This window comes from Cytobacillus massiliigabonensis (assembly GCF_900199725.1).
GTDB lineage: Bacteria > Bacillota > Bacilli > Bacillales > Cytobacillaceae > Cytobacillus > Cytobacillus massiliigabonensis.
Genome location: NZ_LT904904.1, coordinates 1,475,483 through 1,533,153, shown reverse-complemented (window position 1 = coordinate 1,533,153; position 57,671 = coordinate 1,475,483). Strand labels below are relative to the sequence as shown.

General features: G+C 38.2%; 63 protein-coding genes and 1 pseudogene (1 of these 64 cut by a window edge). 9 read left to right on the top strand and 55 right to left on the bottom strand.

Annotated features, from left to right (window positions below; translation table 11 throughout):
• The 5 genes from C1726_RS18620 to rpsU all read right to left on the bottom strand — a co-directional run.
• Window positions 1-194 carry the beginning of a hypothetical protein gene (locus C1726_RS18620; protein WP_102274519.1) on the bottom strand. Its footprint begins 304 nt before the window's first position, so 194 of the gene's 498 nt are visible here — the first part of the coding sequence; its start codon is at window positions 192-194; the stop codon falls past the left edge of the window.
• Window positions 195-232: 38 nt separating this feature from the next.
• Window positions 233-1,234 (bottom strand): flotillin-like protein FloA, encoded by a 1,002-nt coding sequence (gene floA / locus C1726_RS18615; protein ID WP_102274518.1) that lies wholly within the window; start codon window positions 1,232-1,234, stop codon window positions 233-235.
• A 22-nt stretch (window positions 1,235-1,256) separates the two neighbouring features.
• A complete protein-coding gene (locus C1726_RS18610; RefSeq protein ID WP_102274517.1) occupies window positions 1,257-2,582 on the bottom strand; it encodes an NfeD family protein in 1,326 nt (441 codons plus the stop codon).
• Window positions 2,583-2,728: 146 nt separating this feature from the next.
• Window positions 2,729-3,172, bottom strand: a complete 444-nt coding sequence (locus C1726_RS18605) for a GatB/YqeY domain-containing protein (protein ID WP_102274516.1) — start codon at window positions 3,170-3,172, stop codon at window positions 2,729-2,731.
• Between the two features lie 16 nt (window positions 3,173-3,188).
• Window positions 3,189-3,362 carry a 30S ribosomal protein S21 gene (rpsU, locus tag C1726_RS18600; protein WP_009333009.1) on the bottom strand — a complete coding sequence of 58 codons (174 nt, stop codon included), beginning with the start codon at window positions 3,360-3,362 and terminating at the stop codon, window positions 3,189-3,191.
• A 232-nt stretch (window positions 3,363-3,594) separates the two neighbouring features.
• Between rpsU and C1726_RS18595 the strand changes: the two genes are divergently transcribed.
• Complete coding sequence (locus C1726_RS18595) at window positions 3,595-4,515, top strand: Na/Pi symporter (RefSeq protein ID WP_102274515.1); 921 nt, start codon at window positions 3,595-3,597, stop codon at window positions 4,513-4,515.
• Between the two features lie 43 nt (window positions 4,516-4,558).
• Here the strand turns inward: C1726_RS18595 and deoC are convergent, their stop codons facing one another.
• From deoC to gpr, 13 genes are all read right to left on the bottom strand, one after another.
• The gene (deoC, locus tag C1726_RS18590; protein WP_102274514.1) at window positions 4,559-5,230 is read right to left on the bottom strand and encodes a deoxyribose-phosphate aldolase; all 672 of its coding nucleotides are present in this window, start codon (window positions 5,228-5,230) and stop codon (window positions 4,559-4,561) included.
• 403 nt (window positions 5,231-5,633) lie between these two features.
• A complete protein-coding gene (mtaB, locus tag C1726_RS18585) occupies window positions 5,634-6,986 on the bottom strand; it encodes a tRNA (N(6)-L-threonylcarbamoyladenosine(37)-C(2))-methylthiotransferase MtaB (protein WP_102274513.1) in 1,353 nt (450 codons plus the stop codon).
• A 9-nt stretch (window positions 6,987-6,995) separates the two neighbouring features.
• The gene (locus tag C1726_RS18580; protein ID WP_102275853.1) at window positions 6,996-7,745 is read right to left on the bottom strand and encodes a 16S rRNA (uracil(1498)-N(3))-methyltransferase; all 750 of its coding nucleotides are present in this window, start codon (window positions 7,743-7,745) and stop codon (window positions 6,996-6,998) included.
• 83 nt (window positions 7,746-7,828) lie between these two features.
• A complete protein-coding gene (gene prmA / locus C1726_RS18575; protein ID WP_102274512.1) occupies window positions 7,829-8,767 on the bottom strand; it encodes a 50S ribosomal protein L11 methyltransferase in 939 nt (312 codons plus the stop codon).
• A gap of 21 nt (window positions 8,768-8,788) precedes the next feature.
• Entirely contained in the window at window positions 8,789-9,910 is a 1,122-nt protein-coding gene (gene dnaJ, locus C1726_RS18570; RefSeq protein WP_102274511.1) for a molecular chaperone DnaJ, read from the bottom strand.
• Between the two features lie 378 nt (window positions 9,911-10,288).
• Window positions 10,289-12,121, bottom strand: coding sequence for a molecular chaperone DnaK (gene dnaK, locus C1726_RS18565; RefSeq protein ID WP_102274510.1), 1,833 nt, complete (start codon window positions 12,119-12,121; stop codon window positions 10,289-10,291).
• 26 nt (window positions 12,122-12,147) lie between these two features.
• A complete protein-coding gene (gene grpE, locus C1726_RS18560) occupies window positions 12,148-12,753 on the bottom strand; it encodes a nucleotide exchange factor GrpE (RefSeq protein ID WP_102274509.1) in 606 nt (201 codons plus the stop codon).
• 116 nt (window positions 12,754-12,869) lie between these two features.
• Window positions 12,870-13,901 (bottom strand): heat-inducible transcriptional repressor HrcA, encoded by a 1,032-nt coding sequence (gene hrcA, locus C1726_RS18555; RefSeq protein WP_102274508.1) that lies wholly within the window; start codon window positions 13,899-13,901, stop codon window positions 12,870-12,872.
• Between the two features lie 174 nt (window positions 13,902-14,075).
• Window positions 14,076-15,209, bottom strand: coding sequence for a radical SAM family heme chaperone HemW (gene hemW / locus C1726_RS18550; RefSeq protein WP_102274507.1), 1,134 nt, complete (start codon window positions 15,207-15,209; stop codon window positions 14,076-14,078).
• Window positions 15,210-15,427: 218 nt separating this feature from the next.
• Window positions 15,428-17,263 (bottom strand): translation elongation factor 4, encoded by a 1,836-nt coding sequence (gene lepA / locus C1726_RS18545; protein WP_102274506.1) that lies wholly within the window; start codon window positions 17,261-17,263, stop codon window positions 15,428-15,430.
• Window positions 17,264-17,490: 227 nt separating this feature from the next.
• The gene (locus C1726_RS18540; RefSeq protein WP_102274505.1) at window positions 17,491-17,835 is read right to left on the bottom strand and encodes a YqxA family protein; all 345 of its coding nucleotides are present in this window, start codon (window positions 17,833-17,835) and stop codon (window positions 17,491-17,493) included.
• A 21-nt stretch (window positions 17,836-17,856) separates the two neighbouring features.
• Complete coding sequence (gene spoIIP / locus C1726_RS18535) at window positions 17,857-19,056, bottom strand: stage II sporulation protein P (RefSeq protein WP_102274504.1); 1,200 nt, start codon at window positions 19,054-19,056, stop codon at window positions 17,857-17,859.
• 164 nt (window positions 19,057-19,220) lie between these two features.
• Complete coding sequence (gpr, locus tag C1726_RS18530) at window positions 19,221-20,345, bottom strand: GPR endopeptidase (RefSeq protein ID WP_102274503.1); 1,125 nt, start codon at window positions 20,343-20,345, stop codon at window positions 19,221-19,223.
• 270 nt (window positions 20,346-20,615) lie between these two features.
• On the opposite strand from gpr, the gene rpsT reads away from it, so the two are divergent.
• Window positions 20,616-20,882, top strand: coding sequence for a 30S ribosomal protein S20 (rpsT, locus tag C1726_RS18525; RefSeq protein WP_102274502.1), 267 nt, complete (start codon window positions 20,616-20,618; stop codon window positions 20,880-20,882).
• A 235-nt stretch (window positions 20,883-21,117) separates the two neighbouring features.
• Here rpsT and holA read toward each other — a convergent pair whose 3' ends face one another.
• Window positions 21,118-22,149 (bottom strand): DNA polymerase III subunit delta, encoded by a 1,032-nt coding sequence (holA, locus tag C1726_RS18520; RefSeq protein ID WP_102274501.1) that lies wholly within the window; start codon window positions 22,147-22,149, stop codon window positions 21,118-21,120.
• A gap of 470 nt (window positions 22,150-22,619) precedes the next feature.
• On the opposite strand from holA, the gene C1726_RS18515 reads away from it, so the two are divergent.
• The gene (locus C1726_RS18515) at window positions 22,620-22,754 is read left to right on the top strand and encodes a YqzM family protein (RefSeq protein ID WP_075209192.1); all 135 of its coding nucleotides are present in this window, start codon (window positions 22,620-22,622) and stop codon (window positions 22,752-22,754) included.
• A 143-nt stretch (window positions 22,755-22,897) separates the two neighbouring features.
• On the opposite strand, the gene C1726_RS18510 is transcribed toward C1726_RS18515, so the two are convergent.
• The 3 genes and pseudogenes from C1726_RS18510 to C1726_RS18500 form a co-directional block, all read right to left on the bottom strand.
• The gene (locus tag C1726_RS18510; RefSeq protein WP_235822800.1) at window positions 22,898-25,228 is read right to left on the bottom strand and encodes a DNA internalization-related competence protein ComEC/Rec2; all 2,331 of its coding nucleotides are present in this window, start codon (window positions 25,226-25,228) and stop codon (window positions 22,898-22,900) included.
• Between the two features lie 87 nt (window positions 25,229-25,315).
• Window positions 25,316-25,768: pseudogene (locus tag C1726_RS18505) on the bottom strand (ComE operon protein 2); the annotation flags it as partial.
• A gap of 96 nt (window positions 25,769-25,864) precedes the next feature.
• On the bottom strand, window positions 25,865-26,488 hold the full coding sequence (locus C1726_RS18500) for a helix-hairpin-helix domain-containing protein (protein WP_102274499.1): 624 nt from the start codon (window positions 26,486-26,488) through the stop codon (window positions 25,865-25,867).
• 86 nt (window positions 26,489-26,574) lie between these two features.
• Here C1726_RS18500 and comER point away from each other — a divergent pair, with 86 nt between their 5' ends.
• On the top strand, window positions 26,575-27,399 hold the full coding sequence (gene comER, locus C1726_RS18495; RefSeq protein WP_102274498.1) for a late competence protein ComER: 825 nt from the start codon (window positions 26,575-26,577) through the stop codon (window positions 27,397-27,399).
• 93 nt (window positions 27,400-27,492) lie between these two features.
• Here the strand turns inward: comER and C1726_RS18490 are convergent, their stop codons facing one another.
• From C1726_RS18490 to C1726_RS18455, 8 genes are read right to left on the bottom strand one after another with little or no spacing between them, the layout of a single operon-like run.
• Window positions 27,493-28,239: a class I SAM-dependent DNA methyltransferase gene (locus tag C1726_RS18490; protein ID WP_102274497.1), complete on the bottom strand. Its 747-nt coding sequence runs from the start codon at window positions 28,237-28,239 to the stop codon at window positions 27,493-27,495.
• Window positions 28,236-28,592 (bottom strand): ribosome silencing factor, encoded by a 357-nt coding sequence (rsfS, locus tag C1726_RS18485; RefSeq protein ID WP_102274496.1) that lies wholly within the window; start codon window positions 28,590-28,592, stop codon window positions 28,236-28,238. Before rsfS ends, C1726_RS18490 begins: the two co-directional genes overlap by 4 nt.
• A gap of 4 nt (window positions 28,593-28,596) precedes the next feature.
• On the bottom strand, window positions 28,597-29,163 hold the full coding sequence (gene yqeK, locus C1726_RS18480; protein ID WP_102274495.1) for a bis(5'-nucleosyl)-tetraphosphatase (symmetrical) YqeK: 567 nt from the start codon (window positions 29,161-29,163) through the stop codon (window positions 28,597-28,599).
• Entirely contained in the window at window positions 29,153-29,722 is a 570-nt protein-coding gene (locus tag C1726_RS18475; protein WP_102274494.1) for a nicotinate-nucleotide adenylyltransferase, read from the bottom strand. Before C1726_RS18475 ends, yqeK begins: the two co-directional genes overlap by 11 nt.
• A gap of 23 nt (window positions 29,723-29,745) precedes the next feature.
• On the bottom strand, window positions 29,746-30,042 hold the full coding sequence (gene yhbY / locus C1726_RS18470; protein WP_102274493.1) for a ribosome assembly RNA-binding protein YhbY: 297 nt from the start codon (window positions 30,040-30,042) through the stop codon (window positions 29,746-29,748).
• A gap of 5 nt (window positions 30,043-30,047) precedes the next feature.
• Window positions 30,048-30,878: a shikimate dehydrogenase gene (aroE, locus tag C1726_RS18465; RefSeq protein ID WP_102274492.1), complete on the bottom strand. Its 831-nt coding sequence runs from the start codon at window positions 30,876-30,878 to the stop codon at window positions 30,048-30,050.
• Between the two features lie 60 nt (window positions 30,879-30,938).
• Window positions 30,939-32,042, bottom strand: coding sequence for a ribosome biogenesis GTPase YqeH (gene yqeH, locus C1726_RS18460; RefSeq protein ID WP_102274491.1), 1,104 nt, complete (start codon window positions 32,040-32,042; stop codon window positions 30,939-30,941).
• A 3-nt stretch (window positions 32,043-32,045) separates the two neighbouring features.
• On the bottom strand, window positions 32,046-32,561 hold the full coding sequence (locus C1726_RS18455; RefSeq protein WP_102274490.1) for a YqeG family HAD IIIA-type phosphatase: 516 nt from the start codon (window positions 32,559-32,561) through the stop codon (window positions 32,046-32,048).
• 518 nt (window positions 32,562-33,079) lie between these two features.
• Between C1726_RS18455 and C1726_RS18450 the strand changes: the two genes are divergently transcribed.
• Window positions 33,080-33,220, top strand: a complete 141-nt coding sequence (locus C1726_RS18450; protein ID WP_057764887.1) for a sporulation histidine kinase inhibitor Sda — start codon at window positions 33,080-33,082, stop codon at window positions 33,218-33,220.
• Between the two features lie 32 nt (window positions 33,221-33,252).
• Here the strand turns inward: C1726_RS18450 and C1726_RS18445 are convergent, their stop codons facing one another.
• Entirely contained in the window at window positions 33,253-34,050 is a 798-nt protein-coding gene (locus C1726_RS18445; protein ID WP_102274489.1) for a phosphatidylserine decarboxylase, read from the bottom strand.
• Between the two features lie 153 nt (window positions 34,051-34,203).
• Here C1726_RS18445 and pssA point away from each other — a divergent pair, with 153 nt between their 5' ends.
• Window positions 34,204-34,743: a CDP-diacylglycerol--serine O-phosphatidyltransferase gene (gene pssA, locus C1726_RS18440; protein ID WP_102274488.1), complete on the top strand. Its 540-nt coding sequence runs from the start codon at window positions 34,204-34,206 to the stop codon at window positions 34,741-34,743.
• A 40-nt stretch (window positions 34,744-34,783) separates the two neighbouring features.
• Here pssA and C1726_RS18435 read toward each other — a convergent pair whose 3' ends face one another.
• Together C1726_RS18435 and C1726_RS26285 are read right to left on the bottom strand one after the other, a co-directional pair.
• Entirely contained in the window at window positions 34,784-36,580 is a 1,797-nt protein-coding gene (locus C1726_RS18435; protein ID WP_102274487.1) for a M3 family oligoendopeptidase, read from the bottom strand.
• Window positions 36,581-36,798: 218 nt separating this feature from the next.
• Window positions 36,799-36,948: a hypothetical protein gene (locus C1726_RS26285; protein ID WP_180968240.1), complete on the bottom strand. Its 150-nt coding sequence runs from the start codon at window positions 36,946-36,948 to the stop codon at window positions 36,799-36,801.
• Window positions 36,949-37,117: 169 nt separating this feature from the next.
• Between C1726_RS26285 and C1726_RS18430 the strand changes: the two genes are divergently transcribed.
• Complete coding sequence (locus C1726_RS18430; protein WP_102274486.1) at window positions 37,118-38,089, top strand: F510_1955 family glycosylhydrolase; 972 nt, start codon at window positions 37,118-37,120, stop codon at window positions 38,087-38,089.
• Window positions 38,090-38,132: 43 nt separating this feature from the next.
• Here C1726_RS18430 and C1726_RS18425 read toward each other — a convergent pair whose 3' ends face one another.
• The 3 genes from C1726_RS18425 to sigK form a co-directional block, all read right to left on the bottom strand.
• On the bottom strand, window positions 38,133-38,462 hold the full coding sequence (locus C1726_RS18425; RefSeq protein WP_102274485.1) for an antibiotic biosynthesis monooxygenase family protein: 330 nt from the start codon (window positions 38,460-38,462) through the stop codon (window positions 38,133-38,135).
• A gap of 87 nt (window positions 38,463-38,549) precedes the next feature.
• The gene (locus tag C1726_RS18420) at window positions 38,550-39,788 is read right to left on the bottom strand and encodes a CPBP family intramembrane glutamic endopeptidase (protein WP_102274484.1); all 1,239 of its coding nucleotides are present in this window, start codon (window positions 39,786-39,788) and stop codon (window positions 38,550-38,552) included.
• 220 nt (window positions 39,789-40,008) lie between these two features.
• Complete coding sequence (gene sigK, locus C1726_RS18415; RefSeq protein WP_102274483.1) at window positions 40,009-40,725, bottom strand: RNA polymerase sporulation sigma factor SigK; 717 nt, start codon at window positions 40,723-40,725, stop codon at window positions 40,009-40,011.
• 180 nt (window positions 40,726-40,905) lie between these two features.
• Between sigK and C1726_RS26280 the strand changes: the two genes are divergently transcribed.
• Window positions 40,906-41,067 carry a hypothetical protein gene (locus C1726_RS26280; RefSeq protein ID WP_180968239.1) on the top strand — a complete coding sequence of 54 codons (162 nt, stop codon included), beginning with the start codon at window positions 40,906-40,908 and terminating at the stop codon, window positions 41,065-41,067.
• Window positions 41,068-41,532: 465 nt separating this feature from the next.
• Here C1726_RS26280 and C1726_RS18410 read toward each other — a convergent pair whose 3' ends face one another.
• From C1726_RS18410 to C1726_RS18380, 7 genes are all read right to left on the bottom strand, one after another.
• Window positions 41,533-41,673 carry a YrzI family small protein gene (locus C1726_RS18410; RefSeq protein WP_102274482.1) on the bottom strand — a complete coding sequence of 47 codons (141 nt, stop codon included), beginning with the start codon at window positions 41,671-41,673 and terminating at the stop codon, window positions 41,533-41,535.
• Window positions 41,674-42,057: 384 nt separating this feature from the next.
• On the bottom strand, window positions 42,058-43,194 hold the full coding sequence (locus C1726_RS18405) for a bifunctional cystathionine gamma-lyase/homocysteine desulfhydrase (RefSeq protein ID WP_102274481.1): 1,137 nt from the start codon (window positions 43,192-43,194) through the stop codon (window positions 42,058-42,060).
• Complete coding sequence (locus C1726_RS18400; protein ID WP_102274480.1) at window positions 43,195-44,118, bottom strand: PLP-dependent cysteine synthase family protein; 924 nt, start codon at window positions 44,116-44,118, stop codon at window positions 43,195-43,197.
• A gap of 25 nt (window positions 44,119-44,143) precedes the next feature.
• Window positions 44,144-44,839, bottom strand: coding sequence for a 5'-methylthioadenosine/S-adenosylhomocysteine nucleosidase (gene mtnN, locus C1726_RS18395; protein ID WP_102274479.1), 696 nt, complete (start codon window positions 44,837-44,839; stop codon window positions 44,144-44,146).
• A 16-nt stretch (window positions 44,840-44,855) separates the two neighbouring features.
• On the bottom strand, window positions 44,856-45,494 hold the full coding sequence (locus C1726_RS18390) for a class I SAM-dependent methyltransferase (protein ID WP_102274478.1): 639 nt from the start codon (window positions 45,492-45,494) through the stop codon (window positions 44,856-44,858).
• Window positions 45,495-45,662: 168 nt separating this feature from the next.
• Entirely contained in the window at window positions 45,663-46,586 is a 924-nt protein-coding gene (locus C1726_RS18385) for an ABC transporter permease (RefSeq protein ID WP_102274477.1), read from the bottom strand.
• A complete protein-coding gene (locus C1726_RS18380) occupies window positions 46,583-47,449 on the bottom strand; it encodes an ABC transporter permease subunit (protein WP_235822799.1) in 867 nt (288 codons plus the stop codon). Before C1726_RS18380 ends, C1726_RS18385 begins: the two co-directional genes overlap by 4 nt.
• 153 nt (window positions 47,450-47,602) lie before the next feature.
• Between C1726_RS18380 and C1726_RS18375 the strand changes: the two genes are divergently transcribed.
• On the top strand, window positions 47,603-47,809 hold the full coding sequence (locus tag C1726_RS18375) for a YrzA family protein (protein ID WP_057764861.1): 207 nt from the start codon (window positions 47,603-47,605) through the stop codon (window positions 47,807-47,809).
• Between the two features lie 28 nt (window positions 47,810-47,837).
• On the opposite strand, the gene C1726_RS18370 is transcribed toward C1726_RS18375, so the two are convergent.
• The 12 genes from C1726_RS18370 to C1726_RS26450 form a co-directional block, all read right to left on the bottom strand.
• Window positions 47,838-48,548 (bottom strand): YrrS family protein, encoded by a 711-nt coding sequence (locus C1726_RS18370; RefSeq protein WP_102274476.1) that lies wholly within the window; start codon window positions 48,546-48,548, stop codon window positions 47,838-47,840.
• A 191-nt stretch (window positions 48,549-48,739) separates the two neighbouring features.
• Window positions 48,740-50,503 carry a peptidoglycan D,D-transpeptidase FtsI family protein gene (locus tag C1726_RS18365; RefSeq protein WP_102274475.1) on the bottom strand — a complete coding sequence of 588 codons (1,764 nt, stop codon included), beginning with the start codon at window positions 50,501-50,503 and terminating at the stop codon, window positions 48,740-48,742.
• Between the two features lie 225 nt (window positions 50,504-50,728).
• Window positions 50,729-51,205, bottom strand: coding sequence for a transcription elongation factor GreA (gene greA / locus C1726_RS18360; RefSeq protein WP_057764855.1), 477 nt, complete (start codon window positions 51,203-51,205; stop codon window positions 50,729-50,731).
• 140 nt (window positions 51,206-51,345) lie between these two features.
• Entirely contained in the window at window positions 51,346-51,981 is a 636-nt protein-coding gene (gene udk, locus C1726_RS18355; RefSeq protein WP_102274474.1) for a uridine kinase, read from the bottom strand.
• Window positions 51,982-51,986: 5 nt separating this feature from the next.
• Window positions 51,987-53,255: a peptidase U32 family protein gene (locus tag C1726_RS18350; protein WP_102274473.1), complete on the bottom strand. Its 1,269-nt coding sequence runs from the start codon at window positions 53,253-53,255 to the stop codon at window positions 51,987-51,989.
• A 90-nt stretch (window positions 53,256-53,345) separates the two neighbouring features.
• Window positions 53,346-54,275, bottom strand: a complete 930-nt coding sequence (locus C1726_RS18345; protein WP_102274472.1) for a peptidase U32 family protein — start codon at window positions 54,273-54,275, stop codon at window positions 53,346-53,348.
• Window positions 54,276-54,280: 5 nt separating this feature from the next.
• Entirely contained in the window at window positions 54,281-54,919 is a 639-nt protein-coding gene (locus C1726_RS18340) for an O-methyltransferase (RefSeq protein ID WP_102274471.1), read from the bottom strand.
• 218 nt (window positions 54,920-55,137) lie between these two features.
• Window positions 55,138-56,265, bottom strand: coding sequence for an endolytic transglycosylase MltG (gene mltG / locus C1726_RS18335; RefSeq protein ID WP_102274470.1), 1,128 nt, complete (start codon window positions 56,263-56,265; stop codon window positions 55,138-55,140).
• A 196-nt stretch (window positions 56,266-56,461) separates the two neighbouring features.
• The gene (locus C1726_RS18330) at window positions 56,462-56,755 is read right to left on the bottom strand and encodes a DUF1292 domain-containing protein (RefSeq protein ID WP_053477111.1); all 294 of its coding nucleotides are present in this window, start codon (window positions 56,753-56,755) and stop codon (window positions 56,462-56,464) included.
• 13 nt (window positions 56,756-56,768) lie between these two features.
• Window positions 56,769-57,185, bottom strand: a complete 417-nt coding sequence (ruvX, locus tag C1726_RS18325) for a Holliday junction resolvase RuvX (protein ID WP_142385101.1) — start codon at window positions 57,183-57,185, stop codon at window positions 56,769-56,771.
• A 3-nt stretch (window positions 57,186-57,188) separates the two neighbouring features.
• Entirely contained in the window at window positions 57,189-57,455 is a 267-nt protein-coding gene (locus C1726_RS18320) for an IreB family regulatory phosphoprotein (protein ID WP_053477113.1), read from the bottom strand.
• On the bottom strand, window positions 57,452-57,671 hold a 220-nt coding region (locus C1726_RS26450), incomplete at its 5' end, for a hypothetical protein (protein WP_216629074.1). The genes C1726_RS18320 and C1726_RS26450, both read right to left, overlap by 4 nt.

The window sequence follows — 57,671 nt, the reverse complement described above, 5'->3', positions numbered from 1 at the left end:
GGCAAAGCATCGTTCTTTTTTGCTTCTCGTCTTGGGCTGCTATTCGAATGATTTACATCCTTTTGAGGCTGTATAGGCTGCCGCTGCTGCCGGCCTTTTTGCTTTCCTTGGTTTCCTGTTGCTTTATTAAATATTGAGGTGATTATACCTATCACAATGAATAGAAGCCATGGATTTTCAAATATGAATTCCATAAGGGAAACCCTCCCTTCTGCTGAAAGAAGAACAGGAATTAATCATTTTTCCGTCCATCTTTATTTTCATCTGTTATTCTGCCAATGGAGTCTCTCATATCTGTATCAGCAGAAATATTTTTATAATTCATATAATCCATGACACCGATATTGCCAGATCGGAGTGCTTCAGACATAGCAAGAGGTACTTGTGATTCTGCTTCGACAACTTTTGCTCTCATTTCTTCTACGCGCGCCTTCATTTCCTGCTCTTGGGCAACAGCCATTGCACGGCGCTCTTCTGCTTTCGCTTGGGCAATCTTTTTATCTGCTTCGGCTTGTTCTGTTTGTAATTCTGCACCGATGTTTTTACCGATATCAACATCCGCAATATCAATGGATAGGATTTCAAAGGCAGTGCCTGCATCCAAGCCTTTTGCAAGGACTGTCTGAGAAATCATGTCAGGGTTTTCAAGTACTTTTTTATGATTTTCAGAGGAACCAATTGTCGATACAATTCCTTCACCTACTCGAGCTACAATTGTTTCTTCACCCGCACCACCGACAAGGCGGTCGATATTTGCTCTTACTGTAATTCTTGCTTTCGCCTTTACTTCAATCCCATCCATGGCTACACCGGCAATAAATGGCGTTTCAATTACATTTGGATTAACACTCATTTGTACAGCTTCTAATACATCTCGGCCAGCTAAATCGATAGCAGCACTGCGTTCAAATTGCAATTCAATATTTGCACGGTGTGCAGCAATTAGCGCGTTAACGACTCGATCTACATTACCTCCTGCCAGATAGTGGCTTTCTAATTGGTTCGTTGACACATCCAAACCAGCTTTATGTGCCTTAATCAACGGATTGATTACTCGGCTTGGAATAACCCGGCGAAGACGCATTCCTATTAATGTGAAAATACTTACTCTTACCCCGGCTGCTAATGCGGAGATCCACAGCATGACTGGGACAAAAGTGAATAAAACGCCCAAAAGAATGATTGCAACGACAACAATGATCAATGTTAAAATAGAAATCGCATCAAATGGCATTTTCATACCTCCTAAAAATTTTTTATTTATCTATTTTTTGTATCTCTCTAACCACAATTCGTGAGCCTTCAGCCTTCACCACTCGTACTCTTGCATCTTTTAAAATAAATGCACCCTCACTAACAGCATCAATCCGCTCATCCTCAATAACAATCGTTCCCGATGGCCTTAATGCTGTTAAGGCATAGCCTTCCAAACCAATAAGCTCAAGTCTGTTTTTATTGGATACATATCCTTGTTCCGTTTTAGTGGAATCGGTTAAGATTAGCTTCTTAAATATTTTCATTTTTTTACCAAACACCTTTATCATTAATATAGATGCTAGAATAGAAACACTAATTGCGATTAATATCGATATTCCCATATGAACGATATTATCCGATGCTAAGAATAAGCTTCCAAGTATAGCAGCTAAACCAAGTATCCCCGCAATTCCACCGGGGAGGAAAAACTCTGCGATTATCAGTCCAATCCCAATGATAAACAGAATAATCGTCTCATATCCTGCTAGACCCGCCACTAAGTGTCCATAGAAGAAAAGCAATAATGCAGATAATCCCATAAAACCGGGAACGCCAAATCCCGGTGAATATAATTCCAGGACAAGCCCTAAGCTGCCAATTGATAGTAGAATAGGAATAATGACAGGGTGTGTAATAAATCGTGCAATCTTTTCAGCAAAGCTCTCCTCTAATGTCCGAATATCCGCACCTGAATATTCAAGTTTTTCCAATAAATCTTTAAGATTATTCACTTTCCCATTTGAATAGCCAACTTTATACGCATCCTCACTTCCAAGCGTCAGCAGCTTCCCTTTTGGTGCGTCATATTCAGGTAAATGAATCGATTCATCGGCCATCGCACGAGCATAAATCGGTTTTTTATTTGTTTGTTTTGCCGCCTCTTCCATTGCTGCAAACCAATACGATTCAGCTTTCTTGCCAGCAGTATTTCCTTTTCCGTCAATAATGGCAGCCGATCCCATTGTAGAACCAGGAACCATATAAATTTCATCTGTATTTAATGAAATATATGCACCTGCCGAAAGAGCCTGTTTATTAATAAACGCAATGGTTTTTACTTTCGTCGACGTTAAAAGCTTTCCGATTTTTCCCGCAGCGTCAACAGCCCCTCCAGGTGTATCTACTTCAAATATAATGGCAGAAGCATTTTCTTCCTCAGCGGTTTGAACAGCTCTGTTTAAAAAGGCATACATCCCTTTTTCGACTGTTTCTGTTATCGGTACAACATAGATTACTTCGTTCTTGGCATCCCCTTTAAATGGTGCCAGCGTTAAAATGAATGCAAAAATAAAGGCAAAAATAGTTATACTTCTTCTTAATCTCAAACCTTCCCCCTCCCATCAAAAGATTCTTTCTATTGTATACGTACTCACTTATGTAAAGGTTTCATTTTAAATGGTCTTATACATTTTATTGCCCAAGTTAAAAAGACCGAAAAGCAGATGCTCTCGGTCTTTTAGACTAATTTTTTTTATGAAAGGTGTTGTTGTACAAGTTTATTTACAATTGCTCCATCTGCTTTACCTTTTACTTTCGGCATGATGGCAGCCATTACTTTACCCATATCAGCTTTTGATTTTGCACCCGTTTCAGCAACCGTTTCTTGTACGATTTTTGAAACCTCATCTTCAGACAGCTGCACAGGCATATATATTTCGACGAACTGAAGTTCAGTACGAATTTTTTCAACAAGATCTTCACGACCTGCTTTTTCAAATTCATGGAGGGAATCCTTGCGTTGCTTTACTTCGCGAGAAAGGACAGTAAGCTCCTGTTCTTCGGTTAAGTCTGATCCAAGCTTGATTGATTCATTTTGAATCGAAGCTTTGATCATTCGAATAACGGTTAGCTTATCTTTTTCTTTATTCCTCATCGCTTGTTTCATATCCTCATTTAGACGCTCGAGAAGACTCAATTACATACACCCTCTCTTACCACTTACGTTTTCTTGCAGCCTCAGACTTTTTCTTACGTTTAATACTAGGTTTTTCGTAGAATTCGCGCTTTCTAGCTTCTTGCAAAGTACCAGTTTTAGAAACTGAACGTTTGAAGCGACGAAGAGCATCTTCAAGCGATTCGTTTTTACGAACGACGGTTTTAGACATTCTCTTTCCCTCCCTCCGAGCACAACACACTAACACAACATGGTTTTCCATGTACTTTGCAATTATAATATAATAGCATGCCTGAGGTCAACTGTATTTGGCCTGTATCGGACTTGTTTTTACCTTGGAAATATTGAGATATCAGAAGATAATAGCCAAGGTTAACTAAATTTACTTAAATGGCATGTCCTCATCCATCTAGCCATAGATATATATCTAGGGGGGTGGATACTTGGTCAAGCTATTATTTTTTGTACTTTTAATCGGTTTATTCATATATGGGATGACGTTATTAAGGTCTGGTCTCATGAACCTTTCAGCAGAATCACTAAAAAAATGGCTCATTAAATTAACGAATGCTCCCTGGAAAGGTGTAATCATCGGCACTCTCATTACGGCGGTTTTACAAAGCAGCTCAGCTGTAATGATTATTACGATTGGATTTGTTTCAGCACGACTGCTTTCTTTTCCACAATCAATCGGAATTATATTAGGAACAAATATTGGTACTACGTTTACAACCGAATTAATTACTTTTGATATTGAGGCATATTTAATTCCATTGGCAATCGCGGGAAGCATTCTTATTCTAATGAAGAAGAAAAGTCTTCGCAGCTTTGGTTTTGTTTTATTAGGCATATCCTGCGTGTTTGCCGCCATGAGAGGGTTTGAGTATTTTGCTGGTACGCTGAAAAATGTGGAGCGGATAAATCAACTGCTTCTTGTCTTAGATGAAAGCCATCTATACGGTATTTTGGCTGGTATACTTATTACAGCAATTATCCAATCCAGCACCGCAACAACCGGAATCATTATGGGATTTCTAACAGCAGGAACAATGGATTTGGACACTGGAATTGCGATTATGCTTGGGTCAAATATCGGTACTTGTGTAGATGCTTTTCTCGCTTCAATCGGTTCAGGGAGGGAGGCAAAACTTGCTGCGTATGCACATATATGGCTAAACGTTATAGGGGTAATTATTTTCTATCCGTTTATTTATTTGTTAACTGACATCGGACTCCAGCTTGCAGGGCAAGCGGATGTTCAGCTTGCTCATATAAGTGTTATTTTTAATGTGGTTACCTCATTGCTCGTTCTGCCATTTGCCTCTCAATTTGGGCGATTCATTATAAAAATTCATGATAAATAAAATACAAGAAAAAAGAAATGCCGGAAATCCGGCATTCCTTTTTTTAGTAGTCAGAATCACTTGTTAATCCGTTTACGATGGCTGCACCTGAGCTTGCCCCAATTCTTGTAGCACCAGCTTTGATCATTTCTTGCGCATCTTCTGCACTTCTAACGCCACCTGATGCTTTTACACCAATTGTTGGTCCAACTGTTTTTCTCATAAGAGCAATATCTTCTGCAGTTGCTCCCCCTGTTGAAAAACCAGTAGATGTTTTTACAAAGTCAGCACCTGCTTTTACAGATAATTCACATGCTCTTACCTTTTCTTCTTCAGTAAGCAGGCAAGTTTCAATAATTACTTTTGTAAGAGCCTTTCCCCTAGCTGCATCTACAACCGAACGGATGTCTCTTTCCACTAACTCATTGTCTCCGCCCTTCAAAGCACCAATATTGATAACCATATCTACTTCAGTAGCCCCATTGTCAATCGCATTTTTTGTTTCAAATGCTTTTGTTTCAGGTGTTGAAGCACCTAATGGGAAACCAATAACTGTACAAACCTTTACTTCTGTTCCATTTAATAGTTCAGCTGATCGCTTTACCCAAGCAGGGTTAACACATACGGAAGCAAAATTGTATTCTTTTGCTTCTGCGCAAAGTTTTTCTATTTGTTCTTTTGTTGCATCCGCTTTCAATAATGTATGATCGATCATTTTTGCGACATTAGTTGTCATTGATAAAACTCCCTTCAAATAAACGAGTTGTCCGTACCTCTCACATCATATCATGCCTGCATAAAAATATCGAGTTGAATCTCGTATTTTTATCTTTACACTGATAGCTTTTCCAAATTTACTATTCCCATGAAAATAGACAAAAGGAACTACCTTTATGAGGTAATTCCTTTTTTACCAATTAGGACATAGTTAGCAGAAGTTGATTTCCGCTCCAGGATACTCGCTTTCCGCGGGGTGGGCGCTGTGCCTCCTCGACGCTAAAGCGTCTGCGGGGTCTCAGCTGTCCCACACTTCCCGCAGGAGTCTCGCATCCCTCCGCTCCAATCAACAAAGCTTTTCGTAAACAGTGTTCATCTACAAATGATTCAAAAACAACTTTTAAAATAGAGCCGCCATCAATTTAAACAGCTGCTTCTTCCTGTTCTTCCAGCTGGTCTAGTACACGTACAAATTCTCCTTCGTTGTATGGGTAGCCCGCTTTTGTAATTTTTACTTTAACAATTTGACCTACCATTTCCTCCGTAGCTGGGAAGACAACTTTTAGATAATTATCTGTATAGCCTATATATAGACCTGTGTTCGGTTCATCTTTAAATTCTTCCTCAGGAATAACTTCTAGTACTTCCCCTTCAAATTGAGAAGCGTATTCCTTCGCAAGCTGATCAGATAAAGAAATGAGACGATGAACTCGTTCATTTTTTACATCCTCATCCACTTGGTCTTCCATTCTTGCTGCTGGTGTACCTGTGCGTTTAGAATATGGGAAAACATGCAGCTCGGAGAATTTATGCTCTTTAATAAAATTGTATGTTTCCATAAATTCCTCTTCTGTTTCCCCTGGGAAACCGACAATCACGTCAGAGGTTACAGCCAAGCCTGGGAGCACTTCCTTTAATCTCTCCAAACGTTCGCCAAAAAATTCCATTGTGTATTTACGGCGCATTCTTTTTAATACCGTATTAGAACCTGATTGAATAGGGATATGAAGATGTCTAACAATTAAGTTTGATTCTTTTATTACTTCAATCACTTCATCTGTAATTTGACTTGCCTCAATCGAAGAAATACGAATTCGCTTTAATCCCTTTACTTGTGCTTCCATATCACGAAGCAGCATAGCAAGATTATAATCCTTCATGTCTTCTCCGTATCCGCCAGTATGAATACCTGTTAGAACGATTTCTTTATACCCTGCATCAACTAACTGCTGGGCTTGACGGATAACCTCTTTCGGATCTCTAGATCTCATTAGCCCGCGCGCCCATGGAATAATACAGAATGTACAGAAATTGTTGCATCCCTCCTGAATTTTTAGAGATGCACGTGTACGGTCAGTAAATGCCGGAACATCAAGCTCTTCATAAACACGGTTTTTCATAATATTTCCAACACCGTTAATTGGCTGACGTTCTTCTTTATATTGTTTAATATAATCAAGCATCTTCACCCGGTCTTGCGTTCCAACTACTATATCCACTCCAGGGATAGCCATAATTTCTGCTGGCGAGGTTTGAGCATAGCATCCTGTTACACAAATAACAGCATCAGGATTTTTTCTAATGGCTCTGCGAATCACCTGACGGCTTTTTTTATCCCCCGTATTTGTTACAGTACAAGTATTGATGATATAAACATCTGACATCGATTCGAAATCAACCCGTTCATAGCCTTCTTCTTTAAAAAGCTGCCAAATCGCTTCTGTCTCGTAATGGTTTACTTTACAACCTAATGTATGAAATGCAACTGTAGCCATAATCTATATTCACTCCATTAATTCAAAATGATAGGAAACAGCTGAAAGCACATATAGTGGAGCTGTTTCTGTCCTTAAAATTCTTGGACCTAATCCGCATGAACGAAACCCATTTTCTCTTAATCTAAAAACTTCTTGCTCTGTTAGTCCACCTTCAGGTCCGAAAACAAAGAGTAATGTTTGTCCTTTTTTCATCTCAGCCAACGTTTTGGAAAGGACCGAAGCCTCCCCTTGCTTCGCCTCTTCCTCAAAAGCAATTAATTTATAGTCAAAGTCCTCACCGATATTTATTAAGGATTTTAAATCTAAAGGACTTTTCACCACAGGTAGCTTTGTTCGATGAGATTGTTCGGCTGCTTCTTTCGCAATTTTTTGCCAGCGATCCAACTTTTTTTCTGCCTTTTTCTCATCCCATTTTACTACTGAGCGCGCTGAAATAAAAGGGATAAACTGATAAGCGCCAAGCTCTGTCCCTTTTTGGATAATCCATTCGAGCTTATCCCCTTTAGGCAGTCCGCTCACAATTGATACTTCGATAGGGAGTTCTGATGTCCCACTTACCCATTGTACAACTTCTGTGATTACATGTTCATCGGTAATTTCTGCAATTGAACAGACAGCGCTTTTATTTGAGGGGGTGACACAAATAATCTGATCCCCTTCCTTCATCCTCATCACTCGAACAATATGATGATAATCATCACCTAAAATGGTAAAACGGTTATTATCAGCAATTTGATCGACAAAATAACGCTGCATAGTGACACCTTCCTTCATGTGAATACGCACTTTAAAAATAACGCATAAAAAGGAGGACAATTTCAAGTCCCCCTTTTTCTATATTACTTTCTTCTTCCGATGATTGCCACCCAGTCTTCCATTTGCAGCGTTTCAACAATTTCAAAACCAGCTTCAATCATTGAATCCTTTACTTCTTGTTTTTTCGGTTGAATAATTCCAGAAGCAATGAAATAACCGCCTTGTTTAACAACTGTAGAGACATCACCAGTAAACCGGAGAATGACCTCGGCCAAAATATTGGCTACGACAATATCAGCTCCTGGCTCTACTCCATCGAGCAAATTATTTTGCTTTACATCTACATTATGATGCACTTTATTCAATTCGATATTAAGCCTTGCTGAGTTTACAGCCACTTCATCAAGATCAAGCGCAGTTACTTTATCAGCACCAAGCATCGCTGCTGCAATACTTAATACACCTGAACCTGTACCAACATCGATTACCTTATCACCTGGAGAAGCCGTTCTCTCTAATGCTTGGATACACATGACTGTTGTTGGATGTGTTCCGGTTCCAAACGCCATGCCAGGATCAAGTTCAATAATCAGCTCATCACTTGATACTGGTGTATATTCCTCCCAGGTTGGAACAATGGTAAATCGTTCTGAAATTTTCACAGGATGGTAATATTTCTTCCACGCTGTTGCCCACTCTTCTTCGTTAACTTCACTGATGCTAACATCATTTTTCCCAATATCAATATTATATAAAACGAGATTATTAATCGCTTCTTTTATTTCATCCACATTTTCAGCAAGAAAACTATTTTCAGGCAAATAGGCTTTCACGATTACCCCTTCTTCAGGATAGTCATCTGGATTAAGCTGGTAGATTTCGCCGAACTGGTCTCTTCTCTCTTTAATAAGCTCGAATGGATCCTCTATCACAACACCGCTTGCTCCGGCCTCATGTAAAATATTCGAAATCGGCTCCACTGCCTCATTTGTTGTATGAATACTGATTTCTGACCATTTCACTACTACCAACTCCATTTCCCTTTATTCACCCTTAAATGCTCGTTTCACCTTTGCAAAGAAACTTTCTTCATGCTCCCCCTGCGGAACCTGGCCGCTAACCTCCGCAAAATCATGAAGCAGCTGCTTTTGTTTTTCTGTCAGCTTCGTAGGCGTAATGACACGGACAACAATATGCTGATCTCCCTTGCCATAGCCTCTTACATTTTGAATTCCTTTGTCCTTTAAACGGAACTTAGTACCTGTTTGAGTTCCTGCTGGCACCTTTAGCTTCACCTTGCCGTAAAGAGTAGGGACTTCCACCTCATCCCCTAAAGCAGCTTGAACAAATGTTATTGGCATTTCGCAGTAAACATCATCGCCATCACGCTCAAAAAATTCATGCGAACGAACATGGAACACAACATATAAATCCCCTGATGGTCCGCCATTTACACCTGGTTCACCTTGTCCAGACACCCGCAGCTGCTGGCCATCGTCAATTCCAGCTGGAATTTTGACCTGAATCTTTTTGCGTTTTTTCACTTTGCCCGCCCCGCCACATGTCGAGCACTTATGTTTAATTTGTTTCCCTGTTCCATTACAGTGATGACACACGCGGCGATTGACAATTTTGCCAAATGGTGTGTTTTGTTCTACATTTAGCTGACCTGAGCCATGACAGTGTCCACATGTTTCCGGTTTAGTGCCTTCCTTTGCTCCTGATCCGTTACATGTTTCACATGTTTCTTCACGAGGAATCTCAATTTCTGTCTCTTTCCCAAACACAGCATCCTCAAAAGAAAGGGTCATTGTATATTGCAGGTCAGCCCCTTGCCGCGGTGCATTAGGGTCACGACGTCTAGAACCGCCTCCGCCAAAAAACGAACTGAAAATATCTTCAAATCCGCCGAAGCCTTCAAATCCGCCTCCGCCAAAGCCTTGGTTCGGATCTGTATGACCAAATTGATCGTAATGTGCCTTTTTCTGATCATCACTTAGTACTTCATAGGCTTCTTTTACTTCTTTGAATTTTACGTCTGCATCCGGTTCTTTATTAATATCCGGATGATACTTTTTGGATAGCTTCCGATAAGCTTTTTTAATTTCATCCTTGGATGCGCTTTTGCTGACACCAAGGACTTCATAGTAATCCCTTTTGTCCATGAGATTTACACTCCCCGAATCATTTCACATAAAAATTATTTTATCACTGTCTAACTTGATTGTGCAACAAAAGAAGTATGTCGTCTGTCTTCTACATAAGAGCATAGTAGAAAAATCTCTAGCAATGCGTTGATAAATGAGAAAAGTCAAAGCCAAGATACCCTGACTTTGACTTAGAAAAGCGGAAGCGCCTTCGGAACAAGCAAAAGCGGCTTGTTCCTGCGAGGAAAACTCTTAGAAGTTTTCCTTAGTGCCCAAGGGCGACAAGCATAAGACAAGCCGGCGAGAAGGTTGTACTTTAACCTTCTTGCCGGATTGGCTTAGACCAAAGAGCCCCTAGGCGCTGTAGCTGGACAGCATCCTAAAAAACTTTATTACTTATTTATCGTCGTTAACCTCTTCAAATTCTGCGTCAACTACATTGTCGTCATTGCTTTTTCCTGCTTGGCCTTCTGCTCCTTGTGCAGCCTGAGCCTGCTGTGCAGCTTGTTCATATAGCTTCATTGTCAATGCTTGAACAATTTCTTGTAAAGCATCTTTCTTCGCTTTGATTTCTTCTAAATCGTTCTTTTCAATCGCAGCTTTTAAAGCATCTTTCGCTTCGTTTGCTTTCGCAACCTCTGCTTCGTCAACTTTTCCTTCAAGATCCTTTAATGTCTTTTCAGTCGTGAATACAAGCTGATCTGCTTCATTGCGAAGCTCAACTTCTTCCTTACGCTTCTTATCAGCTTCCGCATTTTCTTCTGCTTCTCTTACCATTTTATCAATTTCTTCATCAGATAAACCAGTTGAAGATTTGATTGTAATAGTTTGCTCCTTGTTTGTTCCAAGATCTTTTGCACGAACATTTACAATTCCGTTTTTATCGATATCAAAAGAAACCTCAATTTGCGGAATACCGCGTGGTGCTGGAGGAATATCACCAAGCTGGAAGCGACCTAAAGTCTTGTTGTCTGCAGCCATTGGACGTTCGCCTTGCAGTACATGAATATCAACAGCTGATTGGTTATCTGCAGCAGTTGAGAAAACTTGTGATTTTGATGTTGGAATGGTTGTATTACGATCGATTAGTTTCGTGAAAACCCCACCCATTGTTTCAATCCCAAGTGATAGTGGTGTTACGTCCAGAAGAACAACATCTTTCACATCGCCAGTGATAACCCCGCCTTGAATAGCCGCACCCATTGCAACTACTTCATCAGGGTTAACCCCTTTATGAGGCTCTTTTCCTGTTGCCTTTTTGATCGCTTCCTGTACAGCCGGAATACGAGTAGATCCACCAACAAGAATCACTCGATCAATTTCAGATGCAGATAAGCCAGCATCGCTTAAAGCCTGACGAGTTGGTCCCATTGTACGCTCTACAAGATGGGAAGATAGCTCATCAAATTTTGCTCTTGATAAAGATACTTCAAGGTGTAAAGGTCCAGCTTCCCCAGCTGTAATAAATGGCAAGGAAATTTGAGTAGTTGTCACTCCAGAAAGATCCTTTTTCGCCTTTTCAGCAGCATCTTTCAATCTTTGTACAGCCATTTTGTCCTTTGAAAGATCGATGCCGTTTTCTTTTTTAAATTGTTCAACTAAGTAATCAATGATTACTTGGTCAAAGTCATCTCCACCAAGACGATTATCACCTGCAGTAGATTTAACTTCAAACACACCATCCCCTAATTCAAGAATGGAAACGTCAAAAGTTCCGCCGCCTAGGTCATAAACTAGAATCGTTTGGTCTTCATCTGTTTTATCCATACCATATGCCAATGCAGCAGCAGTTGGTTCATTAATGATACGTTCTACTTCAAGTCCTGCAATTTTACCTGCATCTTTTGTTGCCTGACGTTCAGCATCATTGAAGTAAGCTGGGACAGTAATAACTGCTTTTTCCACTTTTTCGCCTAAATATTCTTCAGCGTATGATTTTAAGTATTGAAGAATGATGGCAGAAACTTCTTGTGGTGAATACTCTTTTCCTTCAACTTCTACCTTGTAGTCTGTTCCCATGTGACGTTTAACAGACATAATTGTATTTGGGTTTGTAATTGATTGACGTTTAGCAACTTCCCCAACTTGACGCTCGCCATTTTTAAACGCTACAACTGAAGGAGTTGTGCGATTGCCTTCTGGGTTAGGAATTACTTTTGCTTCTCCGCCTTCTAAAACAGAGACACATGAGTTTGTTGTACCTAAATCAATACCAATGATTTTGCTCATATTAGTTACCTCCTGCGAATATGTAATTACTGATTTACTTTTACCATGCTTGGACGAATGACTCTGTCCTTAAGGATATATCCTTTTTGAAACTCTTCTACAACATGATTAGAATCGAAGCCTTCTTCTTCCACTTGCATAACCGCTTGGTGGACATGCGGATCAAATTCTTTCCCAACAGCTTCAATTGGTTCAGCACCTTCATTTTTTAAAGCTTCAAGTAAACTGCGGTAAACCATTTCCATTCCTTGCAAAATAGATTTAGCCTGTTCCCCATCAGCTTCCATTTGAAGAGCTCTCTCAAAATTGTCTATTGCTGGCAATAGATTAGTGATTAAACTTTGTGCTCTATATTTTTCAGACGCTTCAAGATCCAAACGTGCACGGCGTCTGCTATTTTCAAAATCAGCCTGAAGACGATAATAACGATTCTCAGCCTCTTCTAGCTTTGCTTCCAATTCTGCCGTTTTTTCTTGCGCTTCCTTCAACTGATTCTCAATTGAAATTTCTTCATTGACTTCAGGTGAAACAGTTTCTGTTTCAACAGCTTCAGCAGCAGTATCTTCATTCGTTTCAACCGCTTCTGTTTCTACTGTTTCCTCTTCATTTAAGATATTTTTTTCCTCTGCCAACTTGTTCACCTCCCCTAAAGTATTTACAGGTTAATTATCATGCTATTTTTCAGCCGCCAAAAAACGCAAGCAAAGGATGGAAAAACAATTCCCACCCATTGCTGCTATTTCAGTGGTTAATTGCCTAGATACAGCTTTGTCAGAACAGCTGTTAAATCACGGCTTATATAGTCAAGCAAACTGATTACCCTTGAATATTCCATTCTTGTAGGTCCCAATATAGAAATGGATCCGAGCTGTTCTGTTCCAATTGAGTAGGTCGCAGTGATTAAACTGCAATTTTCCATTGCCGTATTGTTATTCTCACGACCAATTTTTATATTAATGCCAGACTGATTTTTGCGAATGAGTTCATATATACTGTCTTCTTGTTCAATCATTGTCATAAGGCTTTTAATCTTATCGAAATCATGAAATTCTGGCTGACTTAACATATTGGTTTTCCCGCCAAAAAAAAGTTTCTCATGAGACGGGATAAGCAGTGTATCAGCAATAGAATGCAGAATGAAATCATAATTATTTATATGCTGCCTTAACAGCAAGGCAACTTCTTTATAAATTTTATCAGTTAAACTTTCAATGGAGGAGCCTGCTAAACGGTCATTTAAAATATTTGCTAATTTCTCAAGCTCGCCTAAATCCATTGTTTCTGGCAATTGGAACATCCGATTCTGAACATGACCTGAGTCAGTCACAATAATCGCTACTGCCGTCTGTTTATTAATAGGGACGATTTGTATTTTTTTTAATTTATTATCCCTAACAGCAGGTCCTAACGCAATGGCTGTGTAATTCGTTATTTCTGAAAGGATTCTTGCTGAATTTTGGACGATTTTCTCCAGCTCGTAAATCCTCTCTGCAAAGATCGATTTCACTTTATAAACATCTTGCTGATCAAGCTTTTGCGGTGACAGCAAATGGTCTACATAGTATCGATATCCCTTGTCAGATGGAATTCTTCCAGAAGATGTGTGTGTCTTTTCGATAAAGCCAAGCTCTTCTAAATCAGACATTTCATTGCGTATCGTCGCAGAACTGAAAGAAATCTCTTCTTTTTTCGACAAGCTTCTAGATCCAACCGGCTGTGCAGATTGAATAAAGTCATCAATAATAACCTGAAGTATCAATAATTGCCTATCGGTCAACACGGTTATCACCTCTGTTAGCACTCTTTAATAGCGAGTGCTAATTCTAATAATAAATTATCAAATGACAGGGTCTGTGTCAATTCATTTACCTAGATTTTCGCATTTATTGTGCCATCTTCATATAAAGCTCCTTTTGTAAGCTGTTGAAGTATTTTGTCGAATCAATTCAGCTGATTATTTTAAAAATGATTGAAAAACCTCGTTTCCTAAGAAGCGTCCGTTTTTCGTTAAGCAAATTTGCTCATCAGTCACCTGAATCAAATCTCTCGAGGTAAGGGTTTTTAATTCTTTTTCAAATAATGATAGAGGGTTTTCAGCAAATTTCTTTTTAAAATGAGAAATGGAAACCCCTGCTGTTTTCCGCAGTCCAAGGAACATCTCCTCTTCCATCTGCTCCACTTTTGTTACCGGGTGTTTTTCGAGAATAGGCAACTTGGATTCATTTACTGCATCCATATATTTTTTTAATGGACCATGATTTGAAATTCGGCTGCCAGCGACATAGCTATGTGCACCAGCACCAAATCCGTAGTACCACTCATTATTCCAATACGTTAAATTATGCTTGCTTTCGTAACCAGGTTTTGAGAAATTACTGATTTCGTATTGATCGAACCCATGCTTGCCCATTTCTTCCATTAACACTTCATACATTTCTGCTTCAATATCCTCGCCAGGCGATGGAAGCTGACCTTTACGCATTAAATTATAAAAAACAGTCTTTGGTTCAATAATTAAGGAATAGCCAGAGTAGTGCTGGATATCTAGACTAAAAGACGTCTTTAAAGTGTCTTTAAAATCTTCTAGAGTTTGACCAGGCAAACTATAAATAAGGTCAACGCTTATATTTTCAAAACCTGTTTTTTTTGCTAAATCTATCGATTGGAAAACATCTTTGGCACGATGAACTCTTCCAATCCGCTTTAATAGCTCTTCATTAAAAGTCTGAACGCCAAAGCTAATTCTATTCACTCCTGCCTGATATAAAATCCGCAGTTTTTCCTCGGAAAGATCCCCAGGGTTTGCCTCAAAAGTGAATTCTGTTTCATCGCTATATGGAAGATGGGTCTTAATGATATGGCAAAGCTTTTCGAGCTGAAGTTCATTCAATGCCGTTGGCGTGCCTCCACCGATAAAGATTGTTTCCAAATGTTCTGTTGGAGTTTCATTTAGCGTCATCTCGATTTCTATTGATAATGAATCAAGATATTCATCGACAGGCTGTCCTTTTAGAAATACTTTATTAAAATCACAATAGTGGCAAATATGCTCACAAAATGGAATATGAATGTATGCTGCTTTGATCATTTTTTCACAACCTTTAATAGAATAACTTGTAGAATCAAGAGTGCAGTCGTTGTCAAAATGTAAATGCCGGTCACCTTCTTTTCACTGCGCTGGTTATTACTTCGTACATAAAGGCTTGCTCAAACAATGTAACCGACAATATATTTTCCAAATAAAAAAGAGGCTGTTTTGCTTTATTAAAAAAGCATAACCAACCTCCCTTTACAATGCAAAGATCTTTACTTCTTTGTACCGCTGTCGTCCATTTTTAGGACTGCCATGAATGCTTCTTGCGGAACTTCAACAGATCCAACTTGCTTCATCCGTTTTTTCCCTTCTTTTTGCTTTTCTAAAAGCTTTCTTTTCCGGGAAATGTCACCGCCGTAACATTTAGCTAGAACGTTTTTGCGCATCGCTTTAATGGTTGAACGGGCAACAATTTTCTGACCAATCGCTGCTTGAATGGGAACCTCAAATTGCTGACGAGGAATCAGATCCTTAAGCTTATCAACAATCACTTTTCCGCGCTCATAAGCAAAGTCTTTATGAACGATAAAGCTAAGAGCATCAACCTTTTCCGCATTTAACAGAATATCCATTTTAACAAGCTTGGATGGCTTGTAGCCAATTAATTCATAGTCGAAAGAAGCGTATCCTTTTGTATTTGATTTCAGCTGATCAAAGAAATCATATACAATTTCAGATAGCGGAATTTCATAAATAATATTTACACGTGTTTCATCCATATATTGCATGTCAATAAATATTCCGCGCTTAGCCTGACAAAGTTCCATTATCGCACCAACATAGTCATTCGGCGCCATCATAGTTGCTTTTACATATGGCTCTTCCACGCGGTCAATCTTTTGCGGGTCAGGCATATTTGAAGGATTATCTACTTTCACCTGTGACCCATCTGTCATAATGACATCATAAATTACACTTGGCGCTGTCGTGATTAAATCAATTTTAAATTCACGTTCAATCCGCTCTTGAATAATTTCCATATGAAGCAATCCGAGGAATCCGCAGCGGAAACCAAAGCCCAATGCCTGTGATGTTTCTGGTTCAAATTGCAAAGCCGAATCGTTTAACTCCAGCTTTTCAAGCGCTTCACGCAAATCATTAAACTTTGCACTGTCAATTGGATAAAGTCCGCAGTATACCATTGGATTTAATTTACGATAACCAGGCAGCGCTTCTGTTGCACCATTTTTCGCGTTCGTAATGGTATCACCTACACGGGTATCGCCAACATTTTTGATGGAAGCAGTTAGGAAACCTACATCCCCAACGGTTAATTCATCTTGTACCTGTGCCTTTGGAGAAAATACTCCAACTTCAACAACTTCAAATTCTTTCCCTGTAGCCATCATTCTTATTTTGTCTCCGGCTTTAACTGTTCCTTCAACTACACGGATATAAGCAACTACTCCTCGATAGGCATCAAAGAGGGAATCAAATATGAGCGCTTTTAATGGCGCGTCAGGATCACCTGTTGGAGCAGGCACTTTTTCTACCACTTGTTCTAATATTTCTTCGATTCCTATACCTGCTTTCGCAGAAGCAAGAACCGCTTCAGAAGCATCAAGTCCGATTACTTCTTCAATTTCATTTCTTACTCGTTCCGGATCCGCACTTGGAAGATCTATTTTATTAATTATGGGGAGAATTTCCAAATCATTATCAAGCGCTAAATAAACATTAGCAAGCGTCTGTGCTTCAATTCCTTGTGCAGCGTCAACAACCAAGATTGCCCCTTCGCAGGCTGCTAAACTGCGGGAAACCTCATAAGTAAAGTCGACATGTCCAGGTGTATCAATCAAATGGAAAATATAAGTTTCTCCATCTTTTGCTTTATATTTTAATTGAACGGAATTTAATTTAATCGTAATTCCGCGTTCTCTCTCTAAATCCATTGAATCTAATAGCTGATCCTTCATTTCACGTGAAGTCAATGCATTCGTTTTTTCAAGAATACGGTCAGCTAAAGTTGATTTCCCATGATCAATATGAGCAATGATGGAAAAATTCCGTATTTTTGCTTGTCTCTTTAATCTCTCTTCTCTGTTCATTGGTTTTCTTTCACTCCTACTAAGAAAAGCACCAGGTTCATCTAGAAGCACCTGGAGCTAGACATCCGTCTAACTTCAAAAAAGCTATTCTTTTACATTTAATCGAACATGCACTATTTTTTGATTATAGCAGTACGTTTATGAAGATTCAATGCTAAACAGCATGAGAAGTTTTGAGGTGAGTGTGTTTTACAAAAAGAAAAACGGCTGCCCGAAAACACAGCCGATTACTTTCCATTTATTAGATTGGTTATTTGATGAATTGTTTTTTCCGTTGCCTCTGATATCCCCTCAGAAATCGACTTGCCTAAAGATGAAAAGAAATTGTAAGCTTTCATTTCCTCAAGTCTCTCTTTTTTTTGCTGCAAGTCATGGCTTGCAATATCATTCCCAAGAATGGAAGCCTGGAGCTCCCCTCCTTCGTTTTCATTTATGGCAAAGGGATCCTTGAAATTTGCATCTTCATAGCCTTTCATATTGTGGATGCCTTCATTCGCGAGCTGCATGCCAAATAACACCGCAATAAACATGAGTGAGATTAGGAAAAAGGCTTTCACCATAAACCACTTCATAATATAAATCACCTATCAATTTTATTTTTTATCTGTCTGTCCTTCTGCTTGTTGATTGACCTTTTCTGCCTGCCAGTAAAATTCGCTAAAGACATCTGCAAGAGCACCTGCTGATAAATAAAGTTCTTCAAATGTGTTGTCAACACCGCCGAATTCGATGAGCATGGCGTTTTCGGATAGATCTTGATTATATACGGCGTTACCACCGGTCTTTACAATGACAGCCCTGCTTAACCCCGGATATTTTTCATTAATCAGTTTATGCAATTTCTCTGCTAGCTGCAGGTTTTTTTCATAGTTGGCATGTTTCTTTCCTACGACAAATGCCAGTTTTGCATAATTTTTCCCGTTAATTGTAAGGGTTGTATCCTTTTTTCTATTCGCATCTCGATGGATATCAATTAAGTATTGCATGTCCTTATTTCCTGCCATCGCTTCCTTAACAATTGGTCTTGTTTCACGATAAGAGTATTCATAAGTTAAATCCTTTTCATTTAGTACTGTATTAATATCTGTTTTGTCTATTGAAGTACCAATCCCATAACTTTCAAGTTCTTCCTTCAACTTATCCCCAATTTTTGTCACATTCAGTTTTGAATGGTAAGCTCGATTGGGATCTGTTTCTCCTTTTAAATAAGGCAAATACGATTCACGATTATGTGAAAAATAAAGATGAACTACTTTTCTTTCTCCTGTTGTTAACCCGGAATCAGGAACTTGATTTCCTTCACCCAGCTGATCAATATTTTCTGTATTCTGCAAAGTCGCTTCTTGCTCAGCCCTCAGCACTTCCAGAGGAGGGGTAGACTCCATTGGCATATTTGTATAGTCGGTTCCCTCACTCGCTACGACAATTTTACTATCGTATAAAGAAAAAGAAGGCAGCTCTCTCCCTAATAAACTTCGCGGATCATCCAAATTAATATTTGTGGATAGCTTAAAAACAAAGTTCATTAAAGTCGGCTTGTTTTTTTCTTCTCCTAATCCGTGCAATAGGTGGTGATTCTCCCAGCCAAGCAAGTGATACAGCATTTCTCCTGTCACTTTATTCGTCGCCGTATTTACAGATGAAGAACTAATTCGAAATTCAGGCTTTAAGGATGTAAGCACACCACTAATTGAAAAGATTAATAATAAAAATAGGAGAAAGCCTCCACAGATCTTCAATAGGCTTGTCCCTTGTACAAACACAATAAACCCATTGGGTCTTAAAGGTTTCATCGTTCCACCTCTCTTTTTTTGCAAGTCTAGTAATTCATATGACTTTGCTAGAGAAGGTAGAACTCAAAACATTTTATTTGGTTATTTTTTCACATAATAAATCTTAAGTTTGAGTGGTACTTATACTCATTTGCCAGGGACAACGGACCTGTCCCCATGTTCCATTATCTTGTATAGAAGCCTGCATTTTCCTGCCTTACATTGCTGTGCAATGCTGCATTTAGTCCATTGGCAATTAGATTTGCCATGTCTTCGATAAAAACGTCTACCTCTTTTGGCGTCACCATGAGGTTATGCCCTATAGGAGCAAGTACCTCATATATTAATTTCCTCTTTTCATCTTCTGGCAGCGTCCCTATCATGCCTAAAAATGTCTTTCGCTGCTCTTCCTCCGGCAAATCTTCCTCTGTGAGCTTTTTTCTTTTTCCAAACGTCATACCAGCTGGCGCCAAAGCTCTTGATGGCCGGTCCCCTTCCTTAAGCTCCTTGCCAAAATGCTTCAGAATAAAATCAATGGTATCGCTCGTGATTGAAACGGCATCAACTACTGTCGGCACTCCAATTGCAACAACTGGAATTCCTAAAGTTTCCTTGCTTATCTCTTTTCGTTTATTTCCAACCCCCGAACCAGGATGAATCCCTGTATCAGAAATTTGAATCGTTGAATTTACACGCTCAATAGATCTAGATGCTAAGGCATCGATAGCTATTACAAAATCTGGTTTTGTCTTTTCGACAATGCCAAAAATGATATCACTTGTTTCAATTCCGGTTAATCCCATGACTCCTGGGGCGATCGCACTTACTGGACGATACCCTTCTTCCACACTTTCTGGCTGCAGCTGATAAAGATGACGGGTTACGAGCAAGTTTTCACAAACCTGTGGTCCAAGTGCGTCAGGTGTTACATTCCAATTCCCCAAACCAACGACCAAACATGACGCATCATCCTTTATTCCAAGCTGCTTTATAAACTGGGAAAATTCCCTAGCGAAAATTTCAGCTACTTTTTGCTGCATTACCGTATCCTGCTGCCGAATTCCAACAGCCTCCAGCGTTAAATATCGCCCCTCTTTTTTCCCAATTGCAGATGCTCCTTCCTTCGTTACCTCAACAAAGGAAATCTTTATATCTTCCTCTTCTTTTTCTTTAATGATAACTCCTTCAATTTGTGAAAGATCTTCCTGATCATGTACATGCTTCCCTTGATCTGCTATGGCCATTTCACGTGCTTCAATTGCAAGATCAGTTCTGACAGCATATTTGCTTAAATCTATTTGTTCCAAGATGATCCCCTCGCATTCTTCTCTTAAGCCGTCAAAAGACAGGACTTTCTTTTATCTTTTCCGCTTATATGGAAAAACATTCATTAAATGGCAGGCAAACCTTTCATTCCGTACTCTCACCTTGAGAGTTCAACTTATCAAAATAGACGAAGAGTATTGCAAAAGAACGGAGTGTTTGATAAAATATCACTTGTTCTTAATATTTGATTGTTAATGAATGATGTGAAAGTCGAGTTAATATAATCTCGATGCTTTTTGTAGGAGGTGAATGGAATGCCAAACATTAAATCTGCTATTAAGCGTGTAAAAACTAGTGAAGCGCGTAACGCTCATAATGCGACTGTTAAATCTTCTATGCGTACAGCTGTGAAAAAAGTTGAAGCTGCAATCGTTACTAACGATGCTGCTGCTGCAAAAGAAACTTTTGCTGATGCTGCTCGTAAGCTAGACAAAGCTGCTGCAAAAGGTCTAATCCACAAAAATGCTGCTGCTCGTAAAAAATCTCGTTTAACAAAAAAAATGAACGCTTTAAACGCTTAAGTTTAAAGAATAACGGCTATCATTCATTGATAGCCTTTTATTTTACACGAAAAGCGGTAGCGCCATGATCATCTCCGTATAAACGCAGGGGGGCCGGACCGAGATAAAGGAAACACGAAGAGCGGTAGTGATTCGATGTTGACTTATCGGAGAGAGAGGACCTGAAGTTTGATAGGCGATAGGCGCTGTCGCTAGACACTGCAAAAATAGGCTGACTAAGTTTAACTTAGCCAGCCTATTTTTTGTATGCATGATCATGTAATCGAAATAGAAACATTTCAATTAACATTACTTTATTCATTCCGCCAGTTTTCATTTGATAATCCGCTTCTGCTAATAAGTTTATTATATGGGCAAGCTCTTCATCAGCAAAAAGCCTGGCTTGTCCAGCAGCAAGCTTAATTCGAAATGGATGGATTTTTAAATGACCAGCAATTTGCTGTTGGCCGTATCCTCTTCGTGCAAGCTCTTTCACTTGATAAATAAGCCTAAACTGACCTGTTATTAGCGAAAGGATTTTAATAGGCTCTTCATTCTGCTTCAATAAATCATAATAGATCCTTAATGCCCCTTCTACTTGTCTGTTCACTATTTTATCAATTAGAGAAAAAATATTTTGCTCCAATGATCGGGCAACAAGCTTTTCTACGGTAGCTTCATCAATTTCTGATCCAGAACCAACGTATAGTGCAAGCTTGTCTACCTCGCTAGTAAGTGTAAATAAATTTGTGCCTGCAAGTGTAAGCAGCATTTCCGTTGCTTTATCGTCAATTTCTACTCCATTTAAGGCAGACCGCTCTTTTATCCAAGCCTTCAATTCAGCTTCACTCAGCTTCTTTGCTTCTAATACTGCAGCATTTCTTTTTAATTCCTTTGTCACTTTTTTCCGTTCATCTAATTTTTCATATGGAGCAGTAAAGACAACAATGGAGTAGGGAGAAGGTTCCTTTAGATAGGCTTCTAGCTTTGCAAGGTTATGCTCGACTTTCTCCTTTGTTTTACCCGAGGTAAGAAATACCGGGTTCTGCAAAAAAATTAATCTTTTTTCTCCCATAAACGGAAACGTTTCTGCATCCTCTAACGCTACATCAATGGGGGTTTCCTCTAAATCATAAGAGGAAAGGTTAAAATCAATCTCCTCCTCATTTAATAGATGGCTGATCAGCAGCTGTTTCGTCTCATTAATAAGAAATGCTTCCGGACCATATATTAAATATAATGAAGAATACTTCTTTGCTTTAATTTGTTTCCAAAGATCAAAAATCACTAGCCTTCGCTCCGTTCACATTAGGATTACCTAATCTAATCCTAATGAAGCTTAGGGCGTTTGACAAGTAGTAAGAAAAGTGGAGGCGACTGCTCTGTCCCGACAAGCATATAGACGAGCTGGATGGAAGGCTGTTCTTTACCCTCTTGCAAGCTTGGCTTATGACCTCAAGGGGATAGGCGCTGTAGCTAGACATTCTCCAATCCCAAAGATATAAATTCTGATAATATAAAAAAATACAAAAGGAATTGACACATTGCTATAAATGTCAATTCCTCCATCTATATAGAACGTCGAAACAAGAGGCCTAGGATACTCTTGTCACGACGGTGCACCAATGTAATACTATTCTTTCCTCACATTCTTTACTTATTTGTGACAACTCTTGTCACAAGTGGAAAAGCGGCGAGGAACGCTAGATTTTTTCATTCTAATGCCTTATACTATATAGGAAATAGGAGGGGTAGACTGTGAACGAATTTGAAAAAGACGTCCAATATAAGCAGAATGATGCCATTGACTCTGGAATTGGATTCATCGTATCTTTCGGCTTCTTCGCAACTGTGTTTATTATTGCAACAGTCATTAAAGTAATCGGATCTTAATGACTACATAGAAAGAAAAGCGGAAGGTGCTAGGTATTGGCTTAGACCAAAGAGCTGATGGCACCTGAAGCTAGACAGTACAAGGATTTATTAGAGGCTGCATTCTTGCAGCCTCTTTCATTTGTCATCTAACTGATATTATCTTATGGGAGCACAGCAGAAAAGGTTCCAGTTTCACCTTTAAAAATATAGGTAATTGCCCCATGCTGATCTGTTCGCAGGATTTTTATCTTTCGTTCATTCAAATTCATCAAAACCTCTTCATCTGGATGGCCATACCGATTATTTTTACCAGCCAAAATGACGGCAAGCTTAGGTTCGAGCTGATCGAGAAACCCTTTAGTTGTTGATGATTTACTGCCATGATGACCAGCCTTAAGGACGTCAATTTTTAATTTATCAAAATGATTAATTAATTGATCTTCACCCTCTTTTTCTAAGTCACCCGTGAAAAGCCAGCTAAGCCCGCCAATTTTTGCATAGAGTACAATTGATCCATTGTTGCGCTCCATTTTCACTCCAGCTTGCGGTGAAACGACATGAAAAATGATTCCTCCAGCTTTCCAGTTATCTCCTGCACATACAAAATCCGAAGGGATTCGTTTCCTTTTTGCCGAAGTTAGCAATTCTTTTTCAAGCTCAGACAGCTCTGTAGTTTTCGGCAACATGATTTCTTTTACATGGAGCTCTTTTATTATAGATAAAGCACCCCCGATATGATCTGCATCCCCATGTGTTAAAATAAGCTTATCAATTGTTCTGATTCCCTTGCTTTTTAAAAATGGGACAACAACGTCTTTTCCAACCTCATATTCCTTCTTTCTTTCCTTCCATTCCTCTGTATTGAATTGAATGGTCCCACCTGCATCAATTAAATAATTCCCCCTTCCAAATGGGAGTTTAATAAAGATGCTATCACCTTGACCAACATCGATAAAAGTAATTTCTCCGTACGGAGATAAACTATTTCCCAATAATTGAACGCACATGATACTGAGTGGAAGAAGCAAAACTTGCACAAAACGTTTGACTCCTTTTATTCGTTCCCATAATGAGAAAAAGGATGGAATACTCCATAAATACAAGAACATGACAAAGACAGAGGGTCTGCCAAATGTAAGCATAGCAAAGGGAACAAGTGATAGCTGAAGAGCGAGGCCATTCATTGCTATGATGAGCGTATTTAATGGGGGAATAAGGAATCCTATCGTTGTACCCAGTAGCAAATGAAGTAGAAATAAAAGAAAAATGGCCGGCAATATAATAAATGAAAATAAAGGAATAAAGATCGTGTTGGCTAAAATAGAAATAAGGGAAACTTCATAAAAGTAATAAAGCATGATGGGGATTGCTGCCAATTGACAAATAAATGATGTTGCCAGCAAAAGGGGGAAAGCCTGGTGGAATCTTTTTAAGAGGATTGGCGCAGAAAGGATGAGGGCAAAGCTGACACTGAATGAAAGCTGAAAACCGACATCATAAATGACATATGGGGTAAGAAAAGTGTATATGAGAAAAACAATGCAAATAATGTCGATTGTATTTATAGCGTGAAAACTCCATTTTTTCAACGATAAGAAGAGTACCATCATGGATACAGCACGAATCACCGAAGGGGCCGCGCCTGTAATTATAGCATAGCAAGGTAAAAACAGTAATAACCCGATTGTCATCCGTTCCCTAGTTATCCCAATGCGAATTCCTAAATAATAAATCATCCCTGCAAGCATACCGACATGAAGACCTGAAATTGCCAATAAATGCACAATGCCAAGTTTCTCGTATGTTTCCAATACACTGGTATCAATATAATCTCGTTCTCCAAAGAGGAGGGCGATTGCTAATGGAGCTGATTCGCTTGGAAAATGGTCCTGTACATATTGTATGCCATTTTCCCTAACTGACTGGAAGAAAGAGAAGGGTGTTTTCTTTTGAGAGGTGCATTGAGACATATTTACTTGATCGGCTTTTAAAATCCAAAAAATTTGATGTCTAATTAAATACTCCTTGTAGTTAAATGCATTCACATTTGTTGCCGTATTTGGTTCTGAAAGTGTGCCTATTACCTTACAAGCTATTCCTGTTTTTAGATTTTCTATAATCCATTTTTTCTCTTCTTCTGTTTTTATCTGATAGGAAATAACGAATTTTTCTTTGCGGAGCAGTTCTTTTCCAACAGCTGACAGACGATCACCATCTATTTTTAAATCCTTCTGGAATAAAATATAGAAATTAGTCTCATCAGCTGTAAATTTAGATTTATTTGCCTTTTCAGCTAGTTCACTCCTAATTAGAAAAAGGAAAAAAATTAAACTAATAAGGAAAAGATATTTTTTCGAAAAAGCTTTAATTTTAAATAAAAATAAAAGCAGAAAAAAGAAAACGATAATAAAGATAACAAAATGCACAAAAGCTGCTAGAATTCCTGCTAGTGCAGTGACAGTGAAATAAATCCAGCTCCCTTTCACTTCCATTATTCTCCTTTTCCCACAAGTAGTTGCGTGAGAACCATCTTTCTAGGCGATGATTCCCACAATTATTCTTCTCTACTTTTCGTTTCTTTGTGAATGAAATTCAATTGAGAACTCATTTCCTTCTACTTGCTCGACCTTTACCCCTGCCATTTCAAAAAGGGTCAATGCATACGGGTGGTTTTTATAATCCTTTGAATAGTATACAGTTTTAATCCCCGCTTGAATGATTGCTTTAGAGCATTGCAGGCATGGGAAATGTGTGACATATATATCTGCCCCGCTTGTTGGCACGCCAAATTTTGCACATTGAAGAATCGCGTTCATTTCCGCATGAATGGTTCTTATGCAATGGTTATCAACCACATAGCAGCCTTCATCAATGCAATGCTCCCCACCTGCAATCGACCCATTATAGCCGCCTGCAATGATCCTCTTATCCCTGACAATCGTTGCACCAACAGATAATCTTGTGCATGTGCTTCTTAATGCTAGCAAATGGCTTTGAGCAATAAAATATTGATTCCAAGATATTCTTTCCATTCATCCCACTCTCCCATATCTCTTTCGACAAATTCTCGTAAAATTCAACCTTACCACCAAGTGTAAGCCCCTATGAAAAATGGGTCAATGGCTTCTTCATTTTACTTTTATTTGTTCTTTTAACTTTTCAAAGCTTTTTTCTCCAATTCCACTAATTAATTTCAAATCCTCTATTACTTTAAATGGGCCATTTTTTTCACGGTAATCAATAATAGCTGCTGCTTTGGCAGGTCCTATACCAGTTAAAGTTTGGAGTTCAGTCTCATCAGCAGTATTAATGTTTACCTTTCCATCCTTTTGATCGGTTCCTCCCATTACCATCGAAACAGATCCTTCCTGCTCTGTCTCCTCACCTTTTTCAGGCACATATATAACCATTTCATCCTCAACTCGTATAGCAAAATTAATCTTCGCCTCATCAGCAGATTCCTTCAAACCGCCAGCCTTGTTAATCATATCAATCACTCGATCTTCAGCTTCAGCTTCATATACACCTGGTTTATTTACAGCCCCTTTCACATCAACAATAACAATTACTTCTACTTCTTCGTCTTCCTCTATTTTCTCGTTCACAGTCCCTTCACTCGTTAGCCATTCCTCCTCCTTGTCAAGCACATTGCTTTCTTCTGCTGCAGGTTTAAGTAAAAAATAAGCTCCTGCAAGAATCACAATGATGCCTCCTAAAGCAACTTGTTTATTGTTTTTTATCCATTCAATCATCTAAACCATCCTTTCTTTTTTAGCATAAAATGCTCGGGAATTTCATATCGTATATGAGTAAGTTTGCTTGTGAAGGGGGGATGAGCATGAACGTTGGAATCATTGGTACAGGAAATATGGGGAGAATACTGGCAGAAGCATTACTTGATGGAAAAGCCGTTTCCCCTTCATCCATGACGATTACAAATCGAACAAGATCCAAAGCATTAGAAATAAAGAAAATGTTCGAGGAAATTTATGTCGGGGAAAATGGAAGAGAAGTGGCTGAACGTTCTTCACTTATCTTTGTTTGTGTAAAGCCACATGATGTCCATAGCGTGATTAGAGACATTTCACCTTACCTGACGAAAGAAAAATGTATTGTTTCTATCACTAGTCCAATAAGTGTTAAACAGTTAGAATCTGTTGCCTTTTGTTCTGTTGCTAGAGTTATTCCAAGTATTACGAATCGTGCCCTTACCGGCGTTTCATTACTATCGTTTGGTGAATGCAGTGATTATTGGAAGAAACAAATACGGAGTCTGTTTGATCGAATTTCAAAACCGATTGAAATTGATGAGAATATTACTCGGGTAGCCTCAGATATCGTGAGCTGCGGACCGGCTTTTTTTAGCTATATAACACAGCGCTTTATTCTTGCAGCAGTAAAAGAAACAGAAATAGACCAGGAAACCGCAACAACACTTGCTGAGGAAATGCTGATAGGAATGGGAGAACTAATGAAAAAAGGCTTTTATACATTGCCAACATTACAGGAAAAGGTATGTGTAAAAGGTGGAATTACTGGTGAAGGGATCAAGGTGCTTGAAAACGAATTAGGAGATGTATTTGAACATGTATTTCAGGCAACTCATACAAAATTCAAAGAGGATCTTGAACTAGTTAAAAAACACTATACCATTCAAACATAAAATTCTACAATCCTCGACTGATTCCTCCTTTTTTTAAAAATTTATTCGAAAAGGCAAGACAGCTATTTAAGCTTGTCTTGCCTTTTCCTTTTTTTATAATTTCCGGCATATAAAGAAAATCCGTTCTGATTGTGTATTTGGTGAAACTGCTTCAAAATCTGCAGTCACTTTGAGCACTTCAAACCCAGAATCCTTAAGCCAATTTCCATACACATCAATCGGAAATGTCCGCTGGAAATGAAGTTCATCATAGCGCTCATATTGACCTGACCTTTGATCAAGAACAAAGAAACTTAAATCATGCTCCACACTATTTGGATGCTCTCCCTGATAGCTATGCCAAATATAGCTGATTTCTTCATCATTTAATGCAAAAGTCTGATTCATAAATATTTGCATAATCTTATGGATCGAATGAACATCAAAGATAAAAAGCCCTTGGTCATCCAAATGATCGTATACACGTGAAAATGTATTCATAACCTCTTGCTCTGACTGCAGGTAATTTAAAGAGTCGCAAAAAATGCCAATTACATCGAATTTCCCAAGCCCTTCAAGCTCAGCCATGTTTTGCTGAAAAAATTGTACGCTCATCGCCTTGTCTGCAGCCTTTCCTTGAGCAACCATCAGCATATCCTCAGAAAGGTCAACACCAGTTACTTCAAAGTCTTCTTCGGCAAATTTAATCGAGAGTTCTCCTGTACCACAAGCAAGATCAAGGAGCCTTTTTCCAGTTATATTATATTTACTTACATGACCCTTTACGAGCTCCACCCATTTATCATAGGGAACATCCTTCATTAATTCATCGTAAAGATAAGCAAACTTTCCATAGGTCATTGGTTAAGCTCGCTCTGAAAACTTTCAATCGGTGCATCGCCCCATAGGCGTTCTAAATTATAATAGCTTCTTTCATCCCGATGGAAAATATGGGCAACAACATCGCCAAAATCAACAAGAATCCATCTTGCTTCATCAAAGCCTTCCATCCTTTTAACAAAATAACCCAATTCCTCAGCCTTTTCCTTCATTTCCTTGGCGATTGCTTGAACCTGCTTATCAGAATTACCATGGCAAATAAGAAAATAATCTGCGATTAGAGAAATCCCTTTCATATTCAATGCAACAATTTGTTCTGCTCTTTTGTCATCCGCTGCCTTTACAGTGGTTAATAATAAATCTCTTTCACTCATTCAATCATTCCTCCGAGTTCATAATTAGGTCATTATATGTGTGAAATGTTGCCGGAAAAACTGGCTGCCCCTTTTTCATTAAAAAATTGATCGTATTATAAATCGATTTAATTAATGCAGCATTCAAGCTTTGCTCGGCTAATTCCCGCACTTCTTCTACACCTGGAAAATGCCTGCCTGGTTCAATATAATCAGCTAAATAAACAATCTTCTCTAATAAAGTCATTCCTGCTCTGCCAGAGGTATGGAATCTAATAGCATCCAATATTTCCTCATCTTCAATCCCTGCTTCTTTATGAACAAGAAAAGCCCCTACAGGAGCATGCCAAAGTTCACTATTGAATTGAAGGAGTCTGGCATCCATCTTTTGATCCATAATAATTTGTTTCATTTCCTCTTTTGGACGAAACTTGGCATAATCATGAAAAATAGCTGCAAGCTCTGCTTTTTTTTCATTTGCACCATATTTTTCCGCTAATTTTATCGCTGTTTCCATGACACCAAGCGTATGGTTATAGCGATGCTCTGTTAATTGTTCCTTCACTTTTAATAAGGCGACGTTACGATCCATATAAATGATTCTCCTTAATATAGCTCAATACCGCATCTGGAACAAGATAGCGTATCGTCTTTTTTTCCTTTAAACGGCTGCGGATAAGACTAGAGGAAATACCCATTTCAGGCACTTCCGCATATAGGATTGGATAAAGACTATCATGGCTATAGGATGGTCTTCTTACACCAATAAATTGAATGATTTCTACTAGCTGATTTATATTCTTCCATCTTGGCAAATACTCAATCATATCTGCACCAATAATGAAATAGAATTGATTATCAGGATCGTTTTCCTTAAGGATTTTCATTGTATCAAAAGTATATGAAGGTCCCTTTCTTTCTAGCTCAATCAATTCAATTTTAAAATGAGGATGCCCTTCGGTAGCTAATTTAAGCATATTCACCCGATCTTCATCTTTAACAGCATTTGTCTTTTTTTTATGGGGAGGCTCTTGATTAGGCATAAACCATATTTCATTTAACTGATGTGCATGCAAAACTTCATTTGCAATAATTAAATGGCCGAGATGCGGCGGATCAAAAGTGCCTCCCAATATGCCAATTTTCTTCAAGTGCTCTCCTCCTAATTCCTCTTTTAGTTCTTAGGTAAAACGATTTGTTTATTCTCTCTTGATTGTTTGTAAAGGACAATGATGTTCCCAATAATTTGTACGAGCTCTGCTCTTGTTCCTTTAGCTAATTGCTCTGCAACTGTATGTTTGTCCTCGTCACAGTTTTGAAGAATACTGATTTTCATTAGCTCACGTGCTTCTAGCGCATCGCTTATTTGTTTAATCATGTTATCATTAACCCCGCCTTTACCGACTTGAAAAATCGGGTTCAAGCTGTGAGCCATTGAGCGTAAAAAACGCTTTTGTTTTCCTGTTAACATTTTGCTTATCCTCCCAGTTGGTTGAGTACAATGTTTTTCATGCGTTCGATATTTGGAAAAATGCCTGTCCATTTTTCAAAAGCAAGTGCCCCTTGATAAACAAACATATCTAACCCATTTTGTATTTTTGCACCTTTATTTCTAGCTTCCCTCAAAATTTTCGTTTCAAGCGGATTATATATTATATCACTTACAAGTGCATCAGTCTGTAGTTTATGTAATGAAAGCGGAAGACTATCTATGTTTGGAGCCATCCCCATTGGTGTTGTCTGAATGAGCAAATGATAATCAGAAAGATTTATTTCTGCTTCTTCTTTTCCAATGGCAGCAGAAGGAACATGGAATGGACAATCATTAATTAGTTCTTCTGCCTTTTGGATCGTTCGATTACATATATCTAATCGTTTTACTCCAGCTTGAGCCAATGTAAAATAGATAGCCCTTGCTGCACCGCCTGCCCCTATTATCAGGATGTTTTTCCCTTTTATCGTTGGCCATTGAGTTAATAGACCTTGTAAATACCCGCTGCCATCCGTATTATAACCGACAAACTCCCCATCTTCATTAACAACAGTATTCACTGCCCCAATGGCTTCTGCAAGCGGGTCAAGCTTATCCAAAAGCGGGATAATCGTTTCTTTATGCGGGACGGTAACATTAAACCCAGCTATTCCAATGGCTTTCAAACCAATCAAAGCTTCCTTCAAGCTATCTCGTTTCACATGCAGTGGCTGGTAATGAGCGTCCACTCCATAGGTTTGAAATAAATCATTGTGCATAGCAGGCGACATCGAATGAGCAATTGGATCCCCTATTACAGCAAAAAGCTTTTTCATGCCCCATCCCCCTATATAAACGTCTGTCTAAACTCACCGTTTTTATACTATCTTATGTCTTTAGATTAAAGATTTTCTCACAAGTGCATGAACACCTTTTGGCACATAAGCAGCTACCTTAACACCTGGGTCATTGATTGTAATCCAGCCAAGACCTGAGAAAACAATATCAGTTTTTCCTTCTCTGATTGTAAATTCATGCTTAACTAATTCAGGGAAAGTTCCCATATCGTCCATTCTCGGCGGGGTTAATAATTCACCGGCATGATTTCTATATAACTCATCTGCCTTTTCTAATTTCGTACGGTGGATATTGATCTCATTTGAAAAATGACATACGAAAGATCTGCGCCCGCCTGTCAGATAATCAAATCGAGCAAGACCGCCAAAGAAAAGCGTTTGTCCTTCATTTAGCTGGTACACCTTTGGCTTAATTTCCTTCTTAGGTGTAATGATTTTCAAATCACGCTTATCAACGTAATGAGCCATCTGGTGATGATTAATGATTCCAGGAGTATCGACAAGTGCTTTACCATCAGATAATGGAATTTCGATAATATCTAGAGTTGTTCCCGGGAAATGAGAAGTCGTAATCACATCTCCTTCACCAGTTACTTCTTTTAATATGCGGTTGATAAATGTTGATTTACCTACATTTGTACATCCAACAACATATACGTCTTTTCCTTCACGATATTCATCGATCGCTGCAGCTACTTCACTGATAGACTGTCCCTTTGCCGCACTTACTAGGAAGACTTCCTCCGGACGTAAACCAAGCTCTTTAGCTTCCTGTTTCATCCAATTGATTAGCTTATTCGGCTTTACAGACTTCGGCAGCAAATCAACCTTGTTCCCTACAAGCAAGATTTTATTATTCCCGACGAAACGATGCAATCCCGGCAGCCAGCTGCCGTTAAAATCAAAAATATCAACAATTTTAACAATTAATGCATCACTTTTTCCAATTTCATTTAATATTTTCAGAAAATCATCATCAGTTAAATTAACGTCCTGTACTTCATTGTAATGCTTTAAGCGGAAGCATCGCTGGCAAATAATGTCTTCCTTCTCCAGTGCAGATGCCGGTGCATAGCCGATTGCTTCCCTGTCTTCTGTTTGAATCTTCACACCGCATCCGATGCATGAATATTGTTCACTCACTTATTAATCCTCCCATTGGATCATTCCTTTTTTTCGGAACCAATTTAATATGTGTCTTTCTACTTTTCGATTAAAACGGGTCATAAATCCGTCTGTTTGTGCAACAGGAACAACAAGTATTGTCCGGAATCCACTGCGATTCCCTCCGAGTACGTCAGTTAATAATTGATCGCCAATCACAACGGTTTCTTCCTTTGCAAGCCCCATCTCCCTCAGCGCCCGATTAAATGCTCGTCCTAATGGCTTCCTTGCTGCAGGGATAAACGGAATATTTAACGGGTCTGAAAAAGACCTAACACGGTCCTCATTATTATTTGAAACAATCGTAATTTTCACATTGCTGTGTTTCATTTCTTCAAACCATTTAATTAATTTTGGCGTAGCATTTGGGCGATCCCATTCGACCAATGTATTATCTAAATCAGTAATGATTCCCTTAATACCTTTTTCCTTTAAAAATTCAGGAGTTATTTCAAAAATACTTTTTGCATGCTGATCCGGCAAAAATTGCTTTAACACTATATTCACACCTCAGTTACATTCTAAATTATAATCAATCGTCCATTTTTCTTAACAATCATAACTAATTATAGATGTTCTATCAATTACGAAAAGCGAAAGCGCCTTGTTCAGGGGCGACAAGCATAAGACAAGCCGGCTGGAAGGTTGTTCTTTAACCTTCTGGACGGATTGGCTTAGACCCGAGAGCCCCTAGGCGCTGCAGCTAGACAATACGAAAAGCGAAAGCGCCTAATAAGTATAGTATATCCTTTTTAATGGAAAAATTTTTCGACAATATTCTTCGCACTCCTGCCTGTGGATAACTTTATTCACATGAACCACACCCATTTATATACTTTTCTAAATTTTATAAACAACTTAACCACAAGTTATCCACTAAATACTGTGGATAACAGAACGGTTGTTCTAACCGTTTATTTTTGCTAGAGTAGGAGTACAACATAGAAACTACATTATATGTATGAAGAAGCGTAAATAGAATCAAACTTTTATATTCTTTATGGAGGTGAATGGACATGCGCAAGCTATCGGACGAATTATTAATTGAATCGTATCATAAAGCAAGAGAACTGAAACTAAGTCCCGATTTCATCCGCCTTATAGAAACAGAAATTCACAGACGCTCATTATCTCATAGAATAAAAGTCTCTTCATAAAATATACAAGCCCAAACAGGGCTTTTTCTTTTTTAGTTTACTCTATCCGGAGAGACGTATCCGATACAGTCTCCAACGTTTACATCATACGGCACATGAATGGAAGGCAATGGCTTGAAACTGTTTTTTTCAAAAAGCAGCACGACTGTTGAGCCAAAGGAAAAGTAAGCCATTTCATTCCCTTTTACTAATTCATCCCCTTCATGAATGACTTCGATCGAATTAACAAACATTGCTCCAACCTTCACAATCGATAGAAATCTGCCGCCATCGTGTTTAACCTCTGTAATTTTTCGATAATTTTTTGATAATGAATCTTTTCCGTATTTTAATCCGTATTTATTAACTGGATAGGATTTCCTGCCTAAGGTCCATTGATCAACAATTTTTCCTGACACAGGACTATGGATTCGATGATAATGGCTTGGACTAAGATAAAAAATCATATAATGCCCGCCAGAATACTTTTCGAGCTTCTCATCATTACCTAACATTTCTTTAATAGAATACTTCTTTCCTTTTACAGTGATGATATGGCTTGGCTCAATAATGCCTATATCTTCAATCACAGCATCTACTGGACTGCTAACTGCTTGTGGATTCTGATCTGGCATTCTTGCCCCGGCTTTAAGCTTTCGGGTGAAAAAGTCATGTAAAGTAGGATAGTCTTTAAGTTTTTTTTCCATTTCACTTTCATTAATTTGATACAGCTTCGCAAAGGATGGGATAAAAAAACGACTCACCTTCGAAAGTGCAAATCTTTTCAATACGCTTGAAGTCCATTTTCCATTTGTCAGTTCAATCATCAGTCTATAAAAGGATTGAATCAAAAATTCCGCCTCCATTTTAGTGTAAATTTACTCTTTACGTATAGTCATAAAAGCTATAAAATTAAATACTATTAATTATATCCACAAATAAATACCGTTTAATGAACTTATTTTTAGTATGCGTTTCTTCTAAACAAATGAGGTGTTCCGTGAATGTTTTTATCCGATATACTTGATCAAACGATTAAGAAATTAAAAGCACAGACAGCTAATGTATTAACTTTAGCAAATTTATCACTCGGCGGCTTTGCAATCATTTTTACCTTAAAAGGAAATCTTGAATTAAGTTTGCTGCTTATTTTTATTGCCGCTTTAGCCGATCGGTTTGATGGCATGGTTGCACGCAAGCTTAACATTGAATCGGAGCTGGGCAAGCAATTAGATTCCATGAGTGATATTATATCATTTGGCGTTGCCCCTGCACTATTAATATATCAAGGAATTTTATTTGAATTTGGTGATCCAGGCGCATTTTTCACTATTTTTTACATTGGCTGTGGTGCTTTCCGCCTTGCTCGCTTTAATATTAGCGATAATAATGGATATTTTACAGGTCTTCCGATAACTGCTGCAGGATGTCTTACTACCTTGAGCTACCTTGCTATTCCTTACTTTCCAGCCCAATTTTTCTTATTTATGATGATCATTCTTTCCTTTTTAATGGTCAGTCCGTTTAAGTTAAGAAAAGTATAAAATGATAAAAGCCGCACCCGTGAGTGCGGCTTTTATCATTTTATTTAGCTGTTAGCTTTAAAAACTCTTCTACATCATCTATACATAATTGTACGGCTTTTTCCCAGAAATCTGGCTTCGTTAAATCGACGTTTAAATGCTTCATTGCGAGATCCTCGACGGTCATTGATGCCGTATCCTTTAACAAAGCAATATACTTTTCTTCGTAGCCTTTTCCTTCTTCCAGTGCTTTTGCATAAATGCCGAGCGAGAAAAGGTAGCCAAAAGTATATGGGAAGTTATAAAATGGCACACCTGTAATATAGAAATGCATTTTAGAGCCCCAGAACAATGGATGGTATTCATCAAGTGCATTTCCGTATGCTTCTTTCTGCGCTTCCTCCATCAATAAATTCAATTTTTCTGTACTAACAGTCCCGTTTTTCCTCTCTTCATAGAATCGGGTTTCAAATAAGAACCGAGCGTGAATATTCATTAACAGGGCAACAGAACGCTGCACTTTGTCTTCAAGAAGCGTGATTTTCTCCTGCTCCGTTTTCGCATTTTTTACGGAGGCATCAGATACAATCATTTCTGCTAAGGTTGATGCAGTCTCTGCTACATTCATCGCATAATTGCGATTTAAAAGATGAAGATCTCTCATGGCATATGTGTGAAATCCATGTCCAAGCTCGTGAGCTAACGTCGATATGTTAGATGGTGTTCCAGAATAGGTCATAAATATTCTTGATTGACTGCTTTCAGGGAAATACGTATGGAAGCCCCCTGGTGATTTCCCTGGCCGATCTTCAGCTTCAATCCATTTATCCTCAAAAGCCATTCTAGCAAATGAAGTCATTTCATCACCGAAGTGAGAAAACTGTTCTAAAATAAATTCAGCACCTTCTTGATAGGATACCTTTGATTCTGTTTGATCAATAGGTGCATCTAAATCATACCAGCTTAGCTTTTCTAGTCCGAGAAGCTCTGCCTTCCTATTTAAAAACTTCACAAGCGGCTGTTTATTTTTAGAAATAACATCCCACATTGTGTTAAGTGTTTCTTTTGTCATTCGATTGATATCAAGCGGTTCCTTTAAAACATCCTCCCAGCCGCGCTGTTTATATACATTCAATCTAAAGCCTGCTAAGTGGTTGAGCGTCTTCGATAAATAATCTGATTGCCCTTTCCAAGCCTCTTCCCATTTAGCAAACATTTCTTTTCGAATGGTTCTGTCAGAGCTTGAAAATTTATTAGCAGCTTGACCGACAGATAAGCTCTTTTCCTCTCCATTCTCGCTAAAAGGAATTTTAATATTCCCAACAATTAAATCATAAAGCTGGCTCCAGCTATGGTAGCCATCAACCCCAAGAGCATTAATTAGGTTTTCTTCCTCTTTAGATAGCTTTTCAGCAGCCATTTTCCGTCGTTCAGTAAGAACAAATGCCAATTCCTTAAGACCAGTTGTTTCAACTAATTCTGCCCATACATCAGAATCATAGCTTGTAAGCTTTTCATCAAATAATGTAAGAACGGACATGAAGGCTGCACTCAATTGGGTGATGGCTGCCCGGTGTTCAGCAGCTTTCTTGTCTCCTGTATCCTGAGCCTGTAAACAGCTGACAAAAGCTGCTGCTTCACGCAGCTTTTTCAATACAAATTGAAATTTCTCCATTAAACTTATGATTTCTTCCTGATCAGATATGGTTTTCGTTTGTTCCCAGTTATGTACGCTCGTTTCAAAATCATTTATTCTTTCTTTTGTTTCTTTCAAATGTGTGAGAAATGCTTCGGAAGAACTTCCACCTTTAAAAAAGACATCCAAATCCCATACCGGTGAATATGTAGTTGCAGTCATCCATCTTCCTCCTTATTGTGTTCCCCTCTAAACTAATTACAGCTATATTATAAAGTAACTTTTCGGAAATTTCTATTAATAATAACTGAAAGCGCAAGCAACTTGCTCAGCTCCGTATGGACTTGACTGCCTCAGAATAGTTCTCAAATTTTAAAAATGTTATACTTTTTTGCTCTTGCTCAAACAGAAAGCTTATGCAAGAATAGCATAAGCTTTCATTAACAATTCCCGCTGTAATAAAACCATCCGCCAAAGACGAGCAGTAAAATTAAGAGCACAACCGCGAGAGCTAACCAGAAACCGCCTCCACCATAATAGGGAGCAGGACATGGGGGTGGCGGACAACCGTATGTGTATGGATATGGCATAAACTTCTGCCTCCCTTCTTGTAATAAATTATGTGTGTCATCGGGAACTTGTATAGGCTTATGTGTATATTCAATCCTTTTTTAGGATGTATCCTTTGCTTCTGTCTCCCATTTTCCGTTACTATTGGGGAAGACATATAAGACTATTCAGCAGTTGGAGTGAAAAAGAATGAATGGATTAAAAAAGTTATTTCTGCCATGTATGATTGGATTCTCCCTATTGATGGCAGGCTGTTCGAACGGAGACCAACCGGAAAAAGCACAGCCCAGCAAAAAAAGTGAACCGGTTCAGGTGAGTAAATTTGAAATCCAAAAGGCATCTCCCCAGCGTCTTGAACGCATTAATGGGTTAGGGTATCCGGGAAATGATGAGGGGCTATATATTGCTTCACATCAAGGAGTAAAGATTTTCACAGAAGAGGGCTGGCTTGAAGGATCCTCTCAAAAACATGAATACATGGGTTTTCAGGCAAGTGAGGATGGATTTTATGCGAGCGGCAGTCCAGAAGAAAACTCCGATTTAAAATCACCGCTTGGGTTAGTAAAAAGTGCTGACAAAGGGGCTACACTTGAAAAACTCGCTTTTTACGGGGAAAGCAATTTTCAATTTTTATCAAAAGGCTATGGGACAAATTCGATTTATATAATCAATCAAAAGGAAAATTCAGAGCTTGGGTTAGGCGTCTACCTTTCAGAAGATGACGGAAAATCGTGGAACCCAGTTGCATTAAATGGGTTTGATGCGGATACGCTAGGCATGATTGCTTCGCATCCTACGAACAGCAGCAAGATGGCAATGTCTACTAGAAGCGGCATTTTTATGTCCGAAGATAAAGGGGAAAATATGAAGATGGTAACCGCCCCTTTTATGACGACAGCATTGGCATTTTCGGAAGAAAACCTTTATTTTTCAGCGGTAGAGGATAACAAAGTGCTTTTTTATCGAATGGATATTAATACGAAGCAAGCCGTTCAGCTGGAAATACCTTTCTTAAATTATGATAACCCTGTTACATTTATTGCTGTGAATCCAAAGAATAACGGGACAATTTCCTTTGCGACCTATTTAAACGATGTGTATGAGTCAAATGATGGCGGAAAGAATTGGGATTTAGTATTAAAAAACGGGAAAATAGAATAAAAAGAAAAAATCTCAGGCAAGTAAGTTTAGCCTGAGATTTTTTTTATACTTGCTGCTGAACTGCGTTTTTAACTGCTTTTACTTCATATAATCCGCCTTCAGAACTAACGATATATTCTGGCTTTGGTTTACCAAGGTTTGCCTTGTGTCCAGCGATATGCTCTTCACTCTTCTCCCACTTCTTCCAAAACTCCTCAGACTCCCAGCGAATCATCACTATTACCTCTTCATCCCCTCGGCGGCTTTTCTTCACCATTACCGTGGAATCAATAAAGCCTTCTTGTTTCTCAATAATTCCTTGACCACCAAAGCGGTTAACAACTTGCTCAGAATTTCCTTCAGTTACAAGAATTTTTTTCATTTGGACAAACATTAGATCATCTCCAATTACTAGTAATACCTCTATAGTAATTGATAATGATTTTCAATGTCAACTTTTTGATTTTCAATATATCTAAATTTAAGAGTTACTATGGCCCTTTGTAGGTGTACTATTGTAAACTTTCCTTTTATTAAATTTAGGGAAGCAATCCCATAAAATCAATAATGTGATGACAAAAAGAATGAGTAAAGATTTTGAGTCAGCTAGAAAACCGAGAGGGTATCCACTATTATAAATAGGTGTACTGAAATTCACTAATGTATGAATAAATATAGCTGCATAAATGCTTTTTGTTCGAATATAACAAATCACGAAAAAAACTCCCATTATAAAATAATGGATTAAACCAATAATTATTTCACTTATCGGTAAATCAAAATGTATTAACATTCGCGGAAGATGGGAGAGACTAAAAAGTGATTGGGATAATGCAATGACAAATATAAAATGAAATAATGGCTTTTTATTTATATTGACCGCACAGCATAATGTATAGAATAAGAATCCCCTAAAGACAATCTCTTCATAAAATCCAACGCCAAATAAATCTATAAGTGAAAGAAACCATTCATGCCAAGAGGTAAACCTAAAGTTTTTTAAAGAGTAGGGATAGTCTAAAAATAAGCTTACGAAGATTCCTGCACTTTGAATAAAGATTAAAATAGAAATAAAAACAAAAATCCCCGTCCTCAAATCTTTTTTAGAAAGAATGCCTATGTTCTGTAAAAATTCTTTTAAATTCATTTTCAACGAGAATTTTATAATGAATAGAGCTCCGCACAATGTGACTAGGCTTGTTATCATGTTCCATGGCAGTAAATTGTATATTTCGTTTGAGATAGAAAATACAAATTTGTGTATAAAACTTGGACCAATAAAGACATAAAGTGCAGCACTTATTTCAAAAATAAAAAGTAAAAAAAGTGTAGCCAGCTGCTTAGGTAAAGAACTTGTAAAAGGTTTAAGCTGAAATTCCAAAGTCCTTAGATAATTTACCAATAATATAGAAGCTAATACATTGATTGCAAACAAAAATAAGATTCCTTTTTCAATTTTTACATTCAATATTACTAAAAACTGAAATCCAAAGAAAATAAGATACAGAAGTAAAACAAATATATAAGGATTTTTTCTTTTTAAACTAAAAAAAAGCGAGAAAAATAACAAAAGAACTGCTTGAATTAAAGATGCATATTCATAAAACCGCTGCATAACAGTATTGTTATTTGCAAACAGCGAAGTACAAATACTTCCGATAAATAATAACACTGCAGTAAGGATACAAAATAAAACTAAATTTTTTTTTGAATTATCCATGTTTCCTCCATATCTATTAATCAGCTTGTTCTAATAACTGTATTTTAATTTACATATTTTTCCGAAAACAATCAATGCAGTTCATAGAATGTTCATAATTTTAATCCTTTTCGTTTAAAGTAAATGATTGAACAAAAAAATGACCCCGTCCATGACGTGATCATCTCATACATTATGCCTAATTAATTTTTATTAATAGTTTGTAATACAATTTTATCTGCTAGCTTTTCTTCCGCTTCTCCTTCTCCGCTCTGTAAAACTCGTGAAACATTTTCATCAATGCCCGCTTTTCAATCCGCGATACATAGCTGCGGGATATTCCCAGCTCCTTTGCAATTTCTCTTTGTGTTTTTTCCTTTTTTAAATCAAGACCAAAACGTCCAACAATCACTTCCTTTTCCCTGTCATCAAGCACCCCGATGTATTCCTTTACTTTTTCTAGCTCCATGTTTAATTGGATTGTATTTATGACGTCTTCTGAATCCGATTTAAGGACATCAATAAGGGAAATTTCATTCCCTTCTTTATCTTGGCCAATGGGGTCATGAAGGGAGACATCTTTCTTCGTCTTTTTTAATGCTCGCAAATGCATGAGGATTTCATTTTCTATACAACGAGCCGCGTAAGTCGCAAGCTTCGTCCCTTTTCCTTCAGAATAGCTCTCAATCGCCTTAATTAACCCTATCGTGCCGATGGAGATGAGATCTTCTGCATCCTCACCCGTATTTTCAAATTTTTTAACAATATGAGCGACTAACCGTAAATTGTGTTCAATCAGCATGTTGCGGGCATGTGAATCGCCAGCAGTCATTAGCTGCAAATACTTTTTTTCGTCAGCAGCAGATAACGGTTGAGGAAATGCATTGTTCTTTACATAAGAAACAAGAAAGACAATTTCCTTAACTAAAAACCCGAGTGCTGTTAGAATCCCAGACATTTTTCCACCCCCGCTTTTTCGGTCATTTGCCTATACATAATTCCTATGTAGCATGAGAGTTGTTTTTGTCTGTCCACCCATATATTTTCTTTGGGGAATTATTTCCAAGCACTTTTTTTATGGACAATGCTTACATCCATTCGCTAAAATAAAATGAGTATACTTTGAGGTGGGAAAAACTTGATTAATCGTGTAGTTTTGGCACTCGTTTTTTTTATTGTTGTAGTAGCAAGCCTAGCGGAAATTATTTTCGAAGGCTTTTCATTAAAAACAATTCTCTTATTAATCGCAACGATCATTGTTATTGTATTTTTGTGGATAGGTCCAAAGAAAAGGGATTAACCTCCCACTTAATCTGTATTAACTAGAGACCACTACCAAAAGAGCCATTTACTAAAAAAGGGATTAACCCATCCGGTTAATCCCTTTTTCATTATTTATTCAACAACACTTACATCACAGTAAATAATTAATCCTATGGTTGTGCAAAGTACTAGCCCCATCACAATTGTAAACATGATTTAGCCTCCCTTTAAACTCCCTTATTTATTTTAAATTTACCATAAACACATCGGGTATATTTAAAACAAATATGAACATTTTGTTAAGGAAAGACCATACGATCTAGTCTATGCTTTGTGTTTCTTTTTTCTGAATTCAAGGGTCAACAGCAGTACGTGTAACGACATCAGATCTCCTCCTTACTTAAGCTAGGTGGAATCCTTCTCCACCCATAAGATTGCTTGACGACATTGCATGAAAAGATTCATCTTCAACTACCACCTTTCGTTTGCTATTTTTCAAAAATTAAAAGTGACGATACATTGAGAATTGACGATCACGGTTTTCTTCGTGAATTTTTTTAATCATTTGATTATGAAGTACTTCTTCAACTGAAACATTCCGTTTCTTAATGGTAATTGTAAAAAACAATATGTTTAATGTCATGATGGGCTTCACCTCCTTTAATTAGTCCTTTTAGGGACAAAAAAGCCGCAAAGAGACATAGCTCCTGCGGCATGTTAAATTTGGGCACAAAAATGCCGCAGGAACACGATTCTCCCTGCGGCATGGATAGGCTAAATAAAAATAAATTAAGCGATCCATTCCCTGTAGGTCGAATTCGTTAAATATAAAGCTGCATGTAATTTTCCAGTAACAATCATGTTCATCATCATTTCATCCGACCTCCTTTTCAGAAATTTTTTCACTTACATTGGTAATTATAGCCACATCCGATCTGTTTGTAAACATTTATTTGCCTAAATTTTAAATTTTCCCATTTATTTCGTTCGACAAAAAGCGCCCTCTGGAGGGCGCTTTTATATAATATTAATTTTCTAATGCCTGTTGTAAGTCTTCAATTAAATCCTCTACATCTTCAAGACCGACGGAAATACGAACTAATCCATCTGTTATTCCAAGCTCTGCACGACGCTCCTTTGGTATGGAAGCATGTGTCATTCTTGCTGGAACAGAGATTAAGCTTTCTACTGCTCCAAGGCTTTCTGCTAATGTAAAATAGTTTATTTTTTTCAGAAGTGTATCTGCATTTTCTTCACTTCCAACATCAAAGGAAATCATTCCGCCAAAGCCTCGCGCTTGTTTTTTAGCTATGTCATGATTTGGATGTGTTTCAATACCTGGATAATAAACCTTTGTTACAGAGGGATGGCTTTGCAGAAACTCTACGATTGCTCTCGTATTGCTCTCTGTTTCTTCCATCCGAATACCCAGTGTTTTGATTCCCCGCATTAGGAGCCATGAATCCTGTGGTCCAAGGACACCACCTGTTGAATTTTGCACAAAATGCATGTCTGCAGCTAGTTCATCGCTATTTACAACAACTAATCCTGCAACAACATCGCTATGACCGCCAATATATTTCGTTGCACTATGGAGAACAATGTCAGCTCCAAGTTCAATCGGCGTTTGCCAGTAAGGTGTTGAGAATGTATTGTCAACAATTGTCAGCAATTGATGTTCCTTCGCTACCTTTGCAGCTTCAGCAATATCTGTAATTTTCAGTAGCGGATTAGTTGGAGATTCTAAGTAAAGAGCCTTCGTATTTGGTCTAATCTCAGCCTTAATATTTTCAAGCTTACTCGTATCAACAAAGGTTGAATCGATACCAAAACGGTTCAATACCTTTGTCATCACACGATATGATCCACCATATACATCATCAGTCATGATTATATGATCACCGCTTTTAAACAGCATCATAACCGCAGTAATTGCTGCCATTCCTGATCCAAAGGCAAATCCTGCTTTTCCTCCTTCTAAATCTTTAATTAATTCCTCAAGCGCATGCCGTGTCGGGTTGCCCGTTCTAGAGTATTCAAATCCTTTATGCTTCCCAACACTTTCTTGTTTGTACGTGCTCACTTGGTAAATCGGAACAGATACAGCACCTGTGTTAGGGTCTCCTGAAATCCCGCCATGAATGAGTTTCGTTTTTCTTCTCATTTAAATACCGCCTTCATAAATTTTTTTGCTAATATATCGGTCACTGCCATCAGGAAAAATCGTGACAATATTTGTACCTTCCTTTGCCTTCTTGGCTTCTTCTAATGCGGCATGAAGAGCTGCGCCAGAAGAACTTCCTACCAGCAATCCTTCCTTCAAAGCTAATTCCTGAACGAAGCGAAAAGCGTTCTCATCAAGGACCGTATGAATTGCATCGAAATAAGAAGGATCAATAAATTCAGGCAGAAACTCCATTCCAATCCCTTCTGTTTTATGCGGACCAGATTCACCGCCATTAAGGATTGATCCTTCTGGCTCCACAATCACAGTTTTTATCTTAGGATTCTTTTCTTTTAAGAAGCGGGAAGTGCCCATAAAGGTGCCGCCAGATCCCGCTCCAGCGACGAAAATATCGATATGTCCATCCATCTGTTCCCAAAGCTCAGGGCCAAGCGTTTTATAGTACGTATGTGGATTCGCAGGATTCGCAAATTGCTGCGGACAAAAGGAATTTGGAATTTCGTCAAGCAGCTCTTTAGCCTTTGCAATTGCGCCCGCCATCCCTTCACTTGAAGGTGTATGGACAATTTCGGCCCCTAGCGCCTTCATAATGACTTGTTTTTCCAAACTAAATTTTTCTGGCATACAAACAAGCACTTTAATTCCTTTATTTAAAGCAGCAAGCGCTAAGCCTATTCCTGTATTCCCAGCAGTCGGTTCTATGACAGTTCCGCCTTCCTTAAGCTTCCCGCTCTCCATTGCTGCATTTAAAAGTTCCTGCCCAAGACGGTCTTTCACACTTCCTCCTGGGTTTAAAAACTCAAGCTTAGCAAATAAGCGGACACCTGCCGGAAGAGGAAAGTGATTTAATTCCAGAATGGGGGTATTTCCAATCAATTCATGAACATTTTTAACGATGTTCAAATATATCCCTCCTTCGTCGGAGTTATTATTTCAACGCTGCTACGATCTTCATGACCAAATCAGCTGAATGTAATGCAGCCTTTTCAAGGAATTGATCAAATGAGACATTTGATTCTTTTCCCGCAATATCTGATAGTGAGCGAATAACGACAAATGGCGTTCCAAACTGATAGGACACTTGTGCAATTGCCGCAGCTTCCATTTCAACAGCTTGAAGATCTGTAAATTTGTCTCGTATGAACTCAACTCGAGCAGGATCATTCATAAATGAATCTCCAGTAGCAATCAATCCGCGGACAACTTGAATATCCTTGATCTCCTTCGCACATTCTTCCGCAACTTGTATCAATCGGCTGTCTGCTTCAAAAGCTGGAGGCAGCTGTGGAACCTGACCGTATTCATAGCCAAATACTGTTACATCAACATCATGATGTCTTACTTCAGTAGAAATAACTACATCCCCTACATTTAACTGTGGATTAAAGCCTCCAGCAGACCCTGTGTTAATGACGTAATCTGGTTTGTATCTCTCAAGAAGAATAGCAGTTGATAAAGCCGCATTTACTTTTCCTATACCTGAGCGCAAAAGAACAACTTCTGCCCCGTCCATTTTCCCGCTTGTATATTCACAGCCTGCAATCACTACTTGTGTTTTTTCATCCATTTTTTCTCTTAAAAGTGTTACTTCTTCTTCCATTGCTCCGATGATGGCTATTTTCATTTTCAAAACCTCTTTCTTATTTTTTCACTCCTTCCATAATCCACACGAAATCATTGCACTGCTCGAACCTTGGGGTAAAACCATTCTGTTCTAACAACCCTTTTAAAAATGGGATTGTTGTATAGTATTCCCGCTGCAAATCCTCTGCTAGATTATGAAAGCCGTTTTCTAATGCTTTTTCTATTGCTCTCTTATAGCTTTTAGCAGACTCATACATAGTATCCGCAAAGACTATTTTACCACCAGAGGCAAGCAGGTTTCCATACTTGGCAATGGCTGTTTCTTTTTCCTCATCGGTTAAATGGTGAAAAGCATAAGAACTTACAAATGTATCGATTGGCTGAACAAGTGGAAAGCTTAGAAAATCGCCATCCACAATCTCAGCCTTATTTGCCAGCTTTTGTTTAGCTATTTTTCTCATCGAAGGAGATGGCTCCACTCCGGTTACCTTCAGTCCTCTATCGATCATCTTTGCTGTTAAATTTCCTGTACCAGGTCCAAATTCAAGGACGTGACCAAAAGAGCGATCGGCAACTATTTGCAATAATTGATCATAATGTTTAAACACTTCTTTATATTCTATATCATGTCCAGATACACTTTCATCGTAGGTATCAGCCCACTGTTCAAACAGCCCGATAAACTCCGTCCCCATTTCACTCACTCCTCTATATTATACACTCACAATTCCTATGAGTATAGTATGAATTAAACAAAAAACATGTTCTTAATTTAACATAAGTATACGAATCATTCAACATAGCAAGCTTTGGGCTTTCACCAAAAAAAACACCCAATTTTTTAAAATTTGGGTGTTTCCTTACTATAAATGACTAGTTCTTCTTGTCTTATTTTTCAATGAGGTATTTAATCCAGCTGATAGGAGATAAAATGAAAACAGCAAGAGCATATAAGCGATTAATGGATATAGGATGATCCATTGGGAGTGGTATAAAAAGGAGCGGGACTGACCGATTAGCCCTGACCATTCATTCGTTATAGAAAGATAGATTGTAGGAAAGTATTGTTTTTCTGTACCTCCTAGAAAAAGATTAAAGATTCCCAGCTGCCCGATGATATGTAATACTTGTATGCATTCATTTACAAACAGAGCAAGCAAGTTGCCTTTCAGGGCAGGAAATATATGTTTTTTGGAAATGTGGAGGCTGCTTCCTCCAAGTGTTTTTGCTGCTTCTACATATGCATTTTTCTTTATTTCAATTGTTAAGTTAGAAATAACATTGTAGACGCCAGGTATCCCTAAAATCGTCATTAATAAGCCTTGAATGACTACTAAATAAACAGGTGGAAGAACCGGTTCAATATTTATTCCGACCATAATGAAGTAAATAATGATAAAGATCGGAATCCCGCTAAATAATGATATTTGTTTATTCTTTTTCTGTTGGGCTGGAGACATTACCCCATTTAAGACTCCAAAAGCTGTTCCTATTAACAGTCTGATAACAGCTACAATTATTACTGTAAAAACTGTGTATTTTGCCCCATAAAGCAATAGCGTTAGAATATCATATCCCCATTTATCAGTCCCGAATACATACTCTTTTGAAGGCGGAAAAGGAGAGCCTTTCAGCTGCTGTGATCCATCATCGGCTGTTATATACCCTATTTTTTGGGAATATTCTAAATCGTACGGTGCTGCATATGGGCCGATGACGGAAATAAAGATAAAAAAGGATACTAGAACAATACCCAAAATCAGTAAGTAATTTGGTTTCCGGCTCATTTGGCAAGCCACCTTTCTGCAGCCGCCAATAAGAATCTAAGTGAATAATAACAGATCAAATAAAGAATAAATAGAAAAAGAAGGCAAAGGATCACAAGATTATATTGATAGCCAAACTTATTTGAATGTACAAAAATGAACGATGCTAGCCCACGAGTATTGTATAAATACTCAACAATAAAGAGATTGCCAATCATAATGCTCAACACTTTATGTATATCTGCCTTCAAAAAGGGAAGGACATTTGTAGTTACATGGAAGACATAAATATATTTTTTGCTGAGACCCTTTGATTTTGCCAAAAGAATATAGTCCTCAGCTGTTATTTCTGAAGTTGTTTCAGATAAACTTCTGATTAAATAGATAGAGGGGATTATAATTAATGTAAAAATAGGCAAAAAAATTGCCGGATCATCAATGGAAGAAGAAGCTACTTTAAAAGTCTTAATACCTAAGCTTTTATTTACATAGACGACAGCTATTTGCAGCATAAGCACTAGCAGAAAATCTGGAACCATTCCTAAAAATCCTAAGCTTGCATTTACCCAGCGATTCGATTTCTTCCAAAAGAAAATACCTAAAAGGATTGATATTGCAATAACAATGATTGTCGAGATGATTAAATATAAATAGGAGGATAAAAAATAGGAAACTAAGTCACTTAGAATCAATCGAGCTCGGCCGCCCTGTGAATAATACCAAGCATCTCCAGAAAAAAGGCCCAAAAAGAATTCTTTAATGACTGTAAGCATTCCCTTTATATCAATCGATACCTTTTCATCCCTATTGAATAAACCTAAAGGAAGGGCAGCAAGGATTAACAATAAAATAAGACTCATTACGTGCCGATATAAAGCTGTCATTTTTCCTCCAAGAAAATTAAATTTTACTTTCATTTTATCAGAATCTTCTATCATTAAAAATGCAATTTTAATATAAAAGGAAATACTATAGTGGTTTATATGAAAAATGTATTAAAATATCAAGAGGAACTTATACAGGAGGATCTTTGAGTTATGAACTTTCAGCTTGACTTAATTGAGGATAAAATTGAATTTTTTGAGGCCTATGATTTAAAAACTTTAGAGAAAAATATTCAAATTCAAATTGACAATAATAGAGCTATTTTGCTTTCTGTCCACCATGTTTCACATCAGATGAGCTTGGATGAGAATGGGAGAAGGTATTATTCGGCTGTTGTGCATTTTAAAGCAAAAAGATGAGGTGAGCTAGCCTCATCTTTTTACTTTCTTACTTCTTTTCTACTTCATTTAATTCTTCTACTTTCGTTGGCTTCCAGCCTTCTCCATCGACCCAGTCAATATAGACACGGTATATTTGCTTTTGGTCCTTTGTTGTAATCGTACCAACCGATTTATTAAACCCGTTGTTACCAAGGAACCAAACATTCATATTGCTTTGATCAACTCCTGTCGCATAGGAGATGGCCTGAAGCATTTCTGCCCAGTCTACAGATTCTTTGTCGTAAACAGCGTAATGTTCACCAGCTTGTGTCGTTCCAATCGGCTTCCAGCTCGGGTTTTCAATGGTCCTTTTCACATTACCATTGCTGCCGCCTTCGGTAACAACTGCCTCTTCTTCATTGGCCGGAATTGGATCTACCACATCTTCATCAGCTGTATTTTCAGCAGCTTCCTCGCTTTCATCGATACTTTCTGATTCAGCTTCAGATTCGGTTTCTTTTTCGTCTTTATTTTCATCACTGGCTGAATCTTTCTCTTCTTCTGTATCTAAATTTTGCTCATCTTGTTTTGACTCTGTCTGCTGTTCTTTTTCCAAAGCATTTTCATCATTGCCTCCGGAAAAGACTTTTACAGAAACAAAAATAATTAACAGTATCACGAGCCCAATGAGCATATTTAAAATTAGATTAGTTTTTCTGCGTTTTCCCCTCAATTCGGATCTGGATTCCCGACTTGATGAATCATAATTGCGGTTCATAAGAAAGATTCTCCTTCCCATTCTTTTCAATCATATTTGTAAGATATTCATTCAATATTTTAACATGACTTATAAACAATGAAAAATATCTCTGTCTGTTGCGTGATTAATCTTCTCCTTACCAGACGGAAAATTAGCAAGGAAAGTTTCACTTTAACATGATCCTTTCGAATAGAAAAGAGGCTAATGTTTTAATTTTGACTGTGATCATTGTTATAGATTTCTTTTACAATATCAGCGAATAGAGGACTTGTACTGCTTGTGTTCCCGGTCGCTTCTAGCCTTACAGTAACAAGGGCATATTTCGGTTTATCGAATGGAAAATAACCTGCAAACCATTTATTATAAAGAGGCTTTTCCCCATGCATTCTCCCAGTTTCTCCAGTACCAGACTTGCCTGCTACTTCATATGGAAGGTCTTGCAAGCTTCTTCCTGTTCCATTCTTATTAACTACTACTTCACGGAGAAGCTTCTGCAGCTTCATTGCTGTATAGGGAGAAATGGTCTCTCCTTCAATCTCTTGCTCTTTAAAATCTAGTAATGAGGTACTATTTTTATACTCAATTTTTGATGCCACACGAACCATTTTTTTATTTCCGCCTCTTGCAATCGTTGCCATCATATTAGCAACCGCTAGCGGAGTTGCACGAACTTCATGTTGGCCAATACCTGTCAGCGCAACAAAATTATCATCTTTTTTCGCATTCTCAGCCAAGAAAACTCTTCCTTTATCCTCCTGCAGCTGTTTAAAATCTTCAAAATGGTAAATATCCCCCTTCCAACCAACAGAGCCTATTAAGGATAGCTTTTCAGCATAGTTTTCAAGAATATTAGGATCTATTTCCTTTAATTCTTTCGCTATCGTTGCAAATGTATTATTGCAGCTTCTGGCAAAGCTAGTAGAGAAATCAAGCATTCCATATTGAAATAAAGGATCGGGCTCGCCTGTAATCGTCTTGCTGCAATCAAATTGCCGAGAAGGATTGATAAGCTCATAATCAATCGCCGCCGCAGTTACTGCCGTCTTAAAAACAGAACCGATAATTTGCTCTTTTAGCATGAGGTTTTCCGTCCCCCCATTTTCTTTATTAAATGGATCTGCTTGGTTGATGGCAGGACGGGATACCATAGCTAGGACAGAGTTTGTTTCTATATCAAGAAGCACTGCACCGCCGCGCTCAATTTTGTGCGCATCGACAAGCTGTTCAACCATCTCTTGTAAATCTGAATCTAATGTCGTTTTTATATTTACTGGATAAAAGGGGTTAGCTGGTTCAACATATTTTACATTTATCCCGAATAAAGGTCCGCCTGTCGCATCAACATGATAGACGAGTTTTGATTTTCCATCTGGCAATAGAAATTCATCAAAGCTTTTTTCCATACCAGTCAGCCCCACCATCGTTTTGGAGGAAAGCTCCTTATCAGGATAACGTTTACGAAGCAATGTTTCGTTTTCTCCTGTAATGCCAATTAAATGTTCAGCTGGATTTTGTGTTAAATGATATTTTTTTTCAACAGCAAACACCCCAGGAATTTGCAAGGCATTAATTTTTTCCATTTGAGGTTCAGTCAATTCGATAGGATTTGGCTCGCCATACGCAAATGGTTTCTTTGCCTTTTCAACTGCATATTCAAGTGCATATTCAGATGCACCAATAATTTCAGATACATGCTTACTGTCCCAGTCCATTTTTTTCAAAAAAGGAAAGAGAATAAGTACTGGTTTGCTTTGGTGAGTAATAGGTGTTCCATCTTTGTAAAGAAAATTGCCTCTTCCTGTATCAAGGATCATTTCTTGTGAGCGCTGACTAACGCTAGCCTCCAAGAGATTGATCCCCCTTTTTGTAAAATGTTCTGTCTCCACCAATTGAAGCTGAATCAATCTAGCAAGCAAAACCATTAATCCTGCTAAACATAAACATAACCATATAACTGCCCGTTTTTTCCACATAAAAAAACACCTCATCAAAAGTTTTGACGAGGTTTCTTCTTTTCAAACTATTTATTAGCTGATTGTTGAAGATAAGGAATATTTTTACGCGACCTTCTTTGCAATCTATTGCTAATTACGGTCGAAAATTCATTTTCGTAACCAATTTTGCTTTTCACCCATTCACTGACACATTTACGACAAAAGGAGAAGGGACTGTCCCTTCTCCTTTATCTGCATATATTCTTATTTAATAGTGATGATTCGTACGTCCATTTCCCCACCAGGCGTTTGAACCTTTACTTCTTCGCCTACTTTATGACCGATTAAGCTTTTCGCGATTGGAGAATCATTAGAAATTTTGCCATCAAATGGATCTGCTTCTGCACTTCCTACAATGGTATAAGTTTCTTCTTCTCCATCAGGAAGCTCAATAAATGTAACAGAGCGGCCTAATGCAACTGTATCTCCACTCATTTCGTCCTCTGAAATGATTTTTGCATTACGGATCATATTCTCAATTGTAGTAATACGACCTTCTACAAATGCCTGCTCTTCTTTTGCTGAATCGTACTCAGAGTTTTCTGACAGGTCCCCGAAGCTGCGGGCAATTTTAATTCGTTCTACTACTTCTTTACGCTTAACTGATTTTAAATATTCTAATTCCTGTTCAAGCTTCTCTTTTCCAGCTTGTGTCATAGGGAAAACTTTTTCCATTGCCAAAACCTTCACTCCTTCAAATTTTCACAACTCACATCGTGATTGTGTTCTTTCTTTTTTATGTAAGAAGAAAAATGCATAGGAGCGCGTCCTTTGCTTAAGGACGCGCCTAGGACTTATTATATATTTTCTATGCTATTGTGTCATAAAAAAGACTTTTGTTCAAGAATTGTTTGAATTTTTGTGACCATTAAGTCGATAGCTACATGATTATGTCCGCCTTCGGGGATAATGATATCGGCATAGCGCTTTGTCGGCTCAATGAATTGATTATGCATCGGTCGAACAACATTTACATATTGATCAATGACAGAATCCATTGTTCTGCCGCGTTCATTAATATCTCTAGATAAACGGCGAATAATACGCAAATCAGCATCTGTATCAACAAAAAGTTTGATATCCATTAGGTTACGCAGCCGTTCGTCCTCTAGGACTAAAATTCCTTCTAATATGATTACATCTTTTGGTTCAACAGTAATCACTTCGTTCGATCTTGTATGCATCGCATAATCATATACAGGCTTGTTAATTTCCTCGTATCTTAACAGCTTCTGAATATGATCAATTAGTAAATCATTATCAAACGCAAGGGGATGATCATAATTTGTTTTTAAACGTTCTTCAAACGGCAGGTGCGCTTGATCCTTATAATAATAATCCTGCTCTAGCATCATAATCGAGTGTCCTTTAAAAAAGTCATAGATCGATTTTGTCACACTCGTCTTTCCTGAGCCAGAGCCTCCGGCAACACCGATCACAACTGGTTTGCGTTCCATAGGGGTTAAATCTCCTTCCGCATCATGTTGTTCGGGAATACCGGTTTATCAAGCTTAAATTGAACAATTTGAAGCGGGTGGCGCGCTGCGTCCAGTTCGTTCCCATCTTCATCCCATACTTTATCAATTACATGGGTAAAATTCTCAATTTCTGGTCCGAAAAACTCTACTTCCTGTCCCGGTTTAAAATGATTACGCTGCTGAAGTGTGACAATTTGTGTTTCAGGATTATAGTCAAGAACCAAGCCAACGAAATCAAAATTCGTCTTTTTGCTATGATTTCCAAACATTTGCTCCTTATACCCTGGAACACCTTCAAAAAATGCTGGAGCCGTTTCACGGTTGGCACACTTCGCCAGTTCTTCTAGCCATTCCTTCTTAATTTCGAAGTTTGCAGGATCAGCACAATAAGCGTCAATTACTTTACGATATACGCTAACAACTGTTGCAATATAATGAATGGATTTCATACGTCCTTCAATTTTTAAGCTGTCAATTCCAAGTTCAATCATTTGCGGAATGGATTGAATTAAATTAAGATCTTTCGGGCTCATAGCAAATGGTGAATCTTCTTCATTAAAGAAAGGAACCTCATTTTCCCCTTCTAATTGGTAGAGATCATAGTCCCAGCGGCATGACTGACAGCAGCCCCCACGATTTGAATCACGAGCTGTCATATGGTTACTTAATGTGCAGCGTCCTGAATAAGCAATACACATCGCTCCATGAACAAAGGTTTCAATTTCAATATCTACCTTTTCTTTCATCTCACGAATTTCTTCTGCACTTGTTTCACGAGCAAGAACGACACGCTCTAACCCTTCTTCTTTCCAGAATTGTACAGCTTTCCAATTGGATAAAGACTGCTGTGTGCTCAAATGAACCTCAATTTCAGGAGCGACTCTGCGGCAAGTCTCGATAATTAACGGGTCAGCTACAATAATCCCTGCGATGCCTGCTTCTTTCAGCCCAAGCATATACTCTTCTAAGCCATCAATGTTTTCATTATGAGCATAAATATTTGTTGTTACATAAATTTTCGCACCATATTGCTTTGCGAATTCTACGCCCTCTTTCATTTCCTCAAATGTAAAATTATCAGCATTTGAACGTAAGCCGTATTCTTGACCGCCAATAAATACAGCATCTGCTCCATAATGAACGGCAATTTTCAATTTTTCTAAATTCCCTGCTGGTGCAAGCAATTCGGGCTTCTTCACGATTACCCTTTTGCCGTCCACAATTTGGGAAATTTTATCTTCCACTACTGTCATAGGTAATCCTCCTAATTTACATGCGTAAGCGTTTTGCTTTGTATCTGGAATATGCCCCCGAGAAGCTAAGCTGCTTCCGCAATAGATTTTTTAATAAACCGTTTCTTTAAAGAAGAACCCTGTGTCCAATGGACGATTGGCAGGCTGAATCTCTTCTAATTCGCCTAATAGCTCGTCCTTCACATCTTCATATTGATCCGGATCTTCGACACAAAGATCAATTGCTTTTCGATATCGCTTCGTCACTTCAAGGATATATTCAGGGCTTTTTAAGATTCCATCAATTTTAAAAGAATCAACTTTTGCCTCAATCATTTCCTGAAGCTCGTCAATGATACATATATCATTCGGACTCATAATATGTGTTCCATTTTCATCTTCAAAAATCGGATATTTGTTCCCGCGTTCTTTATCATGCAGAAACATATGATGTTCTTGGCTGCGATTTTCTACTTCCATAACTTTCCCTTGATATTCATAATAATTGCCTAAAAGTGAACGCTTAGATTGGAACATTGTCATCATTCCATGAACTTGAACCTCAATCTCTACTTCTGCATTCTCTTTCATTTCAATAATCGCATCCATATTTATTTCACGGGCTAGCACAGCTCTCTTTGCCCCTTTTCTGCCCCAATAGTTGCATGTATACCAATTCGTACCAGTCGTCTCAGTACTCCAATGCAATTTCATATGTGGCGCCGCTTCACGAGCTGCCATCAGTACAGCAGGATCGCCAAAGATCACAGCATCCGCATTTGCTTCTTGCAAGAATGAAAGATAATCAGACAGTTCCTCAATCTTTTCATTATGAAAAATTGCATTCATCGCAACATATACTTTCTTCCCTTTAGCATGGGCAAGCTCAATTGCTTTTTTTACATCGTCCCTTGAAAATTCGCCTGCAAGACGTAAACCGTAACGCTGTTCACCTAATACAAAAGCATCCGCACCTGCATCTGCGAGCGGGATGATATCTTCTACACAAATGGGTGTAACTAACAATTCTGGTTTTGACATTTCATTCACCTCTTTTTACTAATCGCAACCCCGTCACCTACTGGCAATATTGTCGTATAAAAATCAGGATGATTCATCAGCCATTTATTAAAGGAATCAATTTTTTTCACAAGATTGCGTGTACGTTTGTTTTCGATTTCTGACTCACAGACTAGTCCTTTAAAAAGAACGTTATCTGTAATGATAACCCCATCACTATCAAGATACTGAGAATACATTTCAAAAAAACGCTGATATTGCCCCTTTGCGGCATCGATAAAGATTGCCTGAAAAGGACCCTGATCCTTTACCTGCGGTTCAGCTTCAAGTGCATCCCCTTTAATAATTAGAATTTGAGCTTCTTTGCCAGCCTCTGAAATATATTGCTCAGCAAGTTCGTACCGCTCTTCATCCCTTTCAATCGTTACTATTTTACAATTTGGAAGTGCATCAGCCATCCGAAGAGCAGAATACCCGATTGCCGTTCCAACTTCTAAAATATTTTTTGGCTGCTGAATTCGCAAAAGCTGAAGCATTGCTTCCATTCCTGCAAGCTCCATGATCGGTACGCTATGATCAATGGCATATGATTCCATCTTTTGAAATAATTCAGGCCTAGCAGGTATAATTCCCTCTATATAAGCATGCAGCTTTTCATTTTCCAAGCTGCCATCACCTCAATCATTTAGACATGAAAAAAATAGCGTTCACGAAAGAGGATAATTAGTAATGCAAAGATCTTTGCACATTATCAGCTTTTTAAAGCTGTCATCCTTACTCGACCGTGGGTCACGCTATCGCAAAAAATATAAAACACTTGTACTATTTTATCACAAATGAAAGGGGAATGCTAATTTTTCATCCATTCCCCTTCATTCATTACTTATTGAATATGTTTGGCTTTCTTTTGATTATGCTCTTCGAGTGTTTTCGAAAATAAAACCTCACCTGTTGAAGTTGCTAAGAAATATAGAAAATCAGATTCATCTGGTACTAATGCAGCTTCAATAGAGACAACACCTGCATTAGCAATCGGCCCAGGTGTCAGACCAGGGTATTTATAAGTATTGTACGGCGAATCAATCTCCAAATCTTTATAAAGAACTTTATCCTTATGCTCTCCTTGCGCATATAACACAGTTGGGTCAGTTTGCAAAGGCATACCCGTTTCCATTCGATTATAAAACACACTGGCAATTTTGTTTCGATCAACCTTTTCTGTTGCTTCTTCCTCAATTAATGATGAAATGGTTAATAATTCATGCACGGAAAACTCGCGTTCTTCCATGGCAATACGGTATTCATCAAGAACATCAACCGTTTTGTCCAGCATAGGTGTAATAATCTCTTCAATAGTAGGATTCTCTTTATAAAATGAATAGGTTGCAGGGAATAAATATCCCTCTAACGGGTATTTTATATCTTTATCAAGGATATCCTTTGTTAAGAGGTCAGGATATTTCTCCATCAATGATTTAATCAGGGATGGATCATTGAGCTGCTTCATTACTTCATCTGCACTTTTATTTGTTTTTTCAGCTATAATGCCTGCAATTTGTTCAAGCTGTTTTCCTTCAGGAATGATTAATTTAAAAACTAATTCCTCCTGCAGTTTTCCCGTTTTGAGGCTGTTTATGATCTCAGGAATGGTCATAGAAGGATTTAATGTATATTCACCAGCCATAAACCCTGTTTCATTCTTAAACTTAACATAATATTTAAATACTCTTGCATCCTTAATAATTCCATTCTTCTCTAGAATTTTACCAATACCAGTAGATGATGACCCAATTGGGATTTCAACTTTTTTCTCTTTTTTATTATCCGGATCTACTGGCTGGATGGCAGATTTTATATAAAAATAGCCGCCCCCTGCAACAGCTCCAACTATAATAACTAAAATAATTGCGATAATCAAAACGATTTTTCGGACTAATCTTGCTTCGCTTTGACGCTCTATCATCTTTTGCCGAATGATATCTCTTTTATCATTTTTATTTTCTTGAGACACTGATTTCCCTCCAATCAAGCTGCACACTTTACATTTTCAGCTTAAGGCTGTCTTGTCAACTTGCTTTTTTACATCTCGGCTTATTATACTATATTTTCTTTTAGCAGTCGCAAATTAATACAAAAATCAAAGAAAACAAACAAATTTTCCCATAAAAAAACTGGCTTGTCCGCAGACGAGCCAGTTTTTTCCTTTATTATTCCTCTTCTTCTTCTGCAAGAAATGCGTTTAGCATTTCTTCAATCATTTCCCACTCTTCATCCGCATCTGGTTCAATCGGAATAAGTTCACCGTCCTGATTATCATCGCTTGGAATAAATGCAGATGCATGAATATCAATTTCTCCATCTTCATCTTCTTCCGCACCAATTGGATAATAAAGGACATATGATTTTCCGAATTCCTCAGAATCAAATGTAAAAAGCACTTCACATAATTGCTCGTTGCCCTCTTCATCTACGACTGTAATATTTTTTTCTCCGTGTTCCATTTTCTTCACCTCATTAATTTTTGCTATCTAAAAAGCCCTGTAAAATCATAACGGCAGCCATTTTATCTATGACCTTTTTTCTTTTTTTACGGCTGACATCCGCTTCAAGTAAAACCCTTTCAGCAGCTACTGTTGACAAACGCTCATCCCATAATATAACAGGTAAGTGATAAAGCTTTTCAAGCTCCGCAGCAAACTTTTGATTGGCTTCTCCGCGCGGACCGATTGACCCATTCATATTTTTTGGCAGACCGACAACGATTTTACTTACTTCATGTTCTTTTATTATTTTTCCTAATTGCTCGAAACCAAAATCATTCTCTTCTTCATTAATCTTAATGGTTTCTAATCCTTGCGCTGTCCAGCCAAATGCATCGCTTAGCGCTACGCCGACTGTTTTTGAGCCGACATCCAATCCCATTGTCCGCATACTTTATCCCTTTCGCTGCTGCTTCAAGTATGATTTAACAAGCTCTTCGATGATTTCGTCCCTTTCAAGTTTGCGGATAATGTTACGTGCATCCTTATGACGGGGGATGTACGCAGGATCCCCAGAAAGAAGGTAACCAACAATTTGGTTGATTGGGTTATACCCTTTATCTTGAAGAGCCTCGTACACTTGGAACAGCACTTGGTTCACATCATGCTCGATTGGCTCTTCAGGAAAATTAAACCTCATTGTTTTATCAAATGAGCTCATACTTTACACCTCTTTTTTGATTGAGCGTTAAGCGTGGCGCTAAAGCAAGCACCTTCCGCTTTTCTTTGTCCAGCTCCGGTGGCTAGGGGCTCGAGGTCATAAGCCATCTCGGCAAGAAAGTTAAAGTACAAACTTTCCAGCCGATCTGTCTTATGCTTGTCGCCCCTGAGCAAGCCACCTCCCGCTTTTCTTTGTCCAGCTGCAGGCGCTATCGGC

What these genes read in the sequence shown, in the direction of transcription:
- floA (WP_102274518.1), bottom strand. Translation starts at nt 1,234, where the DNA reads ATGCCATTTGATGCGATTTCTATTTTAACATTGATCATTGTTGTCGTT.
- rpsU (WP_009333009.1), bottom strand. Translation starts at nt 3,362, where the DNA reads ATGTCTAAAACCGTCGTTCGTAAAAACGAATCGCTTGAAGATGCTCTT.
- deoC (WP_102274514.1), bottom strand. Translation starts at nt 5,230, where the DNA reads ATGACAACTAATGTCGCAAAAATGATCGATCATACATTATTGAAAGCG.
- mtaB (WP_102274513.1), bottom strand. Translation starts at nt 6,986, where the DNA reads ATGGCTACAGTTGCATTTCATACATTAGGTTGTAAAGTAAACCATTAC.
- C1726_RS18580 (WP_102275853.1), bottom strand. Translation starts at nt 7,745, where the DNA reads ATGCAGCGTTATTTTGTCGATCAAATTGCTGATAATAACCGTTTTACC.
- dnaJ (WP_102274511.1), bottom strand. Translation starts at nt 9,910, where the DNA reads ATGGACAAAAGGGATTACTATGAAGTCCTTGGTGTCAGCAAAAGCGCA.
- dnaK (WP_102274510.1), bottom strand. Translation starts at nt 12,121, where the DNA reads ATGAGCAAAATCATTGGTATTGATTTAGGTACAACAAACTCATGTGTC.
- hemW (WP_102274507.1), bottom strand. Translation starts at nt 15,209, where the DNA reads ATGATCAAAGCAGCATACATTCATATTCCATTTTGTGAGCATATTTGC.
- lepA (WP_102274506.1), bottom strand. Translation starts at nt 17,263, where the DNA reads ATGAACAGAGAAGAGAGATTAAAGAGACAAGCAAAAATACGGAATTTT.
- C1726_RS18540 (WP_102274505.1), bottom strand. Translation starts at nt 17,835, where the DNA reads ATGAAGTGGTTTATGGTGAAAGCCTTTTTCCTAATCTCACTCATGTTT.
- spoIIP (WP_102274504.1), bottom strand. Translation starts at nt 19,056, where the DNA reads ATGAAACCTTTAAGACCCAATGGGTTTATTGTGTTTGTACAAGGGACA.
- rpsT (WP_102274502.1), top strand. Translation starts at nt 20,616, where the DNA reads ATGCCAAACATTAAATCTGCTATTAAGCGTGTAAAAACTAGTGAAGCG.
- C1726_RS18510 (WP_235822800.1), bottom strand. Translation starts at nt 25,228, where the DNA reads ATGGAAGTGAAAGGGAGCTGGATTTATTTCACTGTCACTGCACTAGCA.
- C1726_RS18500 (WP_102274499.1), bottom strand. Translation starts at nt 26,488, where the DNA reads ATGATTGAATGGATAAAAAACAATAAACAAGTTGCTTTAGGAGGCATC.
- comER (WP_102274498.1), top strand. Translation starts at nt 26,575, where the DNA reads ATGAACGTTGGAATCATTGGTACAGGAAATATGGGGAGAATACTGGCA.
- C1726_RS18490 (WP_102274497.1), bottom strand. Translation starts at nt 28,239, where the DNA reads ATGACCTATGGAAAGTTTGCTTATCTTTACGATGAATTAATGAAGGAT.
- rsfS (WP_102274496.1), bottom strand. Translation starts at nt 28,592, where the DNA reads ATGAGTGAAAGAGATTTATTATTAACCACTGTAAAGGCAGCGGATGAC.
- yqeK (WP_102274495.1), bottom strand. Translation starts at nt 29,163, where the DNA reads ATGGATCGTAACGTCGCCTTATTAAAAGTGAAGGAACAATTAACAGAG.
- yhbY (WP_102274493.1), bottom strand. Translation starts at nt 30,042, where the DNA reads ATGTTAACAGGAAAACAAAAGCGTTTTTTACGCTCAATGGCTCACAGC.
- aroE (WP_102274492.1), bottom strand. Translation starts at nt 30,878, where the DNA reads ATGAAAAAGCTTTTTGCTGTAATAGGGGATCCAATTGCTCATTCGATG.
- C1726_RS18450 (WP_057764887.1), top strand. Translation starts at nt 33,080, where the DNA reads ATGCGCAAGCTATCGGACGAATTATTAATTGAATCGTATCATAAAGCA.
- pssA (WP_102274488.1), top strand. Translation starts at nt 34,204, where the DNA reads ATGTTTTTATCCGATATACTTGATCAAACGATTAAGAAATTAAAAGCA.
- C1726_RS18435 (WP_102274487.1), bottom strand. Translation starts at nt 36,580, where the DNA reads ATGACTGCAACTACATATTCACCGGTATGGGATTTGGATGTCTTTTTT.
- C1726_RS26285 (WP_180968240.1), bottom strand. Translation starts at nt 36,948, where the DNA reads ATGCCATATCCATACACATACGGTTGTCCGCCACCCCCATGTCCTGCT.
- C1726_RS18430 (WP_102274486.1), top strand. Translation starts at nt 37,118, where the DNA reads ATGAATGGATTAAAAAAGTTATTTCTGCCATGTATGATTGGATTCTCC.
- C1726_RS18425 (WP_102274485.1), bottom strand. Translation starts at nt 38,462, where the DNA reads ATGTTTGTCCAAATGAAAAAAATTCTTGTAACTGAAGGAAATTCTGAG.
- C1726_RS18420 (WP_102274484.1), bottom strand. Translation starts at nt 39,788, where the DNA reads ATGGATAATTCAAAAAAAAATTTAGTTTTATTTTGTATCCTTACTGCA.
- sigK (WP_102274483.1), bottom strand. Translation starts at nt 40,725, where the DNA reads ATGTCTGGGATTCTAACAGCACTCGGGTTTTTAGTTAAGGAAATTGTC.
- C1726_RS18410 (WP_102274482.1), bottom strand. Translation starts at nt 41,673, where the DNA reads ATGACATTAAACATATTGTTTTTTACAATTACCATTAAGAAACGGAAT.
- C1726_RS18405 (WP_102274481.1), bottom strand. Translation starts at nt 43,194, where the DNA reads ATGAGAAGAAAAACGAAACTCATTCATGGCGGGATTTCAGGAGACCCT.
- mtnN (WP_102274479.1), bottom strand. Translation starts at nt 44,839, where the DNA reads ATGAAAATAGCCATCATCGGAGCAATGGAAGAAGAAGTAACACTTTTA.
- C1726_RS18390 (WP_102274478.1), bottom strand. Translation starts at nt 45,494, where the DNA reads ATGGGGACGGAGTTTATCGGGCTGTTTGAACAGTGGGCTGATACCTAC.
- C1726_RS18385 (WP_102274477.1), bottom strand. Translation starts at nt 46,586, where the DNA reads ATGAGCCGGAAACCAAATTACTTACTGATTTTGGGTATTGTTCTAGTA.
- C1726_RS18380 (WP_235822799.1), bottom strand. Translation starts at nt 47,449, where the DNA reads ATGACAGCTTTATATCGGCACGTAATGAGTCTTATTTTATTGTTAATC.
- C1726_RS18375 (WP_057764861.1), top strand. Translation starts at nt 47,603, where the DNA reads ATGAACTTTCAGCTTGACTTAATTGAGGATAAAATTGAATTTTTTGAG.
- C1726_RS18370 (WP_102274476.1), bottom strand. Translation starts at nt 48,548, where the DNA reads ATGAACCGCAATTATGATTCATCAAGTCGGGAATCCAGATCCGAATTG.
- C1726_RS18365 (WP_102274475.1), bottom strand. Translation starts at nt 50,503, where the DNA reads ATGTGGAAAAAACGGGCAGTTATATGGTTATGTTTATGTTTAGCAGGA.
- udk (WP_102274474.1), bottom strand. Translation starts at nt 51,981, where the DNA reads ATGGAACGCAAACCAGTTGTGATCGGTGTTGCCGGAGGCTCTGGCTCA.
- C1726_RS18350 (WP_102274473.1), bottom strand. Translation starts at nt 53,255, where the DNA reads ATGACAGTAGTGGAAGATAAAATTTCCCAAATTGTGGACGGCAAAAGG.
- C1726_RS18345 (WP_102274472.1), bottom strand. Translation starts at nt 54,275, where the DNA reads ATGTCAAAACCAGAATTGTTAGTTACACCCATTTGTGTAGAAGATATC.
- C1726_RS18330 (WP_053477111.1), bottom strand. Translation starts at nt 56,755, where the DNA reads ATGGAACACGGAGAAAAAAATATTACAGTCGTAGATGAAGAGGGCAAC.
- ruvX (WP_142385101.1), bottom strand. Translation starts at nt 57,185, where the DNA reads ATGCGGACAATGGGATTGGATGTCGGCTCAAAAACAGTCGGCGTAGCG.
- C1726_RS18320 (WP_053477113.1), bottom strand. Translation starts at nt 57,455, where the DNA reads ATGAGCTCATTTGATAAAACAATGAGGTTTAATTTTCCTGAAGAGCCA.